Raw genomic sequence first — 57,671 nt, forward strand, 5'->3', positions numbered from 1 at the left:
ACCGGCGCCAACTGCGCCCGCGCCGCATACAACGCCGCGGTATACCCAGCAGGACCCGAACCAATAACGATCACGTCATGCACTGTGTCGGCGGTCATGAAAACCTTTCAAGCGATTCGTCTCTGGATCTGTGTAAACGCCAGCGTAGGTACGGCTGTTCCCGGGCGTGTTCTACCCATAGGACCACATTAGGGGCGGGGGACCTGGGTATTGGCGAGTAGTCCGGTATCGGCGGCGCTGCAGTTCGGCGATACCGCAAACACGGCCAGGATGTGCGGGCTGTCGCCCGGTATCACCAGAACGATGCCGGGGCGGGCGTTGATTTCGACCGGGCGCGCCCCCAGTATTTGCGTGGACGCGGGATAGCCGAGACCGGTGAGGCAGGAGGCGCGCCGCGCGGGGTCGTTGAGCGCGCCGTAGTCGGGGGTGCGTCCGAGCAGGCCGAAGATTTCGTTCTGCGAAAGCGGGATCTCCATCGGCGGTGTCGACACCGTGATGTGCTCGACATCGCCGGGGGTGTCCGGTGCGGGTTCGGGTGCGTGCAGGAGGGCGACGGTCCCGAAGCCGATCGCGGCGAGCACCGCGCATACGCCGGCGGCCGCCGCGATGGTGCGGGCCGGACGGATGTGTGGGCGTGCGGAATGATCGGGCGGTCCGCCCGCGTCGGCGGGCACAGGCTCCGCCGAGCGCAACGCCGCCGAAATTCGGCCGCTCACTTGGGGGGGAGGGTCGGGTGGCGCGCCCGGGTCGGTGCCGACGGCGGCAACGTCGCGGCGGACCCGATTCAAGGCATCCAGCACGTCGGCGGCGTGCGGGTCAGCGCGGACTTGGCTGCGGACGCGAGCGGCGGCCTCGTCGTCGAGAATGCCGGCCTGCAGGTCGGCGAGCAGTTCGACGGTCAGCGGTGGGTCTGATCCCGCGCTGCGGTCATCCGCCGCGTCGTTGTCCGCTGCATTCATCGGACCCAGTGTCCGTCATGCGCGCACCGATGGCCACGCACGGCCCGAGGGGGGCCGCTGGCGGTGGACGGGTCAGGCCTGGCCGGCGGCGGCGTCGGGCAGGGCGTGCGCGCCGGCGTTGAGATAGCCCAGCAGTTCGGCGAGCCGTACCCGGGCCCGAGCGCAGCGGCTCTTGATCGTGCCCTCGGCGACGCCGAGCAGGCGGGCGGTGTCGGCCACCGAGTAACCCTGCATGTCGACGGCCACCACCGCGGCGCGCTGCTCGACCGGAAGCCGCATCAAGGCGCGCTGCACCGCCATCGTGGTCTCGACCTGAGCCGTGCGATCGGCCACCGGATAGATGTCTTCCAGCGGCACGGTCGGGTGCGCCTTAGTGCGGCGCAGCCGGTCCAGGCAGGCGTTGACGACGATGCGATGCAGCCAGCTGCCGACGGCGGCGTCATGCCGGAATGCGCCGGCACCGCGGTGCGCGGACAGCATGGCGTCCTGTAGCGCGTCTTCCGCGTCCTCGGGGGTGCGGGTGGTCAGGCGGGCGAGCCGGTGCAGGTGCCGCTGATGACGGAGGAAAAGCTCGCTGAAGGCGTACCGGTCGCCGGCCACATGGGCTGCCAGCAGCTCGGCGTCACTGCGCTCCTGCTTGGTGTTTCTCCCGAAGCCCACGGCCGGACATTAACCAATTGCGTATGGCGCGGCACTTCACTCGCAACGGCTTGTGTGAGTGTGTGGAACGGCCCGGCGGATCAGGACGCGGCCTGGACCGTGATCTCCGAAAAGCCCGCTTGGCTCTTGCCGTTGGTGGAGCCCAGCGTGGAGATCCACACCAGCAGATTCGACGTCGGCGAGACGGCCTTGACCGGGATCACGTTGTGGCCGGGTTTGAGTGTGAAGGCCGGCGCCAGCACGGTGGTGTCGTTGAGGCTGGACGGGCTCGGCGAGGAGGCGGCGCGGATCTCGACCTTGGTTCCGTTGCTGGGGGTGTCGATGCTGACTTGGCCGATCACGGTGGGGCTGGGCAGCTGCAAGATCAGACCCTCGCCCTGCTTGAAGCCGGGGAAGGGAACGGCGTCGGTGTAGACCTCGGTCGCCCAGGCCGTCGAGGGATCGCCGTCGATCGCCTGCCCGGCCGTCCCCGCATTGTCCGGGTCGCCGTCGGGGGAGAAGACGGTCGCCTTGGTCGGTTTGACGACGCTGCCCGCGGCCGCGGGTGGGGCGGGCGCCGAGGCCGACGCGGACGACGACGACGAGGGGCCGTTCAGCCCAAGCTCGTCCTTATTCAGGCCCCCGCCGACGTTGCCGAAGATCTTGCTGACGATCGACGCCAGCACCAGCAGGGCGACCACTATGACGGCAAGGCCGGCGCCGACACCGATGACCACGTTGCGCCGGCGACGCGCGAAGGCCGCTTCCTCCTGACCGGGTGAGATCAGCGCCGTCGACGGCGAGGGCGAATCGTCAATCGGGCCTAGGACCTCGGTGCGGTCGGCGACCGCGGTGGCCTGCTGAAGAAGGTTTAAAAGTGTTGAGGCGCTGCGTATTCCACCGTCCTCCTGGACCGCGCGGACGGCGACCGCGGAGATTTGGAAGGGGATGTCGCGGTCGAGTGACATGGGTTCGACGGGGTTGCCCGACGAGTCGCGCTCCGCCGCCGCGAGCCCGCTGCGCACCCCGGTCTCCACGATGGGCCACCGGTTGACCAGCAAGGCGTAGAGCGCGGCGCCGATGCCGCGGATGTCGTCCTGCGGGTTGGCGTCGGGCATGGTCGCCGGGTAGGCCAGCACCACATCGCCCTCGATGCTGACCCGGACCCGGCTGGGGTGGTCGATCGACAGGGCGACGCCGGCACGGTGGGCCGCGTCCGCGGCGGCGGCCAGCGACTGCATGGCCCGCACCGCGCCCACCGGTGAGGGTGCGGTGTCCGCCACCTCCTGCAGCGAGCCACCCCGAATCCACTCGGAGACGACGAGGCCGCCGGCGCCGGTATGCACCACGTCGAGCACGCGGGCGATACCGGGTTTGTCGATGCGGCTGAGCCGCAGGGTGCGCGACAAGATCTCCTGCAGGACCTCGTCGGGCAGGGCGCCGTCCGGGTCGACGAAGGTCAGCGCCACCTGCCGGTCCAGCGCGGTATCCAGCGCCTGCCAGAACTGCAGCGGCGGGGCGCCGCCGTGAAACACCAGCAGTCGGTAGCGGCCGCCGGCGATGCGGGCGCCGGGGACCAGGTGGACGTCGTCTCCGGCGGAATCCGCGGGACGTTCGCGTGGCGCTTCGAACGGGGTCGGTGCGCGCCGGGCTTCGCCCGGGATATCGCCGTTGGCCTTTTCGGACGGGCGCGGAGCGGGCCGCTTGGGCTCGTCGGCCGGAATGTCGGGCTGGAAGTCGTCGGCGACCGGCCGCGGCAGCGGCGTACCTGAGCCTGCGCCAGGCCCAGCGCTGGGGGCTGCGCTCTCCATCGGGCGGTCGGTCACCTCCGGTCCTTTCACTAGCCGGGCTCGGTTTGCCCGCTCCGGAGGCCTGCGCCGGATCGGCTCCTGGACCGCCGCGTTTGCCCCAGGCGGGGACGAATTCCTCTGCTCAGGGTACGTGACCGGGCGCCGGTGAGACGATCGATCCTTGGCACTCGGTTTGCGCGGGCGCGGTCCGCGGCCCGTGATGCGGTACCGGAGCGCGTCCAGCGCCGCCCGCGCCTCGGGGACCTGAGCGCGCAGCATGACGGCGGCCGTGATCGGCAGCATGATCAGCCCCAGCACCAACAGGCGAAGCAGGGAACCGGCGCCGCCGTGCTCGGTGAGCCCGTCCAGCCCGAGCAGCCGGTCGATCACGTGGGCGATCAACCCGGCCAGCATCGACGCGGTCAGCGTCACCAGGATGGTGCGGACTTCGCCGACGCCGATCAGATGGCCGCCGGCCGGCAGCAGGGCGCGGCGCAGCAGGACGTAGCCGATGATGGCGCCGGCCAGGAATCCGACGCCGTTGGCCAGCCCTAGGAAACCGGCCACCAGCTTGGGGTCGCCGGTGAGGTGCGGTGCCAGCACCGAGCCCAGGATCTTGACGGCCGTGATGACCAGGATGATCACGATCGGCGTCCACGGCTGTTCGCGCGCATAGAACACGCGCAGCTGCAGCAGCACCAGCCCGTAGGGGATCAGCGTGAAGGCCGACAGCGTGATCGCGGCACCCAGGTATCCGGCGTCGACGTTCCCGAAATGGCCGTAGGCGAACAGGGCGCTGCCCATCGCGGGTCCGCCGACTGTCATGAACGCCACGATCGGGATCAGCGTGATCAACGTCAGCCGGGTGGCCAGCGACAGGTCGCCGAGCACGGCCTTGGTGTCGTCGGCGGCGGCGTTGCGGCTCAGCCGCGGCATCACCACGGTCAGCACCGTCACGCCGATCATGCCGAACGGCAGCATCAGGACCAGCCACGTGTAGTTGTAGATCGCGGGGCCGGATGCCGCCGCCGTGCTGGCGATCTGGTTGCCGACTACCAGGCCGAGCTGGCTGATCAGCACGTAGAGCACCATCGCTGCGGCCATGGTGCCGAAGCGCTTGAGCCGCTGGTCGATTCCCCACAGGGGCCGTAGGTCGACGCGCTGGCGTCGCAGCGCCACCAGCAGCAGCCCGGTTTGGGCGAACACGCCCAGCGTGGTGCCGACGGCGAGCACCAGCAGCTTGGCGTTGCCCATCCGGACGGGATCGACCGAGAGCTCGCCGGGCACCAGCGCGTAGACCCCGAGCGTGACCAACGCGACGACGTTGTTGAGGACCGGCGCCCACGCCGTGGGCCCAAACACGTTGCGGGTGTTCAGGATCGCCATGAACACCGAGGTCAGGCCGTAGGCGAGGACCTGGGGGAGCAGCAGGTAGGCGAACGCGATGGTCAGCGGCTCGTTGACCTGCGGATTGCGGCCCAGCATCAGTCGCACCAGCAGCGGGGCGGCCACCACCGACAGCACAGTGGCGAAGACCAGCAGCGCCGTCGTCAACGTGACCAGGCGCCGCACGAACGCCGCGCCGCCGTCGGGGTCGCTCTGTTCGGCGCGCGCCAGCACCGGCACGAAGATCGCGGTGAACGTCGCCTCCAGCACCAGGGCGGCCACCAGGTTGGGCAGCTGGTTGGCCACCGAAAACGCGCTGGACAACGCGGCGCCCAGGATCGCGGCCAGCAGCACCACCCGGGCGAAGCCGGTGAGCCGGCTGATCAAGGTCGCGAAGGCCATCCCCCACGACCGCGACACCAGCGCCGCGTCGGACAGCTCGGGGCGCCGACGGTCGATCTCGGCGGCAACGGGCGGCAGCGGCCCGGTCGGCGGTGAGCCCTGCATCCGGGAATGGCGCGGCGGTTCGGGCAGGCGGTGGTGTGGTTGGGCCTGCCGGTAGGTGGGGGTCATACTCGGTGCTCTTGTTCGACCGGCTGGGCGGCCTCGCCGCGCGCCTGGCCGGGTTGAACGGCGTGCCGGGCGTCGGGTGGGTCGGGGCGGTCCAGGTCGGCGCGGTCGGGCTGGCCGCGGAAGCGGTGCCACAGCCGGCGGCCGGCGAGCAGGACCAGCACCGCCGCGGCCGACAGCGTGATCGCGAACAGAATCTTGCCGTAGGCGTTGGAATGCACCGACAACCGCACCGGTTCGCCCAGCCGCAGACCGTCCGCGGTCCGCAGGGTGACGTCGACGGCGACGCGCTGGGTGAAGTTCACTTCGATCGGAATGCGCAGCGGCAGATAACCCGGCGGCAGTTCGATCTGGCCGACGTCGGTGACGTTCATGCCCGGCGGCGCGTCGACGTGCAGCCGCACCCGGATCGGGACGGCCAGCCCGTTGTGCAGCGCCAGTGGCAGCGGGCTGTGCTCGGTGGCCAGCGTGTAGGAGCCGCCCGGGTTGACGATCGTCACCGCGCCGAACAGGTCGTTGACCGTCTTACCGACCACCGCCAGGCGCTGCTGAGCCAACCCGTTGCGGGTGTCTGGCGGTTCGGACTGGCTCAGCGCGCGCAGCATGTCCTCGCGCAGCGGCGCGGTGTACTGGACGCCGGTCAGCCCGGTGCGATCGTCGGTCATCAGCGATGACGTCAAGCCCCACAGCCGGCCGATCTGCCCGGTGATGCCGGCGGTGACGTCGTCGCTGAACTGGCCGCGCGCGGACGTGTAGCTGCCGACCTCCTGCGGGGGTTCGGGGTGGGCTTGCACAGCCTGGTTGGCGTCCGCGATCACCGCCGGCAGCGGGTGCGGCACTGCCAGACCAGACCGGATGGTGGTGGTCAGCGCGGTCAGGATGACCTGGGCGTCGTCGGCCTGCAGGTTCCACGTCGTCGGCGGCATCAGGATCTGGGTTCGCGGATCGTCGCGGCGCAGCGCGTGCCAGAAGATCGAGCCCAGGGCGTCCTGGCGGCGCGCGGTTGCCGAATCGTGTCCGAGCCGAACCGTTAGGGACGAGTCCAGATAGGTCGGCACCTCGGGGTTGGTCCCGGCTCCGGCCAGCGCGGCGCCCACGGCGGGGTCGAACGGCGCGACCACGACCTGTGGGGACAACCGCCGGGGCGCGGTATCGACGGCGGTCTCCGAGGAGCCCTGCGCCTCGGCGGCCGACAGGTCGGTGGCGGCGATCGCGACGGTGTTGTCGTTCGCGCTGAGCAGCTTGACCGCGCGGCTGGTCAGCGGGCCGTCGGGCATCAACGTGGCGCCGCGGATCGATGAGATGTCGAGGATCTTGTCGATGATGCTGTTGGCGCTCGTGGTGGCGATCGCGCTCAGGCCGGGATCGTTGACGCGCTGCACGGCATCCAGGTCGGCCTGCGCGTAGGGGAGCGGGGTCACGCAGGTCCGGTGCGCGAGGGCTCGCAGGCGGTTCAGCCATTCGGTCGCGGTGGCTTGCCCGCCGCCTGGGTGGGTGGGGGTGCCGGGTAGCTGCGCCGGGCCGTCGGGGGAGTTGGACACGACATAGCCGGCGGTCATCGCGTTGACGGTGACCAGCAGATCCGGGTCGATCGCCAGACACAGCGCGCGGCCGACGGCGCCGTCGGGGTCGACGTCGTGACTGGTGGCGACTTCGGCCGAGGCCAGCAGGATGTCGAGCCGGCCGCCGCTGGCCAACGAGGTGGCCAGGTCATCGTCAACCAGCCGCACCGGGATGGTTCCGCCCGGCACGCCAGGAGCCAGCCTGGGCCGGTCGGCCAGCGGCCACACCATGGTCATCAGCACGGGCTTAGAGGTGTCGGGCGCGACGGCCGAGCCCTCGTCGTCGGCGCGGTCCGGTGGCACACCGACCACGGGCAGCAGGAAGCGCGCGTTGTCCAGCCGCGCGGGCGCGCCGTAGTCGGGCGTGCCGTTCACGTTGACCAGGACGGGATAGATGCCGGGTTTCTCCACTCCCAGGGATGGCTTGGTCAATGCGCGCAGCGGCGCCGACAGGGTGAAGCCCACCTCTTGCCCGCGCTGCAGTTCGGGCGCCACCGTGAGGAAATCCGCAGCGGCCTGATAGCCGTCGGTGTCGCCGTCCAGAGTGGTGCGCAACCCCGCGGAAGCGGTGACCGCGCCGGCGTGCTCGAGCCGGACCATGACGTCGCGGACCGGACGGTCGCCGATGTTGGTCACCATGCCGCTGACGGTCACGACGGGCGGACTGGTCGTGGTGACCACATCCGGGGTGACTTGATCGATGCGGACGCGGACAAACGGCGTCACCCCGGGCTCGCCCGCGGCGGCCCGCGGCATCACCGGCCCGGTGAGCACCGCGAATCCGGTCACGATGGCGAGCACGGCGGCGACATGCGCCAAGCCGGCCCAACGCAGACGCGGAGCTGTCACGGCCCCGGCCCGTGGCCGTTCTTCCGGCCCGCGGCCGGTTTGTCAGAATGCCGGGTCCGCGAATGGGTCTGCGGCCGGCGCCGCGGCGAGCTGGGCGGCAGCGGCGGCAGCGAGGCGGGACCGTCGCTCTGAAGCTTGTCGATCAGCTCGTCGGCCACCCGGGCCAGGCGTCGCTCGTCGGCGTAGGCCAGCCGGGACGGCAGTTCGCCCATGGGCACCCAGGCCACCTCGGCGACTTCGAGATCCTCGTCGGACAGCTCTCCGCCGGAGAAACGCATTAGATAGTGGTGCACGGTCTTGTGCACACGGCGGCCGTCGGTGACGAACCAATAGTCGATGCGGCCCAGCGCGGCCAGCACGCTGCCCCGAATGCCGGTCTCTTCGGCCACTTCTCTTATAGCGGTCTGCTCAGCGGTCTCGCCGAGTTCGATGTGCCCTTTGGGAAGCGACCACAGCATCCGACCCCGTCGGTCGATGCGTCCGATCAACGCGGCGACCTGAGACTCGCGCGGTCCGTCGAGCCCGTCGATGACCAGCCCTCCGGCCGATGTTTCGTGGACGGTGCGCAGCTGTTCGGGTCCGCGGCGAGACGCCCGCGATCGGCGCGACTTGGTGGCCTTCGAGTCCCCGGTCACTTGACCGGCGGTTTGGTTCTCGGACGAAGTCGGGGTGCCACGGCCGCGGCGACGCCCCCGGCGCCGACGTGGTTTGCCTTGTTCGCCGTCCGACACCCAAGCGATAGTAGCTGGCACGGCATGTTCTCCCGGAGATGCTCGCCGCGGGTGGGCGCGGCAGGACGCGGCGGAGGGCCTAATCATCCCGCCAGTGCCTTCGTGGGGCCAAGAGGTCCGGTCTTCGGTCAGATGGGGCCTATCGCGTGGGCGACAATAAAAGTGGGGATGAAGATCAGCAGCGAGATGGGTCCTGACAGGCTGCCAATCATCATCTCGCGGCCTACCTGGCCCATCTGCGCCGACCACCTTCGATGACGTGCGAGGCTCCTCACAGGGGCTTTTCGCCAGCGGCCGACTAGGCTGATCGAACGTGCCAGACGCCGCCCAGGATGCAGACCTGCTGACCGCCGCCGCGGTCGCCCTGAATCGGCATGCGCCCATGCTCGCCGAGCTCGGCGCCGCGTTCGACGCCGCGGGCCACGAGCTCTACCTCGTCGGCGGTTCGGTGCGGGATGCGTTGTTGGGCAGGTTGAGTCCCGACCTGGATTTCACCACCGACGCACGCCCGGAGGAGGTGCAACAAATCCTGCGGCGGTGGGCCGACAACCTGTGGGACACCGGGATCGAGTTCGGCACCGTCGGCGTCGGCAAGGGTGAGCATCGTCTCGAGATCACCACCTTTCGTGCCGACACCTACGACCAAGTGTCCCGGAATCCCGAGGTGCGCTTCGGTGATCGCCTCGAAGACGATCTGGTGCGCCGCGACTTCACGGTCAACGCGATGGCCGTGCGCATCACGCCGGCGGGGCCAGGCGACTTCCTTGATCCGCTAGGCGGTTTGGCGGCGCTGCGCGCCCGGGTCCTCGACACCCCCGCCGCGCCGGAGGTGTCCTTCGGCGACGACCCGTTGCGGATGCTGCGCGCGGCGCGGTTCGCGGCCCAGCTCGGCTTCGATGTGGCGCCGCGGGTGCGCGAGGCGATCGACCGGATGGCCCCGCAGTTGTCGCGGATCAGCGCCGAGCGGGTGGCCACCGAGCTGGACAAACTGGTGCTCGGCGACGACCCGACGGCGGGCATCGATCTGCTGGTGCAGACCGGCATGGGCGAGGTGGTGCTACCCGAGGTCGGCGGCATGCAGATGGCGATCGACGAACACCACCAACACAAGGACGTCTACCAGCACTCGCTGACCGTGCTGCGCCAGGCGATCGCCCTGGAGGACGACGGCCCGGACCTGGTGCTGCGATGGGCCGCGCTGCTGCACGACATCGGCAAGCCCGCGACGCGGCGCCACGAAGCCAACGGCGGTGTGAGCTTTCACCACCACGAGGTCGTCGGCGCCAAGATGGTCCGAAAGCGGTTGCGGGCGTTGAAATATTCCAAGCAAATGGTCGAGGACATCTCGCAGCTGGTGTACCTGCATCTGCGGTTTCACGGCTACGGCGACGGCAAGTGGACCGACTCCGCGGTCCGGCGCTACGTCACCGACGCCGGGCCGCTGCTGCCACGGCTGCACAAGCTGGTCCGGGCCGACTGCACGACCCGCAACAAGCGCCGCGCCGCGCGGTTGCAGGCCAGCTATGACCGGCTCGAGGCGCGGATCGCCGAGCTGGCCGCCCAGGAAGATCTAGCGCGGGTGCGTCCCGATTTGGACGGCAACCAGATCATGGAGCTGCTCGGCATCCCGGCCGGCCCGCAAGTCGGCGAGGCATGGCGGTTTTTGAAAGAGCTTCGGTTGGAGCGCGGCCCGCTGGACAATGACGAAGCGACCGCGGAGTTGTTGGCGTGGTGGCAGTCTCGGGGGAACGACTAGCGCCGGCCACGCGTCCGAATACGCATGGACTACTGCTTGGCTGGCGATAACGGCGCGGCCGCCTTTTGGCACGGACAACCCGACCTCGACCTCGATAGCGACGGTCGCTTCGAATCGATCGGGCTCGATTTCGACCACGACGGCCTGCGCGACGACGCACTCGCGGATCTCGACGGCGACGGCCTCGTCGACCACGCCGTGCTGGACCTCGACAATGACGGCACCCCCGAGGCGTACTTCACCGACGACGGATCCGGGACGTGGGCGGTGGCTATGGACCGGGCTGGTCAACTCCGCTGGTTCGGCCTCGACGGTGTCGAGCACACCGGCGGTCCGATGGTCGACTTCGACGGCCACGGGAGCGCCGACGCCCGCGTGGTCGACACCGATGGCAATGGGCTGGCCGACCGAGTGCTGCGCTCTGACGAAACCGGCGTGACCGGTTACGTCGACACCGACGGCGACGGCAAATGGAACGTCCGGTTGACCGACACCGACGGCGATGGTCTCGCCGACGGCGCGAGCACCTTGTAGCGGCGGGCGTTGCGACTCCGCTACCTCAGCATCCCGTTCCTCGTCGCCGAGGCCGGGGGTGATCCGTGGTCAATCGATACCAGTCTGCAGGCCGGTCGTCCGGCGCAGATTTCCGCTCTGGCCAAGGCTTTTCGTGACGCCGGGGCCAGCACTGCCGAGGCGGTTATCGCGTTCGACGCGGCCCGTCGCCGGTTCGAAGCGGCCTGGAATCACGGCAACGGCGAGCATCCGATCAACGACGCCGACGAGGTGCAGCGTGTGACGAGGTCGCTGGGTCTGCAGGCCGCGCAATTGCCGGCGATCGCCATCGATTTGGAGAACATCGCCGCCGATTTGGCCGGGGCTCAACGAAGCTCCGGGTGGTACCTGGCGGCGCTGGAGTACGACCTCGAGGACATCGACGACGAGATTTGTGAGGCCCGCGCCGACGACGATGGTTGTGGTGCCGACGGTCTGCGCGGGGACGCCGTTGCCGAAGTGAGAGCAATCGTCCTGGCGCTCCGCCAGATTCGAGATCGGTATTCGGTCGGGCTCGCGGCTGCGTCAGGCGCTCTGCGTGCTGATGGGGCTGACCCCGCGGAGATTCAAGGCGCCGACGAGTTGTCGATGCCGCCACCGGACAGCGATCCTGGACAAGTAGCACACTGGTGGGATTCGTTGAGCGCCAATCAAAAGCAGCTGCTGATCGGTCAACACCCGTACCAGCTGGGCAACCTCAACGGCATACCGGCCGACGTGCGGGACTCCGTCAACCAGGCGGCGATGAAAGATGACCTGCGCAGGATCGAAGATGTTGCCCGTCAGCACGGGATGGCTACCTCAGCGCTGCGGGACAGCGCGCTCAACAACCGGGATGCCGATGTGTTTACCCACCCCGGTGATTACGGGCTGTGCGCAACCGACATCACCCGATACCAGAACGCCGTGAAAACCAACGACTTCCTCGAGCGCGACGAAGAGCATGATGGGGTGCCAACCATGCTGTGGGCGTACGACCCGCTGGCGTTCAACGGCAAGGGCAGGGCGGCCGTCGCGATCGGCAACCCGGACAAAGCCCGCAACACGGCGGTCATCGTTCCGGGCACCAACAGCAGCGTGCAGGGAGGGTGGATGTCCGACGGGACGGACGACGCAATCAACCTCTACCAGCAGGCCGCGAGAGCTGACCCGCAGCATCCCACCGCGGTGTTGGCCTGGATGGGTTATGACGCACCCGAATTCGAGACACAATGGCAGCAGGCCGTCACCGACCCGTCGAACCTGGAACAGGTCGGCACCCCATGGCGGGCTCGGCAGGCGGGGGCGCTGCTGGCCGCCGACGTCAACGGCCTTGCCGCCACGCATGATCCTTCGACCCCCAGGCATGTGACAGTTCTCGGGCACTCCTACGGTTCCACAACCGTGGCCGATGCATTCGCCAGCGGCGGTATGCGCGCCAACGACGCCGTGCTAACCGGTTGCCCGGGAACCGATTTAGCGCGCAGCGCTGCGGCCTTCCATCTTGACGGCGGCAGGCTGTACGTGGGTGCCGCATCGACCGATGCGATCAGCTGGATCGGCGAGTCGGGCGCCGGCCTGCCCAACCGGCTGAACGCGACGCTGGACCAACCGCTGGGTCCGCTGGCCGGGCTCGGCGCGGATCCAGCCCATACGGGTTTCGGCGCGGTGCGGTTTCATGCCGAAGTCGCCGGCTCACACAGCGTCATGCCGTGGTTCACCGACCACTCGCACTACTACGACGTGGGCAGCGAGGCGCTGCACAACATAACCGGGGTCGTCACCGGGCATGGCGATCGTCTGGCCGGCGAGGGCATGCTGGCGCCCGACCGCGCCGCGGCGCGAATCGCCATTCCGCTCCAGGTGCACACTCCCTTGGGGACGGTGTCCTTGCCGCACGTAGGCATCCAGATGCCTGTCGCCGTCGATCCGGAATGGGACCGCCCGGCGCGGACCGTCACCAACGATCATGGGTTCTAGGCGCGGGTCAGCCGGGTCGGCAGTGGTGAATTGACCACTTGTGTATCGGCATTTAGCCTGATCAAAGGGACTATGCGGCGATGAAGAACCCTATCGCTTGAGACTCGGAGGAAGTGTTGGTGTTCGTCGATACGGAGCTTTTGCATTCCGGGGGAAACCAGTCACACCGCGCGGGTGGTCACGCCCAGGACGGGGCGGACCAGCTGGCGGGCGGGACCGTGGCGTCGGGGATGTTCGGTGACTTCGCCGCGGCCAACGCCTTTCACAGCGCGGTTTCGGCCGCACACGGCCAGCACGTGAAAACCCTTCAGAGGCACAGCGAGACGCTTACCGAGGTGGGCACGAAAGCGCACAGCGCGGCCAACGGGTTCACCAACATGGATAAGAACAACGCCACCGAAATGCAGTCGCTGCGACCGACTTCCGGTCCTTCAACGCAGAACGTCTAAGAAATGCCGGTTTCCGAGGACCCGCCTTCGCATCCGGGTGCGGGGCCGCATGTTGGTCCGCCGGTAGGACGGTGGGCACCGGGCTATCCCGCGCCGCAGGCGCCACGCTCTCGGATGTGGCAGGCGATCGCACTGGGTGCCATGGTTCTGGCTTTGGTCGCGACGGTGGTTGCCGTGGTTGCCCTGGTTGCGGCGACGTCGCGCTCGCCGGGTTCGAGTGCGGCGCCTACCACGGCCGCGCCTACCTACTCCGCCGCCGAAGTGTCTGCGGCGCAGCAGAAGCTGTGTGCCGCGTACAAGCTCGCGGCGCAAGCTGTGCAGATCGATACGAACGGCGACAATCCCGCGTTTGAGGCATCGCTACTGTGAACGCGGCGCTAATGCTTGAACAGGCAGTGAGTACTTCTCCCGGGCTCTCGTCTGGCGATCGAGCTGCTGCGCTCGCTTTAGCTGGCGCGTATAAGAACCTTGCCGCCGTCGCTAGCTTGAACGACCTCTCAATTTGGCGGCCGTCGCCCGATGATGGACGCCGCCGCTATTAACAAGCTCTGCGGAACTAGTTGACCTAGTCCGGCCGAACCGCGGTGATTGATCGTTGGTCGCTTAGCTGTTCAACTATTGGAGCGAATTGTTCGAGAGACGGTCTCGGACGCGCTTGCATTATGAGGAGGACGCATGGTGGGGGATCTGCCTCCAGCTCCGGGGGAGGGGCCGACCACCGGCCCGCCGTCAAGCTCGATGCATTGGGCACCAGCTTTTCCCACGCAGCCACCGCCGCGTCCAAAGGCATGGCCGGCGGTGGTTTTGGCGGCGATTGCCGTCGCGCTCGGCATCGCAGCGCTTGTTGTCGCCTTGACCCGGCCTACGAGCAGTCAGTCGACGGCGTCCTCAACCACATCGACAACCCCCTCGTACACCGCGGACCAAACCGCAGCCGCACGCAAACAGCTTTGCGATGCATACAAGCTAGCCGCACATGCAGTGCAGATCGACACAAACGGAGCGAGCCCGGAGCGGGCGAACATTGCCACTGTGAACGGTGCAGTAATGCTCGAACAAGCTGTTAATTCAGCGCCTGCGATCGCGCCGAGTGATCGCGCCGCGGCCCTAACGCTTGCCGAGGCCTATAGCAACGCGGTCGCGGTGTCTAGTACCGCTGGGGGCGACGATCCGGCATGGCGAGCGGCAATCAATGACGTCATCGCCAAAGACGCTCCACTGAGGCAGTTGTGCGGTGGGGGATGACCGGCGCGCGGCACATCGCAACGCGCGCTGATCACCTGGAACAAAGGTCAGTACCAGATCGCCCGACACCAGGATCGAGTGCGGTGCCTCACAAGGACGATAGTTTTCGTACAGAGAATACGGCGCATTGAGATTCGTCAGCATTGCGTTCGTACCCAGCGGATGGCTGCCAGGTGGATTCTAGGTTGGTTAGCTGGAGGTCAAGTCCAGGGACGTGGTGTATGACGTCGGCGTGTGATTCTTCGACTTTGGTGATTCAGGCGGTCAATGCCGCTGGGGTGGCCTCCTGTTCTGGGGTGGTGTTGGTGGTGAGGCGGGATTTACCGAGGACGTCGAGGCCAAGTTAGCGGCGTGATTCGGCCCATTCGTCGTGTAGTTCGGCGAGCACGGCGCCGACGAGGCGGATCAGGGCGTCGCGATCGGGGAAGATCCCGACGACGTCGGTGCGGCGTCGGATTTCTTTGTTGAGCCGTTCTTGGGGGTTGTTGGACCAGATCTGGCGCGAGATTTGTTTGGGGAACGCGGTGAATGCCAGCAGATCCGGGCGGGCGTTCTCCAGATGATCAGGCGACCTTGGGTAGCTTGTCGGCAAGCGCATCGACAATCCGATCATGTTGGGCGGCAACGGAATCTGCGTCAGGCTGGCCGTAGACCGAATGCAGCAGGGTGCGTACCCACGGCCAGGATGACTTCGGGTCACGGCCATCAGGTTGGTCGTCTAATGCGTTCTGCACCGCTGCCAGGACGCCCCGGGCAGAGTCGCCCCGATGGCTGCCAGCAGCCCTGCGTGGCATCGCTGGTGACCAGCGCAACCCCCGACAGCCCTCGGGCGGCCAGCGACCGCAAAAACGTCAACCAACCGGCGCCGTCCTCTGCGGTGGTGACATCGATGCCCAGGATTTCGCGGTAGCCCTCGGCGTTGACTCCGACCGCGATCAGGGCGTGCACGTTGACCACCCGGCCGGCCTCGCGGACCTTGAGGACCAGGGCATCGGCGGCCATGAACGTATACGGGCCGGCATCGAGCGGCCGGGTCCGGAATGCCTCGACCGCGGTGTCGAGTTCCTTGGCCATCACCGACACCCGCGACTTCGACAACGACGTGATGCCCAGCGTCTCGACGAGCTTGTCCATCCGCCGTGTCGACACCCCGAGCAGATAGCAGGTGGCCACCACCGTAGTCAGTGCCCGCTCGGCTCGTTTGCGGCGTTCCAGCAGCCAGTCCGGAAAATACGAGGCGTGCCGCACCTTGGGGATAGCAAGTTCCAATGAACCTGCGCGAGTGTCGAATTGGTGATGGCGATAGCCATTGCGTTGGTTAGTGCGTTCGGCGCTGCGTTGGCCAAAATGCCGCGCCGCCTTGCGCGTCGGCCTCCGCACCCATCAGCGTGTGGATAAACGTCGCCAGCAGTTCGCGCAAGACATCGGGGTGGGTGGCAGTGAGTCGTTCAGTCAACAGCTGCGGCAAGTCGATATCGTGGGCAGTGGTCATCGCGTTGATTCCTTAACTCGAGCGACTTTGGACGGTCCCTCGAAGAATCACGCGATGACCTTCATTCATTCGGCTACGACACGCCGGGCATCTTGATCAGACCCGACTCGTACACCACTCCGCTGGACGCAACCGGCGGCTGATCTCTGCGGCGTCTGTCGTCGGTTGACGCATCGAGCGACTTTCAGATGAGGAAGAATCGCGGCGCGCGGTGAATTGCCTGCCGTCCGGTTGGCTGCTCCACTGTTGGAGAAGGCAAAGGCGCCATGACAACTTGCAAGCTGCCGCAGGAGCTTCCGGACCAAAAGGAGGACGTATGATGGGAGACCTGCCCTTGGGCCATGGTGAAGGGCCGTCAAGCCCGCCGCCCGCTGGAGGTTGGCCGCCACCGCATTTCTCGCAACCAGTATCTCGCCCACGCCCATGGTTAGCGATGGCACTAGCCCTAACGGCGGCAATAGCCGTCGCAGCCATGGTGTTAGCACTGACCCGGCCCACGGCTTCGAAATCAGTCGCTACCACAACTACGCCGACTTATAGTGCGGCGGAGACTGGCGCAGCACAGAAAATACTTTGCGACACGTACAAGCTGGTAGCGCGAGCGGTGGAAGTGGACACCAGCGGTAACGATAAGGCACTGGCCCGTATCGCGGATACGAACGGTGCCGTGATGCTCAATATGGCGTCGACGGCTCCTACTCTTGATACCAACCATCGAGAGGCTGCCCGCGCCTTGGCAATTGCCTACGGGACAGTTACTGCCATGGGCAATAGCGCGGTCGCCACCGACGCAGATTATCGAGCTGCTCTCGATGACGTTATCGCCAAGGACGCTGCAATGAAAAAGGTATGCGGTGGCGGTTGATCTTCCACCTGGTACGTGGACAGCCGCGCTGATCGGGCCCTGGTGGCCAGCACCGTCGACAGGTTTACGCGCCGGCGCTCAACACTGGAGCCAAGAGTGCGCGGAGCAGCAACTGTATTCGCAGAACTTGCGCACCCAATGGACGGCCTTTGCTGCAAATAATAAGGGACATACGGCAGACGATCTTATAACCAGATTCCAGCAAGGGGAAAAGCTCCACCTGGATCTTGCCGAAAAGTACCAAACGAAGGCATCGGCATTTAATGCCGGCGCCGACGCCATCGACTATCTGCGAAGTCGCTTGTCGGACATAGCAAATACGGGCAACAAAGAAATCAATGACATCCTGGCGTCAAAAAAGCCGCCTCCGGAGAAGTTGGCAGAAGTACAAGCTATTCAGACTCGCTGCAACGCCGACGCCGCGAATGCCAGTCGGGACGCGGCCGACAAGATGATGGCAGCTACGCAAAAGATTCTCGATGCTGAAGGCATTGGTGGTAACGCCCGGAGCTGGGCGCAGGCAAACGGGTTCGATGTTGGCGATGCCAAGCCGCCGAGCCCAATCAGTCAGCATGACCTGGATCCTTCGCCGGGGAGATCAGAACCGGTGTTCGGCGGCAAGGGGCTCGGCAACCCCCCGCACGGAGGCGGCGGTGCCCAGGCGGCGCCAGCGGTGTTTGGTGGCGAAGGAAGTGGTGGCGGAGGAGGCGGTGGTCAAGCCCCCGGTGGAGGCGCGGCGCCCCAACCGGTGTTCGGTGGGGTCGGCGGGAACGGTGGTCAGGTAACTGGCGGACCACAAGCCCCGCTTGCGCCGGGCGTCCAGATGCCCGGCGGTGGCGGAACCGTATCGCCGGGCATGCCAGGCGTTCATGGCGGTGGAATGCCGATTTCACCGGCCAGTCTTGGGCAAGGCGGCCAGCCCGGGTTAGGGCAAGCCTTCACGTCCGGCTTAGCGACCGGGCAGGCGACAGGCCCTGGGGGGCAAGCGTTTACGGCGGGGCCTCTGCAAGCGATGGAGGCCGGGGGACCCCAGACCCCTCAGGCAACGCCGGCAGTCATGCCGACCGTACCCAGCGCGGGAGCATTCATCCCGACAGGCACTCCGGTTGATGCACCCCCCGCCGCGTCTCCCGCGCCGGCCGCCACCGGCGGAGGCGCCTCAGTCGCGCCGGTGATGACCAGCGGTGCATGGTCATCGCCCGCACCGACACTCGGTGGCGGACCTTCCATTCCATCAGGATCGTTGCCCGCCTATGGTTCCGACCTGCGTCCGCCCGTGGTCGCGCCCCCATCCGTGCCTTCTGCGCCGGCCGGTCCCGTGTCGGGTGCACCGGTAGCTTCTTCGCCGGCATCGTCCCCATCCGCCGGCGGACCGCTTGTCTCCCCCGTGGAGCGGACGGGGTCCGCTGCCGCAGCGGGCCAAGCCGGCGCGGGATCGTCGACCATAGCCGGAGCATCGGCAGCATCCGCGGCAGCAGGCGCGACCGCCGGCACGGTGTCCGCCAGGACGGCCGAACAACAGCGGCTGCAGCGTCTTGTCGACGCGGTGGCCCGTCAGGAGCCGCGGCTGTCGTGGGCGGCGGGACTGCGCGACGACGGCACCACGACGCTGCTGGTCACCGACCTCGCCGGCGGATGGATTCCACCGCACGTCCGGTTGCCCGCCCACGTAACCCTGCTTGAGCCGGCAACACGACGGCATGACGCCAACGTGGTGGATTTGCTCGGCGCCATCACGGTCGCAGCGGCCCATCACGCCAACACGTATGTCGGCGAACCTGGTCCCGACGAGCCCGCGCTCAGCGGTGATCGGCCTGCCCGTTCTGCGGCACCTGAAGTCGACGAGCTCGGGCCCACCCTGGTTGATGCGGTGCGCCGCCGGGACGGGCTACCCCGAATCGCGCAGGCGGTCGCGGCACCTGCGGTGCGAAAAACGGGTGTCCTCGAGAGCGAATCCGAGCTGTTGCGCGAATGCGTCGCTGAAATTCAGCACTCGGTGCTGACTGCATATCCCAATCACGACACAGAAGCTGTCGGGGATTGGATGCTTTTGGCAGCTATCGAGGCGCTGATCGACGGGCATGGTTATCTCGCGAATTATCATCTGGCGTGGTTTGACGCGATCAGTCACCGGGGCGGTTCGTAGTTGCCCCCAGTTGTTGGGTGAATAGCGTTACCGGCGTTTTGTGCCAAAATTGTCGTACTGGCGCTCGACCGCGCGAAGGGTGCGCATCAAGCGTTCGGCATTGCAAACCGGGGTGGAGGTGAGATCGCGGTCATGGGTGGAGGCATCAGTCACGATCCGATGAGTACCGGCTGGCTAGCCGACGGAGTTCCATTTCCCCCACCGAAGCCGGGCCCCGGTCACCCACCCGACCAATCTCCCGCCGGCGGCGGCGGTGGCGGTGCACTAACCGGAGCCGGCAATGCGGGCGTCCCCAAAGATGCGGCCGACGCCGCTGCCGCAGACGCCGACCGTCGCGCCCACGCCGCCGACGCCGCGGCGAAGTTCCCAGCGAACGAGGCCAACAGCCAGCAGGACATGCAGATGATCCAGCAGATGCTGCAGAGCGTCACGGGTGCGCTCGGCGGCGCGATCGGTGGCGTCATGGGGCCGATGACACAGCTTCCGCAACAGGCGATGCAGGCCGGTCAGAGTGCACTCCAGCCGCTGATGAGCGCGGTGCAGGGCGGTGCCCACGGGGCCGGGCTTGTCAACGACGCGCATCTGGTCGACAGCGTCGGCAGTGGCGGCGGTTCCGGACTGGGCGCCGGCTCCGGCGGCGGCGGTGCAGGCCTCGGCGGTGGTGGCACGACTCCGGCCAGCTCACTGGGCCCGCCGCCCGTACCCTCGTCGTCCCCGCCGACCACCCCGGCAGGCGCCAAGGCGCCGATGATGCCCCCAACCGGTGGCATGCCCGCCATGCCCGGGCAATCCGGCATGACCGGTATGCCGATGATGCCGCCGGGCGCCATGAGCGCCGGGGGCGAAGGCGGCAAGAAAGACAGCCCGGTCGAGAAGCGGGTGGTGGCCCCGAGTGTGCCCAACGGCCAACCGATCAAGGGCCGCTTGACGATTCCGCCGAGCGCCCCGGGCAGCAAATCCGGCGAGGCGAAGCCGACCGTCGTCACCAATAGGCCCAACCGCCGGATCGTTATCATGCCGTCCGAGGACGAGCCGAAAGAATAGCCAACGACTCTTCCCAGCCCGCCGAAACGTGAGTGGCCGGGGGGTTCGCCCGCCAGTATTGTCGCTACTTAATCGCGGCCGGGCCGATCCCAATGTGCGGGTCAAATTGGGTTGCTCGTTATTGACAGCGGAACTGTCGATACGTGCATGCTATTGGTACGTCTGCAGCGACCGCGGAATACGCGGCCAGGAGGGTGTGGGAGTACTAGCGCGAAGTGTCCGGCACGGATGCGGCGCCGCGAGGGCGCACAAATGGATCAGGGCGGGGAGGCCGGTGACCGATCCCCTAAAAGCGCAAGCGGTCACGGCGCTGTCTCGCGCCCACAACCTGTTCTCTGGAGCGACGAAGGACGACACCGTCGGTGACGCACCGGCCCGGACGCAGGCGCACGCCGAGGCGATAACGCACCGCTCGGACGGACTGCCCGACGCGGCGGCGAAACGATCGGGTGCCTCCGTAACGCAGTTGACGCGGCTGGCCCATGCGGACCGGGCGCTCGGACAGATCATCAGCGCGGCACGGGCCGATCACACGCACGGACGCGCGGCGACGCGGACGGTGCTGGACGCCGCCCTGACCGACACGGCACCTGCGGTCGATACGCCGCTGGGCCGACGCGAGGCGGTTGCGCGCATGGCGGCTCGGCTGCGGGCCCAACATCGGCATGTCGCCGGATCACGACGCCGGGCAAGGCTGCTCGGGCGCAGGCTGCGACGCTTGCACTACCTACGAGGGCGGTCGATGCACAGCAACCAGGCCAGCGGACGCCCGGCGGTACTGGCGGCGATCCGTAAAGCCCTGGACATCAAGGGCATTCACGACCCGGCGGCGCGCGCACGCTGGGAACGCGGCATGGACTTGGTGGCCCGCCGCGAATCCAACTACAACGCGAACGCGGTCAACGACTGGGATTCCAATGCCGCACGGGGCACACCGAGCAAGGGCGCGTGGCAGTTCATCGCGCCGACGTTTGCGGCCTACCACCAGCCGGCGACCTCGCGCGACATCCACGATCTGGTGGCGCAGGCGTGCGCGTTCATCAACTATGCGATGGGTCGCTACGGAGTGGCCGTCGACGCGTCGAATCTGGCTGATCGGATTCAGCAGGCCGATCCTCACCGAGCACCCAAGGGGTACTGAGCATGCCGCTGAGTTTGTCTAACCGCGACCAGAACTCTGGGCACCTATTCTACAACCGTCGGCTGCGCGCAGCGACCACCCGCTTCTCGGTGCGCATGAAACACGATGACCGCAAGCAAACCGCCGCGCTGGTGTTGTCGGTACTCCTGGTGGCCATCGCCTGCGGCTGGATGTTGCTGCTGAACGTCCTGAAACCGACTGGCATCGTGGGCGATTCGGCAATCATCGGCGACCGCGATTCCGGGGCGCTGTATGCCCGGATCGACGGCCGGCTCTACCCGGTGCTGAATCTGACGTCCGCGCGGCTGGCGACCGGCACGGCGAATCAGCCGACGTGGGTGAAACCCGCCGAGATAGCGAAGTATCCGACCGGGCCGCTGGTCGGCATCCCGGGTGCGCCGGCGGCGATGCCGGTCCATCGGGGTGCGACGTCGGCGTGGGCCGTGTGCGACACAGCAGGACGACCGCGCAGCTCCGAACGACCGGTGGTGACCTCGATCGCCGGCGTGCTCGACGGCTTCGACCGCGCCACACCGCTGAGCGACGACGCCGGGGTGCTGGTCACGTTCGAGGGCAACACCTTCGTGATCTGGGGCGGCAAACGCTCGCAGATCGATCCGACGAACAGGGCGATCACGTTGAGCCTGGGACTCGACCCGGGAGTCACACTGCCGGTAGAGATTTCGCGTGCCCTGTACGACGCGCTACCCGCGACCGAACCGCTCGGCGTGCCCGTCGTACCCCTGGCGGGCACGCCGTCGACCTGGGTGTCCGGCTCACAGGTCGGAGCGGTGTTGCAAGCCCAGACCGCCAGCGGCGGCAAGCAGTTCTACGTGCTGCTGTCCGACGGGATTCAGAAGGTCACCAGCTTCGTCGCCGACCTGTTGCGCAGCGCCAACTCCTACGGGTCGACGGCGCCCCGCGTTGTGACTCCCGACGTCTTGGTCAACATCCCCGAGGTGTCCTCGCTCGCGGTGGACTACTACCCGACCAAGCGCCTGGATTTCATTGATACCGCGGCCGATCCGACCACCTGCGTGGGGTGGCAGAAGGGGTCGACGGATCCGCAGGCGCGCGTCGTGGTCTACAACGGGCGCGGCCTTCCCACGCCGTCGTATATGGACAACCGCATCGTGCACCTGGTGCGTGACGACCGCGACCCGGCTTCGGTGGTCGCCAACCAGGTGCTGGTCTTGCCGGGCGCGGCGAACTTCGTGGCGTCGACCAGCGGCGTGGTGACTTCCGACTCCCGGGAATCGTTGTTCTGGGTGTCCGACAACGGGGTGCGGTTCGGCATCACCAACGATGACACGACGTTGCGCGCGCTCGGGCTCGACCCGGGGTCGGCGGTGCAGGCACCCTGGCCGCTGCTGCGGACCTTCGCAGCGGGCCCGGCACTGTCAAGGGAGGCAGCGCTTTTGGCGCGGGACACCATCCCGGCGCTCGGCAAGGTGGCTGTGGTGACGACATCGGCGAAGCCGGGAGGCTAGAGAATGTCCAAGAAAGCGTTCCCCATCAACCGCGTCAAGATCGAGCCGCCGAAACCGGTTCGGGTAGCACCGAGTGCGCCGATCGCATTGCCAGAGCGCGAGCCGCGCAACATCTGGGTGATGATCGGTGTGCCCGCGCTGATCGTCGCGCTCATCGGCACCATCGTCATGCTTTACGTTTCCGGCGTGCGCAGCCTGACCACCGGCTTCTTCCCCCTCATGGGCATCGGCGCCTTCAGCATGCTGGCCTTCTCGGGCCGCTTCGGCCGAGCCCGCAAGATCACATGGGGCGAAATGGAAAAGGGCCGCCGCCGCTATCTTCGTGACCTCGACGGCAACCGCGACGAGATCCAGACCGCCGTGTGTGCGCAACGCGAATGGCAGAACTCCGTGCACGCCGACCCCCGCGGGCTCGGCGCCATCATCGGCGGCCCGCGGATGTGGGAACGCGGGCGCGGCGACGCGGACTTCCTGGAGGTGCGGCTCGGCACCGGCGTGCAGCACGCGCCGGACTCGGTGCTATCGGTGACCTGGCCCGACATCGCCTCCGACGAGGAGCTCGAACCCGTCACCGGGCAGGCGCTTCGCGATTTCATCTTGGAGCAGCGCAAGATTCGCGACATCGCCAAGGTGGTCAACCTGCGCTCGGCGCCCGGATTCAGCTTCGTCGGAGAGGACCTGGACCGGCTCCGGTCGCTGATGCGCTCCGTGCTGTGCTCCCTCGCGGTCTTCCACAACCCGCGCGACGTCAAGCTGATGGTGGTGACGCGCAACCCCGAGGTGTGGTCGTGGATCGTTTGGCTGCCGCACAACTTGCATGACGAACTCTTCGACGCTTGCGGTTTTCGTCGCCTTATCTTCGCCACACCCGAGGAACTCGAAGAGACCCTCGGCGCCGAGCTGCACATGAAGGGAAAGCGCGGCGCCTGGACGCCGCTTGCTGCGGCCAGCCCCACGGCGATGGGCTCGACGCTGGAAACCGGCACGGACACTGTCGATTTGGGCCCGCACCTGGTGATCGTCGACGACAACACCGGCAGCCCCGACGCGTGGGAGAGTGTCGTCGGCCAGGTCGGTAAGGCGGGAATCACTTTGCTGCGCATCGCCTCTCGGATCGGCACCGGCGTCGGCTTCGCCGACGACCAGGTGTTCGACCTCAGCGAACGCCACAGCTCACCCAACAGCTCGGTCAACGGCCAAGTGACCCTGCACCGCAACGGGTCCGACGCCGACGGCGAAGACGACCGCCCCGCACCACTGCTGCGGGTCCGCAACAAGTTCTTCGCCCACGCCGACCAGCTCTCCGTACACCGCGCCTACCGCTACGCGCGGGCGATGGCCCGTTGGTCACCGACCAGTCGCAGCGAGATCGCCGAATCCATCAGCGGCGCAACCGAACTCCTGCGAGCTCTGGGCATCAACGACCCCCGCGAACTGGACGTCGACCGGCTGTGGGCCGAACGCCGCGGGCGCGGCGACGAGCGCTGGTGCGAGGTCCCGGTCGGCGCCAAACCCAACGGCGAGCTGCAGAACATCATCATCCGCGCCAAAGACTTCGGCGGCTTCGGGTTCCACTCGGTCGTCATCGGCACCAGTGGCTCGGGCAAGTCGGAGTTCTTCCTGTCGTTGGTCTACGGCATCGCGCTGACACACTCCCCGGAGACGTTCAACGTCATCTTCGTCGACATGAAGTTCGAGTCGGCGGCGCAGGACATCCTGGGCATTCCGCACGTGGTGGCCGCGCTGTCGAACCTCGGCAAGGACGAACGGCACCTGGCCGAGCGGATGCGCAGGGTCATCGACGGTGAGATCAAACAGCGCTACGAGCTGTTCACCTCGGTGGGTGCCCGTGACGCCAACGACTACGAGGAGATCCGGCTCGCTGGCCGCGATCTGCCGCCGGTGCCGGTTCTGCTCGTCATCGTCGACGAGTACCTGGAACTGTTCGCCAACCACGAGAAGTGGATCAATCTGATCATCCACATCGGCCAGGAAGGTCGCGGTGCCAACGTCTTCTTCATGCTGGGCGGGCAGCGGCTGGACCTGTCCTCGCTGCAAAAAGTCAAGTCCAACATCGCGTTTCGCATCGCGCTGCGCGCTGAGTCCGGTGACGACAGCCGCGAGGTGATCGGCTCGGACGCCGCCTACCACCTGCCGTCCAAAGAAAACGGTTTCGGTCTGCTCAAGGTTGGGCCGCGCGACCTCGAGCCGTTCCGCTGCTTCTACCTGTCCGCCCCGTTCGTGGTGCCGAAGACCAAGGAGGTCGCCACCACCGTCGACATGACGTTGACCAAGCCGCGGTTGTACAACTGGCAGTTCCAGCCGCTGGACGCCTCCGACGCCACGGCGCTGGAAGCCGCCGCGGCCGTCGACGCCGAGCCTGACGAATTCCTCTACTACGAAGACGGTTTCAAGCGGAAGAAGATCGTCGATGTGCTGCGGGAGTCGCTGCACGATGTGCCGCACCGCTCACCGCGCCGGCCGTGGCTCGAGCCGCTGGAGGAGCCCGAGTCCATCGACGCCCTCGTTGCCGGATACCGCGGCAAGCCCTGGCATGTTGACTATGGGCGCAACCCGGGCCTGATGTTCCCGGTGGGCGTCATGGACATCCCGGAAGAGTCCAAGCAGATCGTGCACGCGGTGGACGCGTTGCGCAGCAACGTGATTGTGGTGGGCGCCAAGCAGCGCGGCAAGACCACCACGCTGATGACACTGATGTGCTCGGCGGCAACGATGTACAACCCGTCGCGCGTGACGTTCTTCTGCATCGGCGGGGCGACCCTCGCCCAGGCCGCCTCGCTGCCGCATGTCACCGACATCGTGTCGCCAAAGGACGCCGAGGGCATCGAGCGGATCCTGAGCAGCATGGACGCCTTGATCGATGCCCGCGAGGATTCGTTCCGGCGCCTCAAGATCGACCTCGACGGCTTCCGCGAACGCCGGTTCGCCCCGGGCAGCGACGGCCTGGGCGGCACCGATGCCAACGACCCGTTCGGCGACGTCTTCGTGGTGGTCGATGACTACGACGATCTGTACTCGAAGGACACCGTGCTCGGTGACCGCATCATCTCGTTGAGCAGCCGCGGCCCCGAATACGGGGTGCACGTGATGTGCAGCGCCGGCGGCTGGATTCACGGGCAGCGGCAGAGCCTGCTGCAAAACGCCACGGCGCGAATCCAATTGCGGCTGGCCGATCCTAGCGAAAGCCAGATGGGCCACTCGTCGCTCGAATCGCGCGACGCGGCCCGGCGAACGCTGAACCGGCCCGGCTTCGGTCTGACCGACAGCCTGCACGAGCTGCGGGTGGGTGTGCCCGCGCTCACCGACCCCACCACCGGCGCGGTGGTCAGCATCATCGACGTCGGCGCCCGCATCGCGGACGTAGCCGGAGTGACCAAGCACGCCACCCTGCAGCGACTGCCGCAGCGGGTGGCGCTGAAGGCGATCCTGGACTACGAGGCCGCGCACCCCGCCGGTGACGACCTATCGATCAGCTTCGCCATCGGCGAGCGGCACGAACTGGGCCCCGTCCCCATCAAGCTGCGCGAGAGCCCCGGATTGATGATCTTGGGACGGCAGGGCTGCGGAAAAACCATGTCGCTGGTCGCCATTGGCGAGGCGATCATGAATCGGTTCAGCCCGGAAGAGGCTCAGCTGACGCTGATCGACCCCAAAACCGCACCGCACGGTCTGCGCGATCTGCACGGGCCCGGCTACGTGAGCGCGTACGCCTACGACCAGGACGAGATCGACGAGGTCGTCACCGCACTCGCGCAGCAGGTCCTGCTGCCCCGGTTGCCCCCGAAGGGCCTGAGCCAGGAGGAGTTACGCGCGCTCAAGCCGTGGGAGGGTCCGCGACACTTCGTGCTCATCGACGACATCCAGGACCTGCGCCCGGACCAGAGCTACCCGCCCAAGCCGCCGGTGGGCGCGGCGCTGTGGAAGCTGATGGAGCGTGCGCGGCAGATCGGCTTGCACGTCTTCACCACGCGCAACAGCGCGAACTGGGCGACGCTGCAAATGGATCCGTGGATGCGATTCCAGAACTCGGCGAAAGTGGCTCAGCTGTACATGGACAACGATCCGCAGAACCGGATCAACCGAAACGTCCGGGCCCAGACGCTGCCGCCGGGCCGTGGCCTGTTGGTCAGCGTCGACGGTGACGTCGAAGGCGTGCTGGTCGGACTGCCCTCATCGGTCACACCGCCGCAGCAGTAACCAGTTGCGGTTTGGGCGTTTTCACCGTCGGCGTGATGACCCGGCGGGGAGTGGGCTCGGCCACCAGAACCACCGACCCAACAGCGCCACGATGGACGGCACGATGAACGCCCGATGGCCGACGCATACGAGGTGACCACGGTCCCGACGACGACCAATCCCGCGACCGGGCTGCGCAACATGGCGGTGACGATCAGGAAGATGAGGACCAGCGCGCCGACCACCAACAGCTCGGTATCGCCGGCGACATAGCAGAGCTGCGAGCTGACCACCCGCGAGCTCGACGTGCTGACGCTGATCGGCCAGGGCCTGTCGAATACGGAGATCGCCAATCAACTGTGCATCTGGGGCGTCACGGTCAAGAGCGACATCGGGCGGATCTTCGGGAAGCTTGATCTGCGCGACCGCGCCGCCGCGATCGTCTACGCGTACGACAACGGCATCGTCGCGCCGCGCTGACGCCCTAGAGGGGCGCCGATTCCTCCGTCAGGTTCAGCAGCAGCAGGTAGGCCATGCACACCAGGAAGTTCAGCACCACCATGATCAGGCCAGCGAACATCAGCGAGCGGGCGCCGCGTTGCTTGAGCCGCTTGTAGCGGGCGGCACGCAATTCGCGGTCGAGCCGGATCGCGATCAACGCGAAGTTCACGTTCATCAGTTCGTGGGCGGCCAGCGGCGCGCCCTCCAGCATTTGCCGCAACCGCTCCGGTGCCGTTCGAACACCCACCCGTTCGAAACTGTGGCACAGACGTAGCGCCCGCCGTCGGCGGAGCGTTTCATATGGCAGCCGAAGCCGCCGCGCAAGTTGCCCTCGATCGTCCCCCCAGGGGTAAGACGGGGTCATCACAAGCGGGATTGTAGATCGCTCGGCGCCACTTTCGCGCTGTGAACACGAATTATGCTGTGAGATATCACTTCGACGCACCACCGCTCATTTGCTGGGATGTGGGCAACTCGAGGTAGCGCTCCAGGTTGCGATGCATGTTGATCACGCGCCGTTCCTCGCTGGACAACACCATGTGTGTGAAGCCGGGTTGATGCATACCGCGCTGCAGGCCGGGCAGCACCGCGATGTCTTGGGTGAGCACGATCCCTGGTCCGGAGCCCGGCTCGGCCGCATCGGCGGCCATGCGGACGTCCGCCGGCTTGGCGCGCGGCGCACCCGGGGGCATCCGCGTCATCAAGAACATAATCAGTTCGCCCTTGTCGGGGGAGGGGTCGGGGGCGGGTCGCGAGCACATGACGGTCAGGTGATCGGCGTTGGTCAACAGCGTCATGTTGGGAAACACGTTGTACTGGTGCAAGCGGGTCATCCGATCGGTATCAGCCCAGTCGAGATCGACACCGCGGCTCGCGGCGAAGGCACGGGTGCGGTCGGCGATCAGGTCGGCAACCGTCTGGCCGGGCCGGCGCTCCTCGGCGGGGAAGGGCGTGCCCTCGTCGGCGCCCATCAGGGCCCCCTGCGTGTAGACGTAGGCGTTCCAGACCTCTTCGTCGCTCAGCGCGCCGTCGAAACGGGGGCTTTGCACACCATAAGGTTGGTCCGATTTCCCGGCATGGCTCCAAATCCGTTGCGGCGCGTGGATATCGTCGACACAGCGCAGCAGTTCGGGATGCAGTGTCTGGATGTGGTAGGTCTCGCTGTATCCGTCGGCAATCGTCTTCCAGTTGGCGTCGACCTCGACGGTGAGCGTGGCGTAGCAGCGGAAATCCTCCAGGTGGCACCAGGCGATGTCGTCGGGCACCGCCTCCAGATACTCGGTCAACGACACCGCGCCCGAGTCGAGGTTGACGAAGACGAGCCCGGCCCAGGTGTCGACTCGAGCCGGTATCAGCGGAAAGTCGGACATCCGCAGCGAGCCGAAGCCCTTGCGGTCGGGCACCCGTTTGAGCGCCCCGGCCAGGTCCCAGGTCCACCCGTGATAGCCGCACTTGAGTTCGCGCAGGCCCGAGCCGGATCCGGTGCACAGCGAATTGCCGCGATGCCGGCAGACGTTCTGGAACGCGCGGAGCGCCCCGTCGTCGTCCCGGACGATCAGCACACCGTAAGGGCCGCAGCGGTATTCGAAATAGTCGCCGGGTGCGGCGACGTGGTCGACCATGCAGGCCAGTTGCCACACCCGAGGCCACATCCGCTGCATTTCGAGCGCGGCGAAGGCGGGGGAGTAGTAGCGCTCGGCGGGCACCAGCGTCGGGTTCTCCGGCGGGATGCCGATGGCATCCTCGTCGCGGGTCCGCGCCGGATTGCCGGCCGCTGTCGCCATCGGGGGAGTTCTCAGCGCGCTCCGCGGACCAGGCGTCCGGGGCGGGCGCCGGTGTCGACATCTTTGCGGCGGGTCACCGTTCCGCTGACGATGGTCGCGGCATAACCGCTGGCGCCCTGCAGGATTCGGTTCCCACCGGCGGGTAGGTCGAACGCCATTGCCGCCGGGTGCAGGGTCAGGGCATCCATGTCAATGACGTTGATGTCGGCCTTCTTGCCAGGCTCGAGGGTGCCGCGGTCGGTGAGCCCGAACAGGTGCGCGGTGTCGCGGGATTGCTTGCGGATCACGTACTCCAGCGACAGCTTCTCGCCCCGGTGCCGGTCCCGCGCCCAGTGGGTGAGCAGGAACGTCGGGTAGGACGCATCACAGATCATCCCGCAGTGGGCGCCGCCGTCGGAGAGTCCGAGCACGCCGGCCGGGTGCAGCATCATCTCGCGGATCGCGTCGTGGTTGCCGTCGGCGTAGTTGAACAACGGCAGCATCAGCATGTTGGTCGCGTTGGACTCCAGCATGAGGTCGTACAGCGTGGACAGCGGGTCCTCGCCGCGGGCCTTCGCGATAGCCGCGACGGTGCGGTCCGGCGTCGGCTCGTAGTCGGGCGGATTGCCGAGCGCAAAGAGCCTGCCGAGCGAGTGCTGCACCAGGGCGAACATCCCGTCGAACAACAAGCTGGGGTCGACGGGCAGGTCGTCCTCGGAAAGGATTGCGGCCTTCACCGCGGGTTCGGCGAGCCGCTGCGCGAGCTCGTCGCGGCCGCACTCGGCCTTGAGCCGGCGGTAGGTGGGCCGGTGGCTGAACCCGTGATGCCCTTGGAAGCCGATCATCATGCCGAATGGCCGCGCCGCGATCTGAGGGTGGAGGCGGGCGCCCGCCGCGTGCGCGTCCGCCGATAGGTCCAGCATCTCGCGCCACAGTTTCGGATCGGCGTCCACCTGAATCAGCGCGAAGGACACCGGCCGGTCGATCTCGGCGCTGAGCCGGCGCATCCAGTCGAGTTCTTTTTTGGGACCGATGATGTCCTCGCCGGCGGCCCCCTGCGGCGCCAGCTCGAACACCGCCTGACCGCCGGCCGCCATGGCGCGGCCGAGGCCGAACAGCTCCTCTTCGGCCGCGAAGGTGCCGGGGACGGGTTGGCCGTCCATTGCGCGGTGGCCCATCGTGCGCGACGTGGAGAAGCCGAGCGCGCCGGCCTCGATCGCCTCACGAACCAGCCGGCCCATCGCCTCGATGTCCTCGGGGGTGGCCGGCTCGTTGCGGGCCCCGCGCTCGCCCATCGCGTAGGCGCGGACGGCGCCGTGCGCGACCTGGCTGCCCACGTCGACGGAGAACTTCTGCTTGCCGACCGCGTCGAGGTATTCGGGGTAGGTCTCCCAGCCCCAGGTGATGCCTTCGGTCAGCGCGGTGCCGGGGATGTCCTCGACGCCCTCCATCAGCTCGATCAGCCACTGCTCGCTGCCGGGCCGCACCGGCGCGAACCCGACGCCGCAGTTTCCGGTCACGATCGTGGTCACGCCGTGCCCGCTGGACGGCTCCAGCAGGCTGTCCCAGCTGACCTGGCCGTCGTAGTGGGTGTGGATGTCGACGAAGCCGGGGGCCACCACATGCCCTGTGGCGTCGATGGTTTCGGCCGCCGCCCCGCTCATCGCCGGGCCGTCGGCGGTGCGGCGCACGACGTCGACGATCTTGCCGTCCTTGATGCCGATGTCGGCCGAGTAGCGTTCGGCGCCCGTGCCGTCGACGACGGTTCCACCGATGATCTTGAGGTCGAACATGAGGCTCCTCTTCGCCGCCGTGGGCTGTCTCTGGAGGGCTGAGCCGTGAAGCGCGCAGCATTTCGCTACGGTAGGTAGCGTAACTCTTGGCGCGGCGAAGGCAATAGCCTCAGCCGAATTGGACCGGCCTACAGGGAGCTCTTCAGAGCGGCGACGGTTTCCAGATCGTCCAGCGCCGCGACACCTCGGCGCAGGCCTTCCATCGCGATGTCTTCGACCTGCATTCCGCCCATGCCGGTGGTGATCAGCGGGGCGACGTAGGCGTAGAGCGCGCCTTGGCGGAACCGCAGCCACAGGTCGTCGCGATCCAGGTCGGGGCCGCCGGACGCGACCAGCGCCCGCCGGTAGTCGTCGAGGAGTTCGCGCTGGTTGGCCCGCCGGTCCTCCGGGGTCAGGCTGGTGATCAGCGTGTAGGCCAGTTCGCGGGAGGGATGCCCCCGGCGCACCGCCTGCCAGTCCAGCAGCCCGGCCTTGCCGCCGTGGAAGTACATGTTCCCCGGGTGAGCGTCACCGTGCATGACGGTGTGCGGGGGAGCGTCGATGAGTGCGGCGACGGCACGGTAGTTGTCGGCGATGAATCTGCCGTTGTCCACCGGGAGCGTCGTGCGTTCGGCGAGCCGCTTGATCGAGGTGTGCATCAACGAACCGGTCAACAGCGACGTGACATCGCCGGACGGGGTGTACAGCCAGCCCATCGGGCCGCGTCCGTCGCGCGGCAGCCGGCCCCAGAAGGTGGCGTGCAGCTCGGCCAGCAGCTCGATGATCAAACTGGCCTGGTCGGCGGACAGCGGGTGCAGGGTGTCCGGAAACTCGCACGACTCGGCCGGCAGGTCCTCCAGGACCAGCAGGTAGCGGCCGGTCGAAGCGTCGAATGCCGCGCCGTAGCAATAGGGGACGCCGATGACCTGCGGCGCGAGCTCACGATAGAACCGCACCTCGGTTTGTCCGAGGCGTCCGAGCTCGCCCATCAGCCGGGTGGCGGCGGTCTGTGCCGCGACCTTGACGAACACCGAATCGGGGACGTTCTTGCCGGTCAGGACCAGCCGGCCGCGCGAGGACGTGCCCGCGTCTCTGCTCAGGACGCGGATCGACCGAACGGTGGTGCCCATGACCCGAGACAGGACCGCCCGGTCGATGTCTTCGACCGTCCGCGGCAGGCCGAACCGGCCGCCTACCACCGCGTCGGTGGCCACCCGGCCCGCGCCGCGGCCCAGGTGGGCTGCCAGGCCGAGGATAGAGAACGCTTGTCCCACAGGATTTTTCATGACCATCCATCCTGATTTGCCGGCGGGCCGTGGTGCTGCGCTTTAACACCGGTGGCTCCGGGCGAAACCAATAGACCGTCTGGACATCAGACAATATACGATTATTGTCTGATCTGTGGCACCAGCGCCCTCACCACGAACTGCTCGACGAATTCTCGCTTGTCCGCAGCGGGGCGATATCGCCACGACGGAGCCAGTAAAAACAGGGTTGTGGTGTGCAGCCACTGGACGATCGACCGGAAATCGACGTCGGCATAGAGCAACCCCGCCGCTTTCCACCGGGTCAGCAACGGTCCGTAATGCCGCATCAGCAGCTCCACGATGGGTGCCGAACCCTTCTCGAGCGCCGAGGCCACCGCGGTGCTCTCGGTGGCGAACAACGCTTCGTTTAGTGCGTTGCCGTCCACCGACTCCACCCGGGCCAGCACCAGCTCGGGCAGCGATCGCACCGGGTCGTCGGGGGCGGGCAGCGAGCGCACCAACTCGGAGATCGCGCTGTCCACACGCGTCAGCATCAGGCCCAGCAGGACATCGTCGCGGGCGGGGAAGTACCGGTACACCGTCGACCGTGACACCCCCGCCTCGTCGGCCACCTCGCCCATCCGGAACTGGGTGTTGCCGCGCCGGACGATGCAGCGGCCCGCGGCGTCCAGGATTCGGCTGCGGGCCTCCTCGTCGTCGAGGATCGCGCGGTCGTCGCCCCACCGCCGGCTCGGTTCCATGGCGGCGATGTTACGGGATGCGTTGTGCTGCTTTGTTATCTGACGTGAGCAGAATCCGGAACGGTCCGCCTCGCTTTTGAATCCGATTGCAGCGCAGAGATTTAGCCAGCCAGAAAAGGCGATCGATGGGGTACTCCGCCGCGGACGAATCCTTCACCCACCAGCTTCCGACGACGTTCGACCAGGTGCACAATTCGGACCCCACGTGGTCGGATCGGTGCTACTTCTTCGCCGCCTCGCCGGACGGCACCATGCTGCTGGCCAGCGGCTACGGCAATAATCCCAACACCGCCAGCGGGCTGGGCTACGTCAAGGTCAGCCTCGCCGACGGCCGGCACTGGGATCTGTTGTCCGGGCGCCCGGTCAGCGGCGACGACCGCGGAGACCTGAGCGCCGGGCCGATGCGCTGGACCTGCGTCGAGCCCCTGAAGAAGTGGCGATTGGACGTCGAGCCCAACAACTCCGGAATCGAGTGGGAGCTGTATTACGAACCCACGGCGCCGATGTGGGAGCTGTTGCCGATGAAGGTGCATGGCAAGGACGGCGAATTGCTCGCCGACATGTACCACATGAAGGAGCCGGGGCGGTGGAGCGGATGGGTGCAGATCGACGGGGAGCGCATCAGCGTCGACGGCTTCCATGGCGGTCGCGACCGCACCTTCGGGGTGCGGGTCTCCGACAAGATCGACTTCTGGCTGTGGCTCGACGCCGGTTTCGGCGACCACGCCATCGAGGCCTGGATCATCGAATCATCGGACGGCACGGTCAATTACGTCGACGGCGGCATTACCCACGCCGACGGCACCTTGTCGAAACGATTCGTCAAGATCGAGCACGAGGTCGAATTCGACGGCGACCGCAAGCGGCCCACCCGCGCGGTGCTCGTCTTCACCGATGAGGACGGCCGGGCCCATCGGGTGATCGCTGAGGCGTCCCATCTGGAGGTCAACGCCTACTACGGCCTGCCGATGGCGCACTGCCAATACGAGGACCTGGGTGGTGGCGGGTACTTCATCCATTTCACTTGGGACAGTCGCGATCCCGAGCAACTCGCCGAGACGGAGGGTAAATCGATGGCACTCGACCAGCTGATGCGTTTCGAGAACGACGGCGAAACTGGTTGGGGCATCTTCGAATTGCTGCTCGGCGGACAGGGCTATCGCCGCTACCCCAACTGGACGGCGATGGATATGTCCGCATTCACCCAGGACAAAACCCCGGTCGCCCGGCTGCCCGCGGACGGCGAGACGGTCGGCCAATGACACTGAGCGCCGAGCTGGAACAACGGCTGAGCGGATGGTTGCGCACGCAGGTGCCGGGCGCCGACGACGTGCGCCTCGAGGGCATCGATCGGGTGAGCTTCGGACACTCGGCAGAGATGATGACGCTGGGCGTGGTCACCCGGCGCGGCGGTCGTGACGATCGCCAAGACGTCGTGTTGAGGCTGCGCCCCCGGCCGCCCGCGCTGCTAGAGCCCTACGACCTCGCGCGGCAGTTCACGATCCTGCGCGCCCTGGCCGATACACCGGTTCGCGTCCCGCGTGCGCTGTGGCTCGAGCCGACCGGTGACGTCCTCGGCAGACCGTTCTACGTGATGGATCGGGTCGGCGGCGACGTCTACGAGATGGAACCGCCGGCCGGCGCCACCGAGCAGGCGGTGGTGCGGATGTGCCAGAGCCTGGTCGAACAGCTGGCCGCCATCCACGCCGTCGACCTCGGCCGCACCGGGCTGGACACCCTCGACGACGGCGCCGACCACCTCGACCGAGAACTCGGGCACTGGGCTGCGGAGATGAACCGGGTCAAGCGCGGCCCCCTGCCCGCCCTGGAGCGGCTGCATCGCGAACTGGTCGCCGGCAAGCCGGCGCCGTGCCCCAAGGTCACGCTGGTGCACGGCGACGCGAAACCGGGCAACTTCGCGTTCACCGGCGGCGAGGTCAGCGCGGTCTTCGATTGGGAGATGACGACTATCGGCGACCCGCTCACCGACATCGGCTGGCTGGAAATGCTGTGGATGCAGCCGGTCGGGATCAACAGCCACCCCGCCGCCCTGTCCATCGATGCCCTGCTCGCGCATTACGAGTCGGTCAGCGGCATCACGGTCACGAACCGGCCCTGGTACCGGGCGTTCAACGCCTTCAAGATGGCCGTCATCTGCCTTATCGGCGCGATGCTGGTGGAGGACGGCCACAGCGACGATCAGAAACTCGTGCTGGCTGCCTACGGCACCTCGCTGTTGACCGGCGCCGGACTCAGCGACCTCGGTATCGACGAATCCCTCGACGACGGTCCAGTCCTGCCGCGCGAGGAACGGATCCAGCAGGTGCTGGCGCAGTCGGGCTGATCAGGCGCTATAGCCGGGGCCGGTCAAACCGCTCCAGGTCAACGTGACGCGGGTGCCCTGCGCCGTGCGGTCGATGGCGACGTCGTCGGCCAGTGCCTCCATCAGCGGGATGCCGCGGCCGCGCATCTGCCGCTGGTAGTGCACCGGCTTCTTCTGCCGCCACCGGCCGCGGTCGTCGACGGTCACCGCCAAGGTGTCCGAATCGCTGTCGTAGGCCGCTCGCACGTCGACCGTCCCGCGCTCCGCGGCGTCGACGTAAGCGAATTCCGCGGCATTGGCGATCGCCTCGTTCACCGCCAGCAGCAGGTCGTTGAAGCGGTCGTCGTCAAGTGAGAAATACCGTCCGAGCCACACCCTGAACTCGGCGCGGGTCCGCGCAGCGCTGCGCGCGTCGGCGGCCACCCGCGTCCGCACGAAGCGGGATCGATCATCGATGCTCGACACGTTCTGCTGCTGATCAGAGCGACCCATCGTCCCAAGTTGCGTCCTCACGCTGTCGACGCTCACTCACCAGCGAGACCGCTCAGCGCACCGTCGAGGCTGCTGTAGAGCGAGAGCACGCTGTCGATTCCCATGAGTTTGATCGGCCGGCTGGTGGCCGAGCCGTTGGCAACCACGGCGAACTGCGTCGGCGGCTCAATCTCCGACTGCGCGGTCACCAGGACGGTCATCCCGGCCGAGGCCAGGAAACCGACCTTGGACAGATCAACGATCAGCGCCGCGGGCTTGGTGGCCAGCGCGGTCTGAATGGCATCGGCCAGCAGCGGCGAGCTGAGCATGTCGACTTCGCCGGAGACGGTCAGCACGACCGCCTGATCTACCTGGTGTTTGCCCACTTCAAAAGCGGTTGGATCGACGAAGTCGCCGGATTGTTCGCCCATGGTCTTTCACTCACATTCGGTCCCGTCGGGGACACCGCTAGCTTCCGAAAAAGCAACTGTCATGCCGGGGGCTGTTGATTCAACCCCTCGGGAACACGCTTGTCTACGGAGGAGACGCACCCCGTCGATCTGCGCTACTGAATGCAGATACAGATACAAGTGTTTAGTCAATGGTAGGACACGCGGCGTACCGCGCTCAAAACGCTGAACGATTTCGGGCGCCGCGACGTAGTCCGGATGTGCGTGACGGCCGGCGCAGAAGTTGCACGGGGCATCGGCCCGTGCGTGAGTTGCTTCCACCGGTTTCGTTCTCGGCCCGCACGGCGTGGCCTGCACAAACGGGAAGGACGGTGGGTCGTGGAACCCGGTGATCGCGGCGTCGAACGTCACGGTGACGAGCGGCCTGACGACCCCGTGGAGCCCGCGCCGCCGCCGCCGCAATTCGGGGCGCTGAATCGGCGACGCGCGCTACTGGGCATCGGGGCGGTGGCGGGAGTCGCCGTGGTCGACGTGGGCGGTTTCGGGTATGCCGGCGGTTGGCTGCGCCGCGGCGCGCTGACCCCGTCCAGGTTCACGGATCGCTTCGAGCGCGTCTACGGCCGGCATGACGGTTTCCGGCGAAACCACGCCAAGGGCCTGAGCGCCACCGGAACGTTCGTCAGCAGCGGAGCGGCCGCGGCGATCTGCCGGGCCGCGGTCTTTCGGCGCGGCAGCGTGCCGCTGATCGGCCGGTTCTCGCTGTCCGGTGGGCTGCCCGACCAGCCCGACAAGCTCGATACCGTGCGCGGGCTGGGGTTGCTGTTCGACGGGCCCGACGGGCGGCAGTGGCGGACCGCGATGATCAACATCCCGGTCTTTCCGGACAGCACGCCCCACGGGTTCTACGACCGCTTGCTCGCATCCAAGCCGCTGCCGGGCACGGGCAAGCCCGACCCGCAGCAGATGGCGGCGTTCCTGCAGCGCCATCCCGAGACCGCCGCGGCCATGCGCATCATCAAGCAGGCACCGCCAACGGCGGGGTTCGCTGACAGCGCGTTCCACGGGCTGAACGCCTTCCGGTGCACCAACGGTGCCGGTGCGACGGTGCCGGTGCGCTGGTCCGCGATTCCACAGCAAGGCGCCGTGACTGCCTCTCCGCCGGCCAAGGACTACCTGTTCGACGCCGTGATTCGCACCCTGGCGGGCACGTCACTGAGCTGGCGGCTGGTTGTCACCGTCGGCGAGCCGGGCGATCCGACCCACGACGCCACCAAACCCTGGCCGGCGGGGCGCCGGACGATCGACGCCGGCACCATCACCATCTCCGCGGTCCAGACGGAGGAGGCCGGCAACGCGCGCGACATCAACTTCGATCCCCTGGTGCTGCCCGACGGCATCGCGGCCTCCGACGACCCGCTGCTCGCGGCGCGGTCGGCCGTGTACGCCCGTTCATTCACCCGTCGCGCCGAGGAGCCCAAAACGGCGAGCGCTGTCGACGTCGAAGCGGTCCTGCAATGACGCCGGGCCCCGTCGCGGCGCGGTTCACTCTGCCGTCGCGCGTTCTGCATTGGCTGATGGCGCCGATGGTCATCGCGCAGTTGCTGATCGGCGTGACCATGGTCGCCTCGCTGAGCTACTACCCGCTGCTGCTGGCGATCCATCGGCCGCTGGGCCTGCTGATCCTCGCCTTCGCCCTGGTCCGGCTGGCGAATCGGCTCGCGCACCGGCCGCCGGCCTTCCTGGCCACCATGAGCAAGACCGAACGCCGCATCGCGACGTGGTCGGAATACCTGCTCTACGGGCTGCTGCTGGTGCAGCCCCTGACAGGGTGGGCCATGCTGTCGGCGGCGCGGTTCCCGATCACCCTGCTCGGGCCGGTCGCGCTGCCCGGCATCGCGCCGCGCAACATCGACATCTTCGCGGTGCTCCGGAAGTGCCATAACGACTTCGCGCTGCTGCTCTTCCTCGCGTTTACCGCCCATATGACGGCGGTACTCTTCCACACGCTCGTCTTGCGTGACCGGCTGCTGGACTGCATGGCGCTGTGGCGCACCAAGGCCGGCGCCGGGCAGCCAGACCGGGCCTGAGACCCAAATCGCAGTCCGACGACCTGCCTGCTAGGCCTCGAAGTGGCCGAATATGATCGGCACGATTCAGACTTGAGCGCGCGGGCACGGACCGGCGTGCGGTGCCCATGAGGGCCACGAGGAACTGGGAGAGTTCAATGTCGAACCAGCAGCAAGCGGAACGGATGACGTCGGGCAAGGGATTCATCGCGGCCCTCGACCAGAGCGGCGGTTCGACGCCCAAGGCGCTGCGCCTCTACGGCATCGAGGACAACGCCTATTCCTCCGAGAAGGAGATGTTCGACCTCATTCACCAGATGCGGTCCCGGATCATCACGTCCCCGGTGTTCACCGGCGACCGCGTGCTGGCGGCGATCCTGTTCGAGCAGACCATGGACCGCGAGATCGCGGGCAAGCCGTCGACCACCTACCTGTGGGAGACCAAGGGCGTGGTGCCTTTCCTCAAGATCGACAAGGGTCTGGCCGACGCGTCCGACGACGTCCAGCTGATGAAGCCCATCCCCGGCCTCGACGAGCTGCTGGACCGGGCCGCCGGCCTGGGTGTCTTCGGCACCAAGGAGCGGTCGGTGATCGGCGGTGCCAACCCCAAGGGCATCGCGGCCGTGGTCGCCCAGCAGTTCGAGCTGGGGCACCAAGTGCTCTCGCACGGTCTGGTGCCCATCATCGAGCCCGAGGTCACCATCTCGATCTCGGACAAGGCCGAGGCCGAGGGCATCCTGCGCGACGAGATCACCAAGCAACTCGACGCCGTGCCCGAGGGCCAGCGCGTCATGCTCAAGGTGAGCCTGCCCACCGAGGTCAACTTCTACCGCCCGCTGATCGAGCACCCGAAGGTGATGCGGGTGGTCGCTCTGTCCGGCGGTTACTCCCGCGAGGAGGCCAACAAGTTGCTGGCCAAGAACACCGGGTTGATCGCCAGCTTCAGCCGGGCCCTGACCGAGGGGCTGACCGCCGACCAGTCCGACGAGCAGTTCAACGCCACGCTGGACAAGGCGATCCAGTCGATCTACGAGGCATCCGTCGCCGGCTGAGTTAGTAGCGGTGCTGGGCCATGCGCGGCGGCCCGGCGTCGCCGTCGCCTTCGTCGGAAACCAGAGCGGGCACCATCTCGCTGGTCACCAGGCCCTCCTCTCGGGTCAATTCGTCGATGAGGGCGAAGGATTCGGCGATGTTGGCCGGGGTGTCGATCACGATGGTGACGACGGGAACCCGGCGGGTGAGCGAAAACAAGCCGTCACCGTGGGGCGGGTGATCGCCGTGAAAGCCCCAGACGCCGCGCAGCACGGTCGCGCCGTCCGCGGTTTTTGCCTGGTGCAGCCGCTGGACGATCGCGCGGTGAATCGGTGCACCATCGTGGTGCGCCGCCTCGGAGGTGTAGATCGTCAACTTCTGCCACAGCGGCAGGCCGTGTTCGTCGAACCCGGGCAGCGCATGCGGTCGTTCGAGTAATTCACCGTCGCGCTTGCACACGCGGACCCGTTCGAGGGTGAACATCGGCCTGTGGAGCAACCCGCCAAGTTCCGGCAACACTCGACCGATGTGCTCGCCGGAACCGACGGCGACGATCATCATCGGAACGTCGGCGTTGCGCCCAAAGAAGCTGGCGCGCTGGCGTTCTCCGTGCGCGACACCGTCCACCCCGAGCAGCACCGTGGCGCCGGCGAGACCGCGCCGGTGCATCAGAGCGCACAGGGCGATGTAGGCGGGTGAGCCGTTGACGCGTTGCTTGCGGCCGACGTAGATCGTCAGCTTGACCGCGTCGCGCAGATCCTCGGGCAGCTGTGGGGTCCCGATGTGCTCGCGGAGCAGCCGAGCGCGCTCCAGGGTGACCAGACCGCGCTGCTTCACCGACAGCACCGGGTCGAGCAGCGCCTCGATCTTCGCTCGCGTGTCGACCGCGATGATCGCCACCGGCGGATCCTCCGACAACGTCAGGGACTCGTCGGTGCGCAGATAGTGACCCGTGCCGAACCCACCGATGCCGCGCAGCAGGACACCGCACGCGATGCGGTGCTGTGCATACAAGCCGAGCAGGACATCGGAGACAAAGCTGTCCCCGGTCCGCCTACGCTCGGCCAAATAGGTGGTGAGCTTCAGGCAATCGTCCATCGCCGCTCCCGTCGCCTCTCGGCGAGCCTACCCGCTCGCAGACACCAAGCGCCGCAGCGGTGTTCGTCGCGACCGACGTCAGCGCAGCTGTTCGGTCGGCACCCCGTAACGGTCCTGGTAGGCGCTCACCCGCTCGCGCACCTCGACGGCGTCCAGCCCGGTATCCGACCAGGTGTACCGGCCGCGCCCGCCATCCGAGGGATGGGACGCCAGGAAGTCGCGCATCTTCTGCTCGGCATCGGGCCGCAGCTCGCGGTCCAACCGTTCGTAAATGTCTTTGATCGCGGTCCACGGATCCTTCATGAAATCCGCGAATTGCACGTCGATCAGCCGGCCCGCGGGCACCGCGCCGCTGTCCCGCAGGGTCATCTCGCGCTCCAGGCCGACGACGATCTCCTCGTAGGACTGGGCCGCGCATTCGCTGATGCTGGATTCGTCGCTGCACATCCGGCGCAGGTGGTGGGTCAGCGCGGCGATCGACGATATGACGTTGAGCGGATCGCGGTGGGTCTGCACGATCAGCGCGTCGGGGTATTCGGCCAGCAGCGCATCCAGCTGCCACAGGTGCGCCGGCGATTTCAACAACCACTGGCCGGGCACGCCAGACTGCAAGTGCTGCAGAAAGATTCGGTGGAATCGATAGGCGCCCGCGTGGTCGGCCTCATACATCAGCCACCGGTAGTAACTCGGCAGCCGATACTGCACCGAGAAGATCATGCTGACGAACTCGGCGGCCGTGATGCGCACGCACTCCTGACCGACCAGAGCGCCCATCGGATGAAAGGCCAGAAAGCCGGGCATGATCTGCTCGGAAAGGTCGATGCTGGCCTGGGTTTGGGCGATCCGGGGATCGGTGTGATAGGTCTCGGGCCGTGGCACCGGACACGGCTCGTCGACCTCCCAGGTCAGCGGTGCGCGCAGCTCCGGATCCTGGGCGAGCAGGTCGTAGAGGATCGTGGTGCCGGTGCGCGGCTGGCCGACGATGAAGATCGGCGCCTTGATCTTCTCGGCCGCGATCTCGGGATGTTTTTTGCGCCAAGCGATTACACCGAGCCGGTTCTTCAGAGCCCGCATGAGGTCGAGGTGAGCGATCTCGACGCCGATATCGGATAGCCGCGCGTCGTTGATCAGCCCGTCCGTGACCCGGTGCAACCCGGACCGCCAACCCTCGTCGCCGAAGTCGTCGCTGCCGACTTCCTCGCAGGCGGCGGCGATCAGCCGTTCGGGGGCGAATCGGTCCTGCAATGTCATGTCCGCTCCCGTGCTTCGCGCACCGACACGGCGACCTCGGGCGGGCTCGGATTGTCCAGCCAGCGCAGGACGATGAAGCCGCGATGTCGGCCACCGGTGTCGAGCCAATGGCCAAACCCGAAGTCTTGCGCGGAGATTGCGATCCGCACCCGTCCGTCGGCATCGGGCTGTACGCCGCGGTTCGTCACCGAGCTGCGCCGGCGACGCGGCTCCAGGCATTCGTGCCAGATGCTTTCCAGCGTGACGTTCCAGTACCGGGTGTCGGGCGGCGTGATGTCGAGGACGAGGGCCTGGCCGGGTTCGAGCCGGAAGGTGCCCATCATGTACAGGTTGTCCGGCGTGGTGTCGGCCGCACCCAGATCGGCCGCTTGCGCCGTCAGCAAGGTGTTCGGCGTTTGCAGGAGTTCGGGCTTGATGGTGCGGTGCAGGGTCGCAAGCTTCATCAGCGACCACGCCATCGCGGTGAACTGGTCGGCGAGCTCGTCATCGGTCAGCACCGCCACCGGGCTTGGGTCCAGCGCCTCGATGCGCAGCGCGGCCAACTCCTCGCTCGCCCGGTCGCCGATGTATTCGCGGACGACCACCGACGAGGCGTCGTTGGGGATCTTCACCCACTGGGCATCGGCCAGATCGGACGGCTCGTCGGCCGAGAGCACCAGCGCGAATTCCCCCGAACTGAGCGCGAGGTCGACGTCGCTGACATAACCGGCCATCCGCCGTGGGGTGAGTCCGGTGCCGGCCAGGATCTGGAACCCGAGGTAGGCGCTGGTACCGCGGGATCCGGTGATCCGGTAGCGGCGGTCGCCGCGAATCATCGCCAGGTAGTAGTTGCCGTCGGGGTTGGGACCCCCGATCATCCGGTTCTCCGAGCACATATCGAAGAACGACGGCCGCTCGGGGTCGGACTCGACGGTCATCTGCGCACACAGCGACGATACCCGGGCGAGCACGCGCAGACCCTCGGCCAGTTCGCGCTCCGACTCGGCGTCCTCGGTCACGATTTTGGTGACGTCACTCAGCATCTGCTGGACGAACTGCCACGCGGCGCGCGCTTTCGGGGCCGGCGGATCGGCCGAATCGGGGATCTGAGACATCGTCTCATGATAAGACTATGTCTTACGGTTTCATGTCGATTCGCGAGAAACAGGGGTGGGACATGTCTGGTGCCGCGTCCGCGACGCCATCGCTGGCCGAGCGCAAGCGGGCGGCGACGCGTCAGCGCATCGCCACGGCCGCGGCCGAGCTGGTCGCCAGCCGCGGCCTGGCCGGGGCCACCGTCGATCGCATCGCCGACACCGCCGACATCGGCCGGGCGACGTTCTTCCGTTATTTCAACTCCAAGGAAGACGCCGTCGCCGAGGGCATGAACGCCCACTGGCTGGACCGGATCACCGCGGCGCTGGCCGCCCAGCCGCCACAGCTGACCGCCATCGAGGCGGTGACCGGCGCGTTTGGTGAGCTCGGCCGCGGCTCCGCCGAGATCGAGACGCAGATCCGTGAATTGGCCACGCTGACAAGGTCATCCGAGACGCTGGACGCGTGGACACTGCACATCTATGTGCGCTACGAGCTGGCGATCGCCGAACTCATCGCACCGCGGATGCCCGGACTGACCGCGCAGGACCCGCGCCCGCGACTGATCGGCGCGCTGACCATGGCGGCGGTGCGCATCGCGCTCGACGACTGGCTGAGCCACGGGGGCTCCTTGCCCGACCGGGTGAGTCAGGGCCTGGCCGCGCTCACGGTCGGCTGAACCGCTCAGCTTCCAATGAGGGCTGCCACGATGAGCCGGGTGGTCCGTTCGGCGCGCCGGCGCGAGTAGGGCTGCGCGCCGGACAGGATCGGGTACACCACCCCTCCGACGATGGCGTCCGCCGCCGATTCGGCGGTGGCCTCGTCGATGCCGTCGGCCAGCAGCCGGGCCCGCACGCTGTCATGCAGCGGTGCACTGAATCCGGCGCGCAGTTTGACGGCGGTGTCCTCATGTTCCATGCAGGCGACCGTCAGCGTTCGCAGCATGGCCGAACCCCGCGGCGTCGTCAGGCTGGCGAACAGCTTGCCGACCCAGCCGACCAGGTCGGCACTGACGTTGCCGGTGTGGTTGACCGACGCCAGCAGCTTGTCGGCGTCTTCGAGCATCACATCGGCGACCAGCGCCGGGCGGGTGGGCCACCACCGGTAGATGGTCTGCTTGCCCACCCCGGCGCGCGCGGCGACCGCCTCGATGGTCAGCCCATCGAACCCACGCTCGAGCAGCAGTTCGCGCGTCGCGGTGACGATCGCCGTGCGGGACTTCTCGCTGCGCCTCCTCGGCGAGCCCGCTGGCGCGTTCACCCCGCTCAGATCGGTTGGCATCTGGTGGTCCTCGCTTCTGCGAACTCAGATCGAAAGCCGGGTGATCGGACGCGCTTTACATATCCTGACTCGCGCCGGTAATGTTCCACAAGACGAGACGGTCCGTCTTGTGACGAAAGGATAGCAGTCCGTGCGGCCCACGCCAGTTATCTCTCGGCCGTCCTCGTGACCCTGGGACTGAGTCCGGAGCAGCAGGAGCTCAGCGACGCCGTAGCGCAGTTCGCCGCCCGCAATGCTCCCATTGCCACGACGCGTGAGCGCTTCGACGACCTCGCGGCCGGTCGCGTACCCGGCTGGTGGGATGCCCTGGTCGCCAACGGTTTCCACGCCGTGCATCTACCCGAAGACCTCGGTGGCCAGGGCGGAGGGCCGATCGACGCCGCCTGCGTCCTGGAATCGGCGGGCAAGTCGCTGCTGCCCGGACCCCTGCTGCCGACGGTGACAGCCGGAGCCGTCGCGCTCCTCGCCGAACCTGCGCCGCAAGCAGAGTCATTCCTGCGCGACCTGGCGGCCGGCGCCACCGCGGCGACCGTGCTTCCCGACGACAACCTTTCTGCGCGCTTCGACGGCGCGCGGTGGCTGGTCACCGGCGCCTCGCAGGTCACGCAGGGTGTGTGTGCGGCGCGCACGATCCTGCTCGGCGCCCATGGCGATGACGGCGATGTCGTCTGGCTGCTGGTGGACCCCGAAAACCCCGCGGCCACAGTCGAACCCGTAACCGGCACCGACCTCGTCGCCGACGCCGGCATCCTACGGCTCGACGACTACCGCGCGACCGAGTCGGAGGTCCTCCGCGGCATCGACCCGGACCGCGCGCGGTGCGTCGCCGTGGGTCTGGTGGCCAGCACGCTCGCCGGCATCGCGCAATGGTGCGTCGAGGCGGTCACTGCGCATCTGCGCATCCGAGAACAGTTCGGCAAGGTGATCGGAACTTTCCAGGCATTGCAACACAACGCCGCCATGCTGTTGGTCAACAGCGAGCTGGCCACCGCGGCGGCCTGGGACGCGGTCCGCGCCGTCGACGAACCGCTCGACCAGCACCGCCTCGCGGCGGCCGGGGCGGCGACCATCGCGGTCTCGCCGATCCCGGACCTGGTGCTCGACGCCCTGACGATGCTCGGGGCCATCGGCTTCACCTGGGAACACGATGTGCACCTGTACTGGCGGCGGGCCATCAGCCTGGCGGGATCGGTAGGTCCGGCGAATCGCTGGGCGCGGCGGCTGGGCGAGCTCGCGTGCACGCAGACGCGCGACATGTCGGTGAATCTTGGCGACGCGGAATCGGAATTTCGGTCCTGGGTCGCCGAGACGCTGGATGCGGCAATGCAATTACGCAACGACAAGCCCGCGCCGCATGGCGACTACGCGGACCAGGCCTCCGGGCCGCAACGCACGTTGATCGCCGACGCCGGTCTCATGGCGCCGCACTGGCCGGCACCCTGGGGCGTCGGAGCGGATCCGTTGAAGCAGCTCATCATCGACGAGGAGTTCGCCAAGCGGCCCGGGCTGGTTCGGCCATCGCTGAACATCGCCGAGTGGATCCTGCCCTCGGTAATGGCCGCCGCACCAATGGACTTGCAGGAGCAGATGATTCCGCCGACCCAACGCGGCGAGATTCATTGGTGCCAGCTGTTCAGCGAGCCGGGCGCCGGCTCCGATCTCGCGTCGCTGACCACCCGGGCGACCAAGGTCGACGGCGGTTGGCGGATCAACGGCCACAAAATCTGGACGTCGTTGGCGCAGTACGCCGACCTGGGCGCACTGCTGGCCCGCACCGACCCCGAAGCCAGCAAGCACCGCGGCATCGGGTACTTCATCCTCGACATGCGATCGCCCGGCATCGAAATCCAGCCGATCAAGACGGCGACCGGGCAGGCGCACTTCAACGAGGTGTTCCTCAACGACGTCTTCGTTCCCGACGAGATGCTGCTGGGCGGCCCTACCGACGGTTGGAGCCTCGCGATCGCGACGATGGCCGAAGAGCGTTCGGCTATCAGTGGATACGTCAAGTTCGACCGGGCCATCGCGTTGCGCAGGCTCGCGGCTCAACCCGGACCCGACCGTGATGACGCCTTGCGGGAGCTCGGCGAGCTCGACGCCTACACCAACGCGATCAGGGCGCTCGGGGTGCGCGAAACCATCCGGCTGCTCGACGGGCAGGCGTCGGGCCCGGCGTCCAGCATCGCCAAGGTGGCGATGAATGTGTTGCTGCGCCGGACCTTCCAGGCCACGCTGCAGTTGACCGGGCAGGTCGCGATGGCCGATGACCCCGACGCCGCGGTCGTGGAACCCTATCTGCATCTACCTGCTGAGCTGATCGGCGGGGGAACGAGGGAGATCCAGCTCAACATCATCGCGCAGATGATCCTCGGCCTACCCCGAAAATAAGGACACAGCATGGGATTACGCGGAGAAGCCGCGATCGTCGGATACGTCGAACTGCCGCCGGAACGCATGACCAAGGCGTCACCCGCGCCGTTCGCCATCGAACAGTGGGCGGAACTCGGCGCCGCCGCGCTGGACGACGCGGGCCTGCCCTTCGAGGTCGTCAACGGGATCGTCGCGTCACACCTGGCCGAGTCGGAGATCTTCGTCCCTTCCACAATCGCCGAATACCTGGGCGTAGGAGCGAGATTCGCCGAGCACGTCGACCTCGGCGGGGCCAGCGCCGCCGCCATGGTGTGGCGGGCCGCCGCCGCCGTCGAACTCGGCATCTGCGACGCGGTGTTGTGCGCGCTGCCCGCCCGCTACATCACCCCGATGTCTCCGAAGAAGCCCAGATCGCTGGGCGACGCGTTGTATTTCGGTTCGTCGAGCAACCAATACGGCTCTCCACAAGCCGAATTCGAAATCCCCTACGGCAACCTCGGCCAGAACGGCCCCTACGGCCAGGTGGCCCAGCGCTACGCGGCGGTGTACGGCTACGACGAGCGGGCCATGGCCAAGCTCGTCGTCGACACCCGGGTCAACGCCAACCACACCGACGGCGCGATCTGGAAGGATAAGCCGCTCACCGTCGACGACGTGCTGGCCAGCCCGGTAATCGCCGACCCGCTGCACATGCTCGAGATCGTCATGCCCTGCGTCGGCGGCGCGGCGGTCGTGGTCGCCAGCGCGGACCTGGCGAAGCGGTCGCGCAATCGTCCGGTGTGGATCAAGGGATTCGGCGAGCACGTGCCCTTCAAGACCCCGACGTACGCCGAGGATCTGCTCAACACCCCGATCGCCGCCGCGGCCAACACCGCCTTCGCGATGAGCGACCTGGGCCGCGACCAGATGGACATGGTCTCGATCTATGACTGCTACACCATCACGGTGCTGCTCTCGCTGGAGGATGCCGGCTTCTGCGAGAAGGGCAAAGGCATGGAGTTCGTCGCCAACCACGACCTGACCTTCCGCGGCGACTTCCCGCTGAATACGGCCGGCGGCCAATTGGGCTTCGGCCAAGCGGGTTTGGCCGGCGGAATGCACCACGTCTGCGACGCCACCCGCCAGATCATGGGCCGCGCGGGCGCCGCGCAGATCGCCGACTGCAACCGGGCCTTCGTGTCCGGCAATGGCGGCATCCTGTCCGAGCAGACCACCCTGATTCTGCAAGGGGACTGACCGATGAACTTCGAACGACCGATGCCCGTCAAAACGCCCACCAGCGCGCCGTTTTGGGATGCGCTGGCGCAGCATCGCATCGCCATCCAGTATTCGCCATCGCTGCAGGCGTACGTGTTCTACCCGCGGGTGCGCGCGCCGCGCACCCTGGCCGACGACTTGGAGTGGCGGGAAATCTCTGGGATGGGGACCCTGTACTCGTACACGGTGGCCCATCGGCCGGTCAGTCCGCATTTCGCCGACGCCGTGCCTCAGCTGCTCGCCATCGTCGAATGGGACCAGGGCCCGAGGTTTTCCACCGAGATGGTCAACGTCGACCCGGCTCGCTTGAAGGTCGGGATGCGGGTGAAGCCGGTGTTCTGCGATTACCCCGAACACGAGGTCACGCTGCTGCGTTACGAGCCCGCCGACTGACGCCGATCCGAGTGCACTTGTCGAGGACGAGCGAGCTGTGTAACTGCTTGGAAGGCGGTGCTGGATTGCTGTCACCTGCTTGCGCACGATTAGCATGAACCGAGGCTGTTGAACGGGAGGTGAACGGTGCGAGCGTGGTCGGCCAAGCGGTCCGAACCTGAATTCGAAGGCACCGGTGGCACATCACACAGGAAAGCCGGCAGTATCGTGTTGCTGGCGATCGTTGTCGGCGCCATGGTCACGTCGATTGTGCTGTACATCGATGGTGTTGCTTCGCATCGTGTTTCAAGCGGTGCACCTCCGAACAGCGGTGAGACGGCCGTGACGCTGAATGTCGAAGGCATCCAATCGGATTACGGCGCGCTCCTGTGCAACCTCGCGGTTTCGCCCGGATCCGCGTTGCTGGATCCCGCCACCGAGGGCCTCAAGCAAGACCTCACCGTCGAGGTCACCTCGGTCGCGACTCCGGTCAAACGCACCTGGTCCAAGGGCATGCTGCCCGGAGTTTTCCCAGTCCCGCTCACCCTGGTGCGGGACGTCGAGCGCTGGCCGTTCGACCGCTATAACGCGGGGCCGTTCGCGGTCGAAATGTTCATCGGTGGTGCGCAGACGCCCCAACGTGCCCAGGTGATGATCGTCGACCGGCTGCCTGGCTGGAAGGTCCACGCGTCCGGGCCCAGTAAAGCCAGACCACGTGCGGCTTACCAGGTGGAGATCCAGCGGGCGGCGAGCACCATGGTGTTCGCGGTCGTCATTCTCTGCATCCTGATCGCGATTGCCGGCGCAGCGGTGCTCGTCGCGGTTCAGACCCTGCGGGACCGACGAAAGTTTCAATCGCCGATGATGGCCTGGTACGCGGCGATGCTGTTCGCGGTGGTTCCGCTGCGAAACGCGCTTCCCGGCTCGCCGGCGTTCGGCAGCTGGATCGATATGACGATCGTGTTGTGGGTGCTGGTCGCTCTGGTGGTCTCGATGCTGCTGTACATCGCGTGCTGGTGGCGACATCTGCGGCCTGATTCGGGCGGTGAGGACCCGGCAGAACAGCGGCCAACCGAGATTCTCTCAGGCCGAAGCAGCTAGGTCGACGACCGCACCACCAGGTGGGCGATGTCGGTCGGCTCTGGAGACGGCGGGACGGGGTGCCCCAGCCGCTCGAAAACCGCGGCAAGCGCGGCGTCGGCGACCGCGCAGGGATCGAACTGCACGGTGGTCAACGGCGGCGTGCTCACCATGCCCATCGGGCTGGCGTCGACGCCCATCACCGCGAGATCGCCGGGACAGCGTAGCCGCGCCCGATGGATGCCGTATAGGACGAGGCAGGCGATTTCGTCGCTTTGCGCGCAGACCGCGGTCACCCCGTCGCCCACCCACCCGGTGACCACGTCGGCGGCGTTGTCCAGGGTGACCTCGTCGACTCGCACGGCGGGGAGGCCGCGCAGCTGTGCCGCCCGGGAAACACCCTCGAACCAGTAGTCACCCAGTGGGCGCCATCGGGCGATACCGGTGTAGGCGAACGCAATTCGGCGATGGCCCCGCTCGGCCAGGTGGTCGACCCGCAGCTCGCCCACGGACAGATGCGGGTCGTTGAGCGCGGGCAGTGTCCCGATCTCGATGTGGGGGATGCCCGCATTCGTCACCGCTTGCCGCGCGGCCGCACTCAGCGGGAACAGGCTGGTGACCGCGACGGGATCCAGATTCTCGATCGCGTCGACCACGTGCTGGTCATCATCGGTCTCGAAGATCTGCACCTGAAGTAAACCCTCGCGGGCCAGTGCGGTCGTCATCCGGCTGCCGGCCTGCATCGGCATCTCGCCGACGGCGACGTGCGGCACCACGTAGAGCACCACACCGCTTTTGCCGCGCGCGAGGTTGCGGGCGGCCAGGTTGGGCCGGTAGCCCAGCAGTTTGGCCGCGCGGTACACCGCGTCGCGGGTTTCCGGGGAGATGCGGCGGCCCCGGGCGTTGTTGAGCACATAACTGACCGTGGCGGTGGAGACGCTGGCCAGGCGGGCCACGTCGGCGGTGGTCGGACGCGCAGCTTTATTGGTGCTCAACTCCCGTTACCTCCGGGCCAGGTCATGCCCCATGGTGGCACGCGACAACGGCGCTCATCGCGCCATCCCACGCCGGGGGTTTGCGACCGGCGCGCCAGGCAGAACTAATAGTCATAGCTGAAGGGCACGCGCTTTTGATCTCCACAGCATTGGGAGGTGCGCCTATGACGTTGCAATATCCCAGGTTAGCGCGCACACGCTTGTGCAGACGCCCGCCGCCCGCGGTTGACACTGTGACCCGGGCCATTATCTACTAGTCACCATCGATCGACCGAGGAGCGCGGCATGAACAAGGACGATCTGATCCTGATCAGCGTGGACGATCACATCGCCGAGCCGGCCGATATGTTCGACGCGCACGTCCCCGCCGGCTATAAGGACCGCGCCCCGCGAGTGGTCGTCGAACCCGACGGCGTCCAGCAGTGGTACTACGGCGAGATCCGCGGACGCAACATGGGACTGAACGCCGTCGCGGGCAAGCCGCGCGAGATGTACAACATCGACGCCTCACGCTACGACGAGATGCGGCCGGGCTGCTTCAACGTCGACGAGCGGGTTCGGGACATGAACGCCGGCGGCCAGCTGGCGGGGTTGAACTTCCCGAACTTCACCGGCTTCTCCGGCCAGGTCCTCAACCAAGGCCCCGACCGGGACACGAACCTGGTGATGATCAAGGCCTACAACGACTGGCACGTCGACGAATGGTGCGGGGCGTACCCGGGCCGATTCATCCCGTGCGGCATCCTGCCGCTGTTCGACGTGGCCGAGGCGGCCAGGGAGGTCAAACGGCTCGCCGACAAGGGCTGTCACGCCGTGACATTCTCGGAGAACCCAGAGGCTTTGCAAATGCCCAGCATTCACACCAAGTACTGGTATCCATTGTTCGAAGCCGTCTGTGAAAGCAACACGGTGCTGTGCACCCACGTCGGCTCCGCGTCGCGCTCGCCGCAGGTGTCGACGGACGCCCCGCCCAGCGTGCAGATGACCGCCTCGTCGATGATGAGCATGTTCACCTTCACCGAACTCATCTGGGCGCAGTTCTGGGCGGACTTCCCTCAGCTGAAGTTCTCGCTGACCGAGGGCGACGTCGGCTGGATCCCGTACTTCCTCTGGCGGGCCGAGCACGTCTACAACCGGCACTCGGGTTGGACGCTGGCGTCCTTCCCGCCGGGATATGACGGGCCGACCGACGTGTTCAAGCGGCACTTCTACACCTGCTTCATCAGTGACAAAGTCGGTGTGCAGAACATGAATTGGTTCAACGAGGACATGCTGTGCTGGGAATCCGACTTCCCGCACTCCGACAGCAACTGGCCCTTCGCGCCCGAGGACATCGTCGCCACCATGGGCCACCTCGACGACGCGGTCATCGACAAGATCACCCACCAAAATGCCATGGCCGCATACTCATTCGACCCGTTCCGATACATCCCGAAGGAGCATGCGCGGGCCGGCTACCTGCGCGCACAGGCCACCGACGTCGACGTGGTCACCCACGTCGGCCGTCAGGCCAGCCAGCGCGACCGGGACGCATGGACGCGGATGACCCAGTTCGCCCTCCAGGCGCAGGCCTCGGCGCAGGCTCCCGTGACGGTCGAGGCTCCCGATATTTCCGGGCGATCCGCCCGGCGTCGCGCCACCACCCTGGGCAACTGAGCGTGGCAGCCGAAGCGCCGTTCGCGGACTGGCGCGTGCTGGAGTTGTGCAACGGCCTGGCGGCGTCCTATTGCGGCAAGATGTTCGCCGACGCCGGCGCCGACGTGGTGAAAGTCGAGACACCACAGGGTGATTCGCTGCGCGGCTGGTCGGCGGGCGGACCGCCCGGGGCGCTGTTCGGCTACCTGGCCGCAGGCAAGAAGTCGGTCGTCACTCACGACCAGGCCGAAATCACCTCGCTGCTGGCCGGCGCCGACCTCGTGTTCACCGATCTCACCGACGGATGGACACTGCACGCCATCACCGCCCACACGGCCGCGCGCGCGGTGGTCGTGGCCATCACACCATTCGGCACCACCGGCCCGTACGTCGAAAACCAGCTCGCCGCGAACGAATTCATCCTGCAGGCATTGTGCGGGTCGATCGCCGGCCGCGGCTGGCCGGACGACGAGCCGGTACAAGCCGGCGGCCGGCTCGGTGAGTGGCTGGCGGGCACCTTCGCGGCGGCGGTCGCCGCGGCGACAACGCGGCATGCCGCCCGCAGCGGCCGCGGCGAGGTCATCGACGTCTCCACCTACGAGGCCATGGCGATCGCGATGGGCGGGCTGTCCGCCATGTCGGCCAGCGTGCTGGGTGCCGATTCACTGCTGCACGAACGCAGCCTGGAGCTGCCCTCGATCGTTCCGACGGCCGACGGCATGGTCGGCTTCTGCACCATCACGGCGCAGCAGTTCCAGGACTTCCTGGTGATGATCGAGCGCGCCGATCTGGTCGACGACGCCGAACTGGCCTCGTTCGCCGGCCGGGTCGAGCGCCGCGACGAGTTTCTGGGCATGGTCACCGAATGGACCGGGAGCCGCACCACCCAGGAGATCGTCGATCTCGCGGTGGCATTCCGGATTCCGGTCGCCCCCATCGCGACTCCCGAGATGCTGCCCAAGATCGATCACTTCGTGGAACGCGGCGTCTTCGCCGAATCGCCGGCCGGGGTGCTGGCCCCGCGGGTGCCCTATCGCAGCGACGCGATAGCGACCGGGGCGCCCGCAGAACCGCCGCGACTCGGTGCCGACACCGGGAGCGTGCGGTGGCCCGCGCGCCCCGAATCGCCGCGCGGCGATGACGTCGGCGCACTGCCGTTGTCCGACGTTCGGGTCACCGACTTCACCGCCTTCTGGGCCGGGCCGGTCGCCACCCAACTGCTGGGCGCCCTGGGCGCCGACGTGATCAAGATCGAGGGCGTGCGTCGGCCCGACGGCATGCGGTTCTCCGCCGGCCGCCCACCCGACTGGGACCAGTGGTGGGAGTGGGGCCCGGTGTTCTTGTGCAGCAACAACAACAAGCGCGGCGTCAGCATCGAACTCGGCACCGACGCCGGACGAAAGCTCGCCCTCGAACTCATCGCCGCGAGCGATCTCGTCGTCGAGAACTTCTCACCCCGGGTGATGGCGAACTTCGGCCTGGAATTCGACGCGGTGCGCGCGGCCAACCCGCGGGCGATCATGGTCCGGATGCCCGCGTTCGGCCTCGACGGCCCGTGGCGCGATCGGGTTGGCTTCGCGCAGACCATGGAACAGGCCACCGGCATGGCGTGGATGACCGGACACGCCGACGGCCCACCGGTGATCCCGCGCGGGGTGTGCGACCCGATCGCCGGCCTGCACGCCGCCTTCGCCGCCGTCGCGGCGCTGGTGATCCGCGACCGTCGCGGCACCGGAATGCAGGTGGAGTCCACCATGGTCGAGGCCGCGCTGAACGTGGCTGCCGAAATGCTGGTCGAGTATTCCCGCAACGGGATCGCGATGCGCCGTAATGGAAACCGCGGCCAGGGGGCCAGCCCCCAGGGCGTCTACCGCTGCCGCGGGAATGACGAGTGGGTCGCGCTGGCCGCGACGGACGCCGTCGCCCGCTCGGCGCTGGCCGGCCTCCTCGGCCAGCCCGGGCTGGAGGAATCCGGCTGGGCCGAGCGTGCCGACGACATCGACAAACTCATCGCCGCCTGGGCCGCGGGGCAATCGGTGACCGAGGCCGTCGACGCGCTGCGCACCGTCGGTGTGGCCGCGGCGCCCGTCACCCCGGCCGCGGACCTGCTGACCGATCCGCAGCTACGGGCCCGGGGCTTCTGGGAAACGGTCGACCACCCCGTGGCGGGGTCTTTCCTTTGCACCGGAATGCCTTTCGTGTTCCTGGGCACACCGCGGCGGTGGATCCGGCGGGTCCCTCCGCTGTATGGCCAGCACACCGAGGAGGTGCTGACCGGCGTCCTGGGCCACAGCCAGAACGACCTGGCCGCAATGCGGGAGTCGGGAACCATCAGCGCCCGGCCGGCGGGCTGGTGAGATGGCGGTCAGCCTGTGCGTGCCGCCCCGCGCCGGCGAGCTGTGCGCACCGGTGCGCTTCCTGGTGCGCCAGGACTCCGTGGTGATGGAGCTGACCGCGCGGCACCGCATCACCAGCGTCGAATGGGACGACGACGAACACGCCGTCGCGATGGTCGTCGAGATCACCGATCCGCAGACGGCGCGGCCGGTGGACGTGCGCATCGATGTCCTGGAACTGGATTCGACTGCCGACGCCGAGAACGCCGATACACACGGCACAACCATCGGCACCATCACGCGCGACGGGCGGCAATACGAAGTACGGGGCACCTACCTGGGTGTCGTCGCGGACGAAAACTGAAGGGCTGCAACGGAATGGACTGTCAGTGACGGCGGCGAAGCGCACCGCGGCGATCGTCGGGGTGCACAACACCCGGCAGGGGCGGCGCCTGGACGGCGAAACCTCGCGCGGCCTGGCGATCAAGGCGATCCTGGGCGCGCTCGACGACGCCGGCCTGACCCTCGACGACGTCGACGGCATCAGCGCGAGCCCGCACTCCACCTCGTTGATCTACGACCTGCGGATCGGGCCGGCCTGGCAGGGCCTGGCGTTCGGGGTCGGCATGATCACCGAGGCGGTCACCGCCATCGAGCACGGCATGGCCGACGTGGTGGTGCTGGTCGCGGCCCAGGCCGGCGAGTACCGCGACCACGAGGCCACCGCGCCGTGGACCAGGCCCGAGAACGAATTCGTCGCCCCCTGGGGCATGTTCACCACCGCCGAGTTCGCGCTCATCGCGCGGCGCCACATGCATGTCTACGGCACGACGCGCCAACAACTTTCGATGGTGGCGGCAACCATCCGCAACAACGGCTCACGCAATCCCGAAGCCGTCTACTACGACCGTGGGCCGTTCGTCCCAGAGGACATCACCGCGTCGCGGCCCATCGCCGACCCGTTCCATCTGCTGGACTGCGCCACCACCTCCGAGGGAGGATGCGCGCTGGTCGTGGCCAACGTCGATGGCATCGACGTTGCGGGCAAACCCATCTACGTGCTGGGCAGCGGCGCGGACTTCCACGGCCCGTCCTATCAACATCCGCCCGCGTACGACCTTGCCGGGCGGCGCGGGGATCACGTCAACGGTGTGGTGGGCCGGCGCGCCGCCGACTGCGCGTTCAACCACGCCAGACTGTGCCGTGACGATGTCGACGTGCTGGAACTTTACGACCCGTTCTCCTTCGAAATCATCCGCCAGCTCGAGGCTTTCGGCTTCTGCGGTGACGGCGAGGGAGGCCCGTTCGTGGCCGACGGTCACATCGCCATCGACGGCAGCCATCCGATCACCACCGACGGGGGAACGATGTCGTTCAGCCACGCGGGAGCCAACCCGCAGATGATGCAGCGGGCCATCCGCGCGGTGCAACAGCTGCGCGGACAGGCCGGCGATCTTCAGGTCCCCGACGCCCATGTCGCGTTGTGCAGCAACGGGGGAGCCGGGGCCCTGTTCACGACGGTGCTGATCCTGGGAGACGAACCACGATGACCTCCGACCCGTTGCGGCCCCAGACCGGTCCCGTCCCGCACGCGAGTAGCCACGTCAGCGGCCCGTTCTGGGAGGGATGCCGGTCCCATGAGCTGCGCTACCAGCGTTGCGCGGCTTGCGGATCGGCCAACTTCCCGCCGACCGAGCATTGCCGCCAGTGCCTTTCGGAGAACCTCAGCTGGGAGCGGGGCGGCGGCCGCGGCGAGATTTATAGCTGGACCGTCGTATATCGGCCGGTCACAGTGGAATTCGAGCCGCCCTACGCGCCGGCCATCATCACCCTGGACGAGGGCTACCAGATGTTAACCAACGTCGTCGGCGTACCACCGGAGGACTTGGACGTCGGCTTGCGGGTGCGGGTGGAGTTCCACGCCGCTGGGCCCGACGTCACGTTGCCGTACTTCACCGGCGCGGAGACGGACAGCTCGTGAGTCCCAGAACCGCCAACGGCCTGCCGGTCACCGCCTACCTGGTGCTGGGGGTGCTGGCGGCCAACGACGAGCAACTCACCGCCGGCGAAATCAAGATGCGCGCGGAACTGTCGGTCGGGCACTTCTATTGGTCGCCGTCGGTCAGTCACGTGCGGCGCGAACTGACCCGCCTGTTGCAGCGGGGCATGGTCAGCGAGACCGGCGCGCAGTCCGGCAAGCGTGCCATCACGTTGTACGAGACCACCGATGCCGGCCTCGAGGCGCTGCGCCGCTGGGTCCAGCACTTTCCAGGCCAGGATCAGGTCGTCATCAAACACCCCGTCATCCTCAAAACGTGGCTGGCCCGCGGGCAGGATCCCGAGCACGTCCTCGACGCGTTGGACCGGCATCTGGAAGCCACGCGGGCCCGGCTGGACGAGGCGCTGTGGTCGCGGCAGCGGTCGGTCGAGCTCGGCATCACCGAGGATCCCGAGCAGCGCTACTCGTTTGCGGTGCTGGACTACGCGATCCGCGGGCTATACGCGGAGATCTCCAACATCTCCCAACTTCGCGACGAGATCGCCGCCGGCACAACCCGAGACCCGGTCAAACGGGTGCGGCGGTCGAAGGGGCAGATCCGGCGCCGGGTACCGAGGAGCCCGTTGTAGCCGATGGTGGCGACCCGCTGCGCCCGGCTTCGCCGCCCTTGCGATCGCCACTGGCCGATGGTGGCGACCCGCTGCGCCCGGCTTCGCCGCCCTTGCGATCGCCACTGGCCGTGTAGGCCGTGTAGGCCGTGCCCCGTGGTTCGCGCTCCCACAGCACCTCGCCCGGCCCGACGGCCGTTCCCTGAGCGATCAACTGGCGCTTGAGCACCTTGTGCGTTGCGGTGCTGGGCAAGTCGGCCGCGATGCGGACGAAGCGCGGGCGGGCCTTGGAAGACAGGTCGGGCTGCGCGTCCAGGAATGCTTCGAATTCGGCGGGCGCAAGGGTCTGGCCGTCGTTGAGCACGATCGCGGCCATCACCTGATCTCCGACGTGACCGTCCGCAACGGCATAGATCGCGATCCGGCTGATCGCGCTGTGCCGCAACAGAATCCGTTCGATCGGCGCCGCGGCCAGGTTTTCGCCGTCCACCCGCATCCAGTCCGCGGTGCGCCCGGCCAGGTAGATCCAGCCGTCGGCATCGCGGTACGCCAGGTCCCCGGACCAGTACATGCCGTGACGCATGCGTTCGGCGTTGGCGTCCGGGTCGTTGTAGTAGCCGGTGAAGAAACCCGAACCTGCCGTGTTGACCAACTCGCCGATCGCTTCGTCGGCGTTCACCAGCGCCCCGTCCGCATCGAACCGGGCGACAGCACATTCGGTGACGGTGTCGCTGTTGTAGATCGCGATCCCGTCCATGCCTTTGCCGATCGAGCCCTTGGGGGTGCCTTCTTCGCGGATCACGATGACGGCGTTCTCGGTGGAACCGAAGCCGTCCTCGACCTGCACACCGAAGCGGCGTCCGAATTCGTCGATGTCCTTGTCGTTGGCCTCGTTGCCGAAGGCCACCCGCAGGGGATTGTCGGCGTCGTCGTCGCGTTCGGCGGTGGCGAGGATGTAGGCGAGCGGCTTGCCGACGTAGTTCATGTAGGTGGCGCCGTGGCGTCGGATGTCGTCGAGGAAACTGCTCGCCGAGAACTTCGCCGGCACCATCGCGGCACCGGAGCACACCGCGGGCGCCCATCCGGCGACGACCGCGTTGGAGTGGAACAGCGGCATCGAGACGTAACAGGTGTCCTGTTCGGTGAG

50 protein-coding genes and 3 pseudogenes (1 of these 53 running past the window's edge) are annotated in these 57,671 nt (G+C 67.4%); 29 read left to right on the top strand and 24 right to left on the bottom strand.

Features of this window, described 5'->3' with window-relative positions:
* The 6 genes from B8W69_RS29980 to B8W69_RS17010 all read right to left on the bottom strand — a co-directional run.
* Window positions 1–98 (bottom strand): FAD-dependent oxidoreductase (locus B8W69_RS29980; RefSeq protein WP_133058010.1); only part of this gene is annotated, 98 nt, incomplete at its 3' end.
* A gap of 90 nt (window positions 99–188) precedes the next feature.
* Entirely contained in the window at window positions 189–959 is a 771-nt protein-coding gene (locus tag B8W69_RS16990; RefSeq protein WP_085290981.1) for an RsmA family anti-sigma factor, read from the bottom strand.
* 72 nt (window positions 960–1,031) lie between these two features.
* Window positions 1,032–1,619 (bottom strand): RNA polymerase sigma factor SigM, encoded by a 588-nt coding sequence (sigM, locus tag B8W69_RS16995; protein WP_085290982.1) that lies wholly within the window; start codon window positions 1,617–1,619, stop codon window positions 1,032–1,034.
* An 80-nt stretch (window positions 1,620–1,699) separates the two neighbouring features.
* Window positions 1,700–5,281: a murein biosynthesis integral membrane protein MurJ gene (locus B8W69_RS17000; protein WP_085291081.1), complete on the bottom strand. Its 3,582-nt coding sequence runs from the start codon at window positions 5,279–5,281 to the stop codon at window positions 1,700–1,702.
* Between the two features lie 62 nt (window positions 5,282–5,343).
* Window positions 5,344–7,755 (bottom strand): hypothetical protein, encoded by a 2,412-nt coding sequence (locus tag B8W69_RS17005; protein WP_085290983.1) that lies wholly within the window; start codon window positions 7,753–7,755, stop codon window positions 5,344–5,346.
* Entirely contained in the window at window positions 7,752–8,486 is a 735-nt protein-coding gene (locus tag B8W69_RS17010; RefSeq protein WP_085290984.1) for an NUDIX hydrolase, read from the bottom strand. Before B8W69_RS17010 ends, B8W69_RS17005 begins: the two co-directional genes overlap by 4 nt.
* Window positions 8,487–8,799: 313 nt before the next feature.
* Here B8W69_RS17010 and B8W69_RS17015 point away from each other — a divergent pair, with 313 nt between their 5' ends.
* From B8W69_RS17015 to B8W69_RS32265, 6 genes are all read left to right on the top strand, one after another.
* A complete protein-coding gene (locus B8W69_RS17015) occupies window positions 8,800–10,242 on the top strand; it encodes a CCA tRNA nucleotidyltransferase (protein WP_085290985.1) in 1,443 nt (480 codons plus the stop codon).
* A 24-nt stretch (window positions 10,243–10,266) separates the two neighbouring features.
* The gene (locus B8W69_RS17020; RefSeq protein WP_085290986.1) at window positions 10,267–10,776 is read left to right on the top strand and encodes a pullulanase; all 510 of its coding nucleotides are present in this window, start codon (window positions 10,267–10,269) and stop codon (window positions 10,774–10,776) included.
* A 9-nt stretch (window positions 10,777–10,785) separates the two neighbouring features.
* Window positions 10,786–12,753 carry a putative alpha/beta hydrolase gene (locus tag B8W69_RS17025; protein ID WP_085290987.1) on the top strand — a complete coding sequence of 656 codons (1,968 nt, stop codon included), beginning with the start codon at window positions 10,786–10,788 and terminating at the stop codon, window positions 12,751–12,753.
* Window positions 12,754–12,866: 113 nt separating this feature from the next.
* Complete coding sequence (locus B8W69_RS17030) at window positions 12,867–13,202, top strand: DUF2563 family protein (protein WP_181447426.1); 336 nt, start codon at window positions 12,867–12,869, stop codon at window positions 13,200–13,202.
* A gap of 114 nt (window positions 13,203–13,316) precedes the next feature.
* Window positions 13,317–13,571, top strand: a complete 255-nt coding sequence (locus B8W69_RS32260) for a hypothetical protein (protein ID WP_110881972.1) — start codon at window positions 13,317–13,319, stop codon at window positions 13,569–13,571.
* Window positions 13,572–13,877: 306 nt separating this feature from the next.
* Window positions 13,878–14,447: a hypothetical protein gene (locus B8W69_RS32265; protein ID WP_085290988.1), complete on the top strand. Its 570-nt coding sequence runs from the start codon at window positions 13,878–13,880 to the stop codon at window positions 14,445–14,447.
* Between the two features lie 343 nt (window positions 14,448–14,790).
* Here the strand turns inward: B8W69_RS32265 and B8W69_RS31805 are convergent, their stop codons facing one another.
* The 3 genes from B8W69_RS31805 to B8W69_RS31815 all read right to left on the bottom strand — a co-directional run bounded on the left by B8W69_RS31805 (window position 14,791) and on the right by B8W69_RS31815 (window position 15,939).
* Window positions 14,791–15,045, bottom strand: a complete 255-nt coding sequence (locus B8W69_RS31805; RefSeq protein ID WP_281255234.1) for a transposase — start codon at window positions 15,043–15,045, stop codon at window positions 14,791–14,793.
* A 107-nt stretch (window positions 15,046–15,152) separates the two neighbouring features.
* On the bottom strand, window positions 15,153–15,827 hold the full coding sequence (locus tag B8W69_RS31810) for an IS256 family transposase (RefSeq protein WP_281255235.1): 675 nt from the start codon (window positions 15,825–15,827) through the stop codon (window positions 15,153–15,155).
* Window positions 15,766–15,939: a hypothetical protein gene (locus tag B8W69_RS31815; protein WP_281255236.1), complete on the bottom strand. Its 174-nt coding sequence runs from the start codon at window positions 15,937–15,939 to the stop codon at window positions 15,766–15,768. The genes B8W69_RS31810 and B8W69_RS31815 overlap by 62 nt, the downstream gene beginning before the upstream one ends.
* Before the next feature lie 316 nt (window positions 15,940–16,255).
* Here B8W69_RS31815 and B8W69_RS17050 point away from each other — a divergent pair, with 316 nt between their 5' ends.
* Window positions 16,256–16,804 carry a hypothetical protein gene (locus B8W69_RS17050; protein ID WP_085290989.1) on the top strand — a complete coding sequence of 183 codons (549 nt, stop codon included), beginning with the start codon at window positions 16,256–16,258 and terminating at the stop codon, window positions 16,802–16,804.
* Between the two features lie 598 nt (window positions 16,805–17,402).
* Here the strand turns inward: B8W69_RS17050 and B8W69_RS31455 are convergent.
* The gene (locus B8W69_RS31455; protein WP_085290991.1) at window positions 17,403–17,675 is read right to left on the bottom strand and encodes a hypothetical protein; all 273 of its coding nucleotides are present in this window, start codon (window positions 17,673–17,675) and stop codon (window positions 17,403–17,405) included.
* Between the two features lie 624 nt (window positions 17,676–18,299).
* On the opposite strand from B8W69_RS31455, the gene B8W69_RS31460 reads away from it, so the two are divergent.
* The 5 genes from B8W69_RS31460 (at window position 18,300) to eccCa (ending at window position 26,843) form a co-directional block, all read left to right on the top strand.
* Window positions 18,300–18,950 (top strand): DUF5631 domain-containing protein, encoded by a 651-nt coding sequence (locus B8W69_RS31460; RefSeq protein WP_245843282.1) that lies wholly within the window; start codon window positions 18,300–18,302, stop codon window positions 18,948–18,950.
* Between the two features lie 159 nt (window positions 18,951–19,109).
* Window positions 19,110–19,994 (top strand): hypothetical protein, encoded by an 885-nt coding sequence (locus tag B8W69_RS17070; RefSeq protein ID WP_110881975.1) that lies wholly within the window; start codon window positions 19,110–19,112, stop codon window positions 19,992–19,994.
* Window positions 19,995–20,268: 274 nt separating this feature from the next.
* A complete protein-coding gene (locus tag B8W69_RS17075; RefSeq protein ID WP_085290994.1) occupies window positions 20,269–21,135 on the top strand; it encodes a transglycosylase SLT domain-containing protein in 867 nt (288 codons plus the stop codon).
* Between the two features lie 2 nt (window positions 21,136–21,137).
* Window positions 21,138–22,625: a type VII secretion protein EccB gene (gene eccB / locus B8W69_RS17080; protein ID WP_085290995.1), complete on the top strand. Its 1,488-nt coding sequence runs from the start codon at window positions 21,138–21,140 to the stop codon at window positions 22,623–22,625.
* A gap of 3 nt (window positions 22,626–22,628) precedes the next feature.
* Window positions 22,629–26,843: a type VII secretion protein EccCa gene (gene eccCa, locus B8W69_RS17085; protein ID WP_085290996.1), complete on the top strand. Its 4,215-nt coding sequence runs from the start codon at window positions 22,629–22,631 to the stop codon at window positions 26,841–26,843.
* 104 nt (window positions 26,844–26,947) lie between these two features.
* Here the strand turns inward: eccCa and B8W69_RS32270 are convergent.
* Window positions 26,948–27,097: pseudogene (locus B8W69_RS32270) on the bottom strand (MMPL family transporter); the annotation flags it as partial.
* Between the two features lie 7 nt (window positions 27,098–27,104).
* Here B8W69_RS32270 and B8W69_RS17095 point away from each other — a divergent pair.
* Window positions 27,105–27,302, top strand: a pseudogene (locus B8W69_RS17095) (response regulator transcription factor); the annotation flags it as partial.
* Between the two features lie 4 nt (window positions 27,303–27,306).
* On the opposite strand, the gene B8W69_RS17100 reads toward B8W69_RS17095, so the two are convergent.
* The 5 genes from B8W69_RS17100 to B8W69_RS17120 all read right to left on the bottom strand — a co-directional run bounded on the left by B8W69_RS17100 (window position 27,307) and on the right by B8W69_RS17120 (window position 32,866).
* A complete protein-coding gene (locus tag B8W69_RS17100; RefSeq protein WP_165762634.1) occupies window positions 27,307–27,570 on the bottom strand; it encodes a hypothetical protein in 264 nt (87 codons plus the stop codon).
* Window positions 27,571–27,754: 184 nt separating this feature from the next.
* Window positions 27,755–29,107, bottom strand: a complete 1,353-nt coding sequence (locus tag B8W69_RS17105; RefSeq protein WP_085290998.1) for an aromatic ring-hydroxylating oxygenase subunit alpha — start codon at window positions 29,105–29,107, stop codon at window positions 27,755–27,757.
* Between the two features lie 11 nt (window positions 29,108–29,118).
* Window positions 29,119–30,879: an N-acyl-D-amino-acid deacylase family protein gene (locus B8W69_RS17110; protein WP_085290999.1), complete on the bottom strand. Its 1,761-nt coding sequence runs from the start codon at window positions 30,877–30,879 to the stop codon at window positions 29,119–29,121.
* Window positions 30,880–31,007: 128 nt separating this feature from the next.
* A complete protein-coding gene (locus B8W69_RS17115) occupies window positions 31,008–32,144 on the bottom strand; it encodes a phosphotransferase (RefSeq protein WP_181447427.1) in 1,137 nt (378 codons plus the stop codon).
* Window positions 32,145–32,245: 101 nt separating this feature from the next.
* Entirely contained in the window at window positions 32,246–32,866 is a 621-nt protein-coding gene (locus B8W69_RS17120; RefSeq protein ID WP_085291001.1) for a TetR/AcrR family transcriptional regulator, read from the bottom strand.
* 125 nt (window positions 32,867–32,991) lie between these two features.
* Here B8W69_RS17120 and B8W69_RS17125 point away from each other — a divergent pair, with 125 nt between their 5' ends.
* Both B8W69_RS17125 and B8W69_RS17130 read left to right on the top strand, forming a co-directional pair.
* A complete protein-coding gene (locus B8W69_RS17125) occupies window positions 32,992–34,128 on the top strand; it encodes an Rv3169 family protein (protein ID WP_085291002.1) in 1,137 nt (378 codons plus the stop codon).
* Window positions 34,125–35,210: a phosphotransferase family protein gene (locus tag B8W69_RS17130; RefSeq protein ID WP_085291003.1), complete on the top strand. Its 1,086-nt coding sequence runs from the start codon at window positions 34,125–34,127 to the stop codon at window positions 35,208–35,210. The genes B8W69_RS17125 and B8W69_RS17130 overlap by 4 nt, the downstream gene beginning before the upstream one ends.
* Here the strand turns inward: B8W69_RS17130 and B8W69_RS17135 are convergent, their stop codons facing one another.
* Entirely contained in the window at window positions 35,211–35,654 is a 444-nt protein-coding gene (locus tag B8W69_RS17135) for an ATP-binding protein (protein WP_085291083.1), read from the bottom strand.
* Between the two features lie 59 nt (window positions 35,655–35,713).
* Window positions 35,714–36,091 carry an STAS domain-containing protein gene (locus tag B8W69_RS17140; RefSeq protein ID WP_085291004.1) on the bottom strand — a complete coding sequence of 126 codons (378 nt, stop codon included), beginning with the start codon at window positions 36,089–36,091 and terminating at the stop codon, window positions 35,714–35,716.
* A gap of 357 nt (window positions 36,092–36,448) precedes the next feature.
* On the opposite strand from B8W69_RS17140, the gene B8W69_RS17145 reads away from it, so the two are divergent.
* The 3 genes from B8W69_RS17145 to B8W69_RS17155 all read left to right on the top strand — a co-directional run bounded on the left by B8W69_RS17145 (window position 36,449) and on the right by B8W69_RS17155 (window position 39,188).
* Entirely contained in the window at window positions 36,449–37,588 is a 1,140-nt protein-coding gene (locus tag B8W69_RS17145) for a catalase family peroxidase (RefSeq protein WP_439330624.1), read from the top strand.
* A complete protein-coding gene (locus B8W69_RS17150; RefSeq protein ID WP_085291005.1) occupies window positions 37,585–38,157 on the top strand; it encodes a cytochrome b in 573 nt (190 codons plus the stop codon). Before B8W69_RS17145 ends, B8W69_RS17150 begins: the two co-directional genes overlap by 4 nt.
* 137 nt (window positions 38,158–38,294) lie before the next feature.
* Complete coding sequence (locus tag B8W69_RS17155) at window positions 38,295–39,188, top strand: fructose bisphosphate aldolase (RefSeq protein ID WP_085291006.1); 894 nt, start codon at window positions 38,295–38,297, stop codon at window positions 39,186–39,188.
* Between the two features lies 1 nt (window position 39,189).
* Here B8W69_RS17155 and B8W69_RS17160 read toward each other — a convergent pair whose 3' ends face one another.
* The 3 genes from B8W69_RS17160 to B8W69_RS17170 all read right to left on the bottom strand — a co-directional run bounded on the left by B8W69_RS17160 (window position 39,190) and on the right by B8W69_RS17170 (window position 42,611).
* Window positions 39,190–40,266 carry a putative PII-like signaling protein gene (locus B8W69_RS17160; protein WP_085291007.1) on the bottom strand — a complete coding sequence of 359 codons (1,077 nt, stop codon included), beginning with the start codon at window positions 40,264–40,266 and terminating at the stop codon, window positions 39,190–39,192.
* Window positions 40,267–40,344: 78 nt separating this feature from the next.
* Complete coding sequence (locus B8W69_RS17165; RefSeq protein WP_085291008.1) at window positions 40,345–41,517, bottom strand: sulfotransferase family protein; 1,173 nt, start codon at window positions 41,515–41,517, stop codon at window positions 40,345–40,347.
* A complete protein-coding gene (locus B8W69_RS17170) occupies window positions 41,514–42,611 on the bottom strand; it encodes a DUF1214 domain-containing protein (RefSeq protein WP_085291009.1) in 1,098 nt (365 codons plus the stop codon). Before B8W69_RS17170 ends, B8W69_RS17165 begins: the two co-directional genes overlap by 4 nt.
* Before the next feature lie 62 nt (window positions 42,612–42,673).
* Between B8W69_RS17170 and B8W69_RS17175 the strand changes: the two genes are divergently transcribed.
* Complete coding sequence (locus B8W69_RS17175; protein WP_085291085.1) at window positions 42,674–43,270, top strand: TetR family transcriptional regulator; 597 nt, start codon at window positions 42,674–42,676, stop codon at window positions 43,268–43,270.
* A 5-nt stretch (window positions 43,271–43,275) separates the two neighbouring features.
* On the opposite strand, the gene B8W69_RS17180 is transcribed toward B8W69_RS17175, so the two are convergent.
* The gene (locus B8W69_RS17180) at window positions 43,276–43,872 is read right to left on the bottom strand and encodes a TetR/AcrR family transcriptional regulator (protein WP_085291010.1); all 597 of its coding nucleotides are present in this window, start codon (window positions 43,870–43,872) and stop codon (window positions 43,276–43,278) included.
* 165 nt (window positions 43,873–44,037) lie between these two features.
* On the opposite strand from B8W69_RS17180, the gene B8W69_RS17185 reads away from it, so the two are divergent.
* The 4 genes from B8W69_RS17185 (at window position 44,038) to B8W69_RS17200 (ending at window position 48,972) form a co-directional block, all read left to right on the top strand.
* A complete protein-coding gene (locus B8W69_RS17185) occupies window positions 44,038–46,260 on the top strand; it encodes an acyl-CoA dehydrogenase family protein (protein ID WP_085291011.1) in 2,223 nt (740 codons plus the stop codon).
* Window positions 46,261–46,269: 9 nt separating this feature from the next.
* Window positions 46,270–47,478, top strand: a complete 1,209-nt coding sequence (locus B8W69_RS17190; protein WP_085291012.1) for a thiolase family protein — start codon at window positions 46,270–46,272, stop codon at window positions 47,476–47,478.
* 3 nt (window positions 47,479–47,481) lie between these two features.
* A complete protein-coding gene (locus tag B8W69_RS17195; protein ID WP_085291013.1) occupies window positions 47,482–47,892 on the top strand; it encodes a Zn-ribbon domain-containing OB-fold protein in 411 nt (136 codons plus the stop codon).
* A 234-nt stretch (window positions 47,893–48,126) separates the two neighbouring features.
* Window positions 48,127–48,972: a DUF4436 domain-containing protein gene (locus tag B8W69_RS17200; RefSeq protein ID WP_085291086.1), complete on the top strand. Its 846-nt coding sequence runs from the start codon at window positions 48,127–48,129 to the stop codon at window positions 48,970–48,972.
* Here B8W69_RS17200 and B8W69_RS17205 read toward each other — a convergent pair.
* Window positions 48,969–49,946, bottom strand: a complete 978-nt coding sequence (locus B8W69_RS17205) for a LacI family DNA-binding transcriptional regulator (RefSeq protein WP_110881973.1) — start codon at window positions 49,944–49,946, stop codon at window positions 48,969–48,971. The two genes, B8W69_RS17200 and B8W69_RS17205, sit on opposite strands and share 4 nt — an antisense overlap.
* Before the next feature lie 285 nt (window positions 49,947–50,231).
* Between B8W69_RS17205 and B8W69_RS17210 the strand changes: the two genes are divergently transcribed.
* From B8W69_RS17210 to B8W69_RS17235, 6 genes are read left to right on the top strand one after another with little or no spacing between them, the layout of a single operon-like run.
* Window positions 50,232–51,602, top strand: a complete 1,371-nt coding sequence (locus tag B8W69_RS17210; RefSeq protein ID WP_085291015.1) for an amidohydrolase family protein — start codon at window positions 50,232–50,234, stop codon at window positions 51,600–51,602.
* A gap of 2 nt (window positions 51,603–51,604) precedes the next feature.
* A complete protein-coding gene (locus tag B8W69_RS17215; protein ID WP_085291016.1) occupies window positions 51,605–53,938 on the top strand; it encodes a CaiB/BaiF CoA-transferase family protein in 2,334 nt (777 codons plus the stop codon).
* Window position 53,939: 1 nt separating this feature from the next.
* Entirely contained in the window at window positions 53,940–54,281 is a 342-nt protein-coding gene (locus B8W69_RS17220; RefSeq protein WP_085291017.1) for a hypothetical protein, read from the top strand.
* A 25-nt stretch (window positions 54,282–54,306) separates the two neighbouring features.
* Window positions 54,307–55,467 carry a thiolase family protein gene (locus tag B8W69_RS17225; RefSeq protein WP_085291018.1) on the top strand — a complete coding sequence of 387 codons (1,161 nt, stop codon included), beginning with the start codon at window positions 54,307–54,309 and terminating at the stop codon, window positions 55,465–55,467.
* Window positions 55,464–55,898: a Zn-ribbon domain-containing OB-fold protein gene (locus tag B8W69_RS17230; protein WP_085291019.1), complete on the top strand. Its 435-nt coding sequence runs from the start codon at window positions 55,464–55,466 to the stop codon at window positions 55,896–55,898. Before B8W69_RS17225 ends, B8W69_RS17230 begins: the two co-directional genes overlap by 4 nt.
* On the top strand, window positions 55,895–56,545 hold the full coding sequence (locus tag B8W69_RS17235; protein ID WP_085291020.1) for a MarR family transcriptional regulator: 651 nt from the start codon (window positions 55,895–55,897) through the stop codon (window positions 56,543–56,545). The genes B8W69_RS17230 and B8W69_RS17235 overlap by 4 nt, the downstream gene beginning before the upstream one ends.
* 91 nt (window positions 56,546–56,636) lie before the next feature.
* Here the strand turns inward: B8W69_RS17235 and fadD1 are convergent.
* Window positions 56,637–57,671: pseudogene (gene fadD1 / locus B8W69_RS17240) on the bottom strand (fatty-acid--CoA ligase FadD1); its annotated part runs 564 nt beyond the window's last position; the annotation flags it as partial.

This window comes from Mycolicibacterium vulneris, from assembly GCF_002104765.1.
GTDB lineage: Bacteria > Actinomycetota > Actinomycetes > Mycobacteriales > Mycobacteriaceae > Mycobacterium > Mycobacterium vulneris.

Coding starts and splice junctions, on each gene's coding strand:
- B8W69_RS16990 (WP_085290981.1), bottom strand. CDS start 959: ATGAATGCAGCGGACAACGACGCGGCGGATGACCGCAGCGCGGGATCA.
- B8W69_RS17000 (WP_085291081.1), bottom strand. CDS start 5,281: ATGCAGGGCTCACCGCCGACCGGGCCGCTGCCGCCCGTTGCCGCCGAG.
- B8W69_RS17020 (WP_085290986.1), top strand. CDS start 10,267: ATGGACTACTGCTTGGCTGGCGATAACGGCGCGGCCGCCTTTTGGCAC.
- B8W69_RS32260 (WP_110881972.1), top strand. CDS start 13,317: ATGTGGCAGGCGATCGCACTGGGTGCCATGGTTCTGGCTTTGGTCGCG.
- B8W69_RS32265 (WP_085290988.1), top strand. CDS start 13,878: ATGGTGGGGGATCTGCCTCCAGCTCCGGGGGAGGGGCCGACCACCGGC.
- B8W69_RS31805 (WP_281255234.1), bottom strand. CDS start 15,045: ATGCGCTTGCCGACAAGCTACCCAAGGTCGCCTGATCATCTGGAGAAC.
- B8W69_RS31815 (WP_281255236.1), bottom strand. CDS start 15,939: ATGACCACTGCCCACGATATCGACTTGCCGCAGCTGTTGACTGAACGA.
- B8W69_RS17050 (WP_085290989.1), top strand. CDS start 16,256: ATGATGGGAGACCTGCCCTTGGGCCATGGTGAAGGGCCGTCAAGCCCG.
- B8W69_RS31455 (WP_085290991.1), bottom strand. CDS start 17,675: ATGAACGCCTGGCATGCCCGGCGATACGGTTCCGCCACCGCCGGGCAT.
- B8W69_RS17070 (WP_110881975.1), top strand. CDS start 19,110: ATGAGTACCGGCTGGCTAGCCGACGGAGTTCCATTTCCCCCACCGAAG.
- eccB (WP_085290995.1), top strand. CDS start 21,138: ATGCCGCTGAGTTTGTCTAACCGCGACCAGAACTCTGGGCACCTATTC.
- eccCa (WP_085290996.1), top strand. CDS start 22,629: ATGTCCAAGAAAGCGTTCCCCATCAACCGCGTCAAGATCGAGCCGCCG.
- B8W69_RS17105 (WP_085290998.1), bottom strand. CDS start 29,107: ATGGCGACAGCGGCCGGCAATCCGGCGCGGACCCGCGACGAGGATGCC.
- B8W69_RS17110 (WP_085290999.1), bottom strand. CDS start 30,879: ATGTTCGACCTCAAGATCATCGGTGGAACCGTCGTCGACGGCACGGGC.
- B8W69_RS17115 (WP_181447427.1), bottom strand. CDS start 32,144: ATGAAAAATCCTGTGGGACAAGCGTTCTCTATCCTCGGCCTGGCAGCC.
- B8W69_RS17120 (WP_085291001.1), bottom strand. CDS start 32,866: ATGGAACCGAGCCGGCGGTGGGGCGACGACCGCGCGATCCTCGACGAC.
- B8W69_RS17125 (WP_085291002.1), top strand. CDS start 32,992: ATGGGGTACTCCGCCGCGGACGAATCCTTCACCCACCAGCTTCCGACG.
- B8W69_RS17130 (WP_085291003.1), top strand. CDS start 34,125: ATGACACTGAGCGCCGAGCTGGAACAACGGCTGAGCGGATGGTTGCGC.
- B8W69_RS17140 (WP_085291004.1), bottom strand. CDS start 36,091: ATGGGCGAACAATCCGGCGACTTCGTCGATCCAACCGCTTTTGAAGTG.
- B8W69_RS17150 (WP_085291005.1), top strand. CDS start 37,585: ATGACGCCGGGCCCCGTCGCGGCGCGGTTCACTCTGCCGTCGCGCGTT.
- B8W69_RS17155 (WP_085291006.1), top strand. CDS start 38,295: ATGTCGAACCAGCAGCAAGCGGAACGGATGACGTCGGGCAAGGGATTC.
- B8W69_RS17160 (WP_085291007.1), bottom strand. CDS start 40,266: ATGGACGATTGCCTGAAGCTCACCACCTATTTGGCCGAGCGTAGGCGG.
- B8W69_RS17165 (WP_085291008.1), bottom strand. CDS start 41,517: ATGACATTGCAGGACCGATTCGCCCCCGAACGGCTGATCGCCGCCGCC.
- B8W69_RS17170 (WP_085291009.1), bottom strand. CDS start 42,611: ATGTCTCAGATCCCCGATTCGGCCGATCCGCCGGCCCCGAAAGCGCGC.
- B8W69_RS17175 (WP_085291085.1), top strand. CDS start 42,674: ATGTCTGGTGCCGCGTCCGCGACGCCATCGCTGGCCGAGCGCAAGCGG.
- B8W69_RS17180 (WP_085291010.1), bottom strand. CDS start 43,872: ATGCCAACCGATCTGAGCGGGGTGAACGCGCCAGCGGGCTCGCCGAGG.
- B8W69_RS17190 (WP_085291012.1), top strand. CDS start 46,270: ATGGGATTACGCGGAGAAGCCGCGATCGTCGGATACGTCGAACTGCCG.
- B8W69_RS17195 (WP_085291013.1), top strand. CDS start 47,482: ATGAACTTCGAACGACCGATGCCCGTCAAAACGCCCACCAGCGCGCCG.
- B8W69_RS17200 (WP_085291086.1), top strand. CDS start 48,127: ATGGTCACGTCGATTGTGCTGTACATCGATGGTGTTGCTTCGCATCGT.
- B8W69_RS17210 (WP_085291015.1), top strand. CDS start 50,232: ATGAACAAGGACGATCTGATCCTGATCAGCGTGGACGATCACATCGCC.
- B8W69_RS17220 (WP_085291017.1), top strand. CDS start 53,940: ATGGCGGTCAGCCTGTGCGTGCCGCCCCGCGCCGGCGAGCTGTGCGCA.
- B8W69_RS17230 (WP_085291019.1), top strand. CDS start 55,464: ATGACCTCCGACCCGTTGCGGCCCCAGACCGGTCCCGTCCCGCACGCG.